Source organism: Haemophilus sp. HN_Hi10 (assembly GCF_049821985.1).
GTDB classification, from domain to species: domain Bacteria; phylum Pseudomonadota; class Gammaproteobacteria; order Enterobacterales; family Pasteurellaceae; genus Haemophilus; species Haemophilus influenzae_D.
The window spans coordinates 689,475-746,886 of record NZ_CP187495.1; the positions used below are offsets into that span (position 1 = coordinate 689,475).

At 37.6% G+C, this 57,412-nt stretch carries 57 protein-coding genes, 7 tRNA genes and 1 pseudogene (2 of these 65 only partly in view); 35 read left to right on the forward strand and 30 right to left on the reverse strand.

Features of this window, described 5'->3' with window-relative positions; translation table 11 throughout:
* The 3 genes from mutH to ACPT8Q_RS03475 all read right to left on the reverse strand — a co-directional run.
* A protein-coding gene (gene mutH, locus ACPT8Q_RS03465) for a DNA mismatch repair endonuclease MutH (RefSeq protein WP_059358425.1) crosses the window boundary here: on the reverse strand, positions 1-656 show its 5' portion. It extends 16 nt beyond the left edge of the window; 656 of the gene's 672 nt are visible here — the first part of the coding sequence; the start codon lies at positions 654-656; the stop codon falls past the left edge of the window.
* Positions 653-1,192, reverse strand: coding sequence for a methylated-DNA--[protein]-cysteine S-methyltransferase (locus tag ACPT8Q_RS03470; protein WP_048941336.1), 540 nt, complete (start codon positions 1,190-1,192; stop codon positions 653-655). Before ACPT8Q_RS03470 ends, mutH begins: the two co-directional genes overlap by 4 nt.
* Positions 1,193-1,268: 76 nt before the next feature.
* Positions 1,269-2,639 carry a porin gene (locus tag ACPT8Q_RS03475; RefSeq protein ID WP_061671297.1) on the reverse strand — a complete coding sequence of 457 codons (1,371 nt, stop codon included), beginning with the start codon at positions 2,637-2,639 and terminating at the stop codon, positions 1,269-1,271.
* Between the two features lie 207 nt (positions 2,640-2,846).
* On the opposite strand from ACPT8Q_RS03475, the gene ACPT8Q_RS03480 reads away from it, so the two are divergent.
* On the forward strand, positions 2,847-3,134 hold the full coding sequence (locus ACPT8Q_RS03480; protein WP_005656402.1) for a YfcZ/YiiS family protein: 288 nt from the start codon (positions 2,847-2,849) through the stop codon (positions 3,132-3,134).
* 97 nt (positions 3,135-3,231) lie between these two features.
* On the opposite strand, the gene cpdA is transcribed toward ACPT8Q_RS03480, so the two are convergent.
* The 5 genes from cpdA to ACPT8Q_RS03505 form a co-directional block, all read right to left on the reverse strand.
* Positions 3,232-4,056, reverse strand: coding sequence for a 3',5'-cyclic-AMP phosphodiesterase (gene cpdA, locus ACPT8Q_RS03485; protein ID WP_005656401.1), 825 nt, complete (start codon positions 4,054-4,056; stop codon positions 3,232-3,234).
* 9 nt (positions 4,057-4,065) lie between these two features.
* Positions 4,066-4,698, reverse strand: coding sequence for an ADP-ribose diphosphatase (gene nudF, locus ACPT8Q_RS03490; protein WP_005656400.1), 633 nt, complete (start codon positions 4,696-4,698; stop codon positions 4,066-4,068).
* Positions 4,699-4,885: 187 nt separating this feature from the next.
* Positions 4,886-6,205 (reverse strand): exodeoxyribonuclease VII large subunit, encoded by a 1,320-nt coding sequence (gene xseA, locus ACPT8Q_RS03495; RefSeq protein ID WP_032821886.1) that lies wholly within the window; start codon positions 6,203-6,205, stop codon positions 4,886-4,888.
* 1 nt (position 6,206) lies between these two features.
* Positions 6,207-7,421 (reverse strand): cupin domain-containing protein, encoded by a 1,215-nt coding sequence (locus ACPT8Q_RS03500; RefSeq protein WP_061671296.1) that lies wholly within the window; start codon positions 7,419-7,421, stop codon positions 6,207-6,209.
* A gap of 2 nt (positions 7,422-7,423) precedes the next feature.
* Positions 7,424-7,732 carry an RnfH family protein gene (locus ACPT8Q_RS03505; RefSeq protein ID WP_005649214.1) on the reverse strand — a complete coding sequence of 103 codons (309 nt, stop codon included), beginning with the start codon at positions 7,730-7,732 and terminating at the stop codon, positions 7,424-7,426.
* A 166-nt stretch (positions 7,733-7,898) separates the two neighbouring features.
* On the opposite strand from ACPT8Q_RS03505, the gene pth reads away from it, so the two are divergent.
* The 3 genes and pseudogenes from pth (at position 7,899) to ACPT8Q_RS03520 (ending at position 11,579) form a co-directional block, all read left to right on the forward strand.
* Positions 7,899-8,483: an aminoacyl-tRNA hydrolase gene (gene pth, locus ACPT8Q_RS03510; RefSeq protein WP_005656397.1), complete on the forward strand. Its 585-nt coding sequence runs from the start codon at positions 7,899-7,901 to the stop codon at positions 8,481-8,483.
* A gap of 47 nt (positions 8,484-8,530) precedes the next feature.
* Positions 8,531-9,622 carry a redox-regulated ATPase YchF gene (gene ychF, locus ACPT8Q_RS03515; protein WP_044332683.1) on the forward strand — a complete coding sequence of 364 codons (1,092 nt, stop codon included), beginning with the start codon at positions 8,531-8,533 and terminating at the stop codon, positions 9,620-9,622.
* Between the two features lie 73 nt (positions 9,623-9,695).
* A pseudogene (locus ACPT8Q_RS03520) lies at positions 9,696-11,579 on the forward strand (acyltransferase family protein).
* A gap of 42 nt (positions 11,580-11,621) precedes the next feature.
* Here the strand turns inward: ACPT8Q_RS03520 and rnd are convergent.
* Genes rnd through ACPT8Q_RS03545 form a run of 5 tightly spaced genes read right to left on the reverse strand, consistent with a single transcriptional unit; the run spans position 11,622 to position 17,772 of the window.
* Entirely contained in the window at positions 11,622-12,764 is a 1,143-nt protein-coding gene (gene rnd, locus ACPT8Q_RS03525; protein ID WP_061671295.1) for a ribonuclease D, read from the reverse strand.
* 55 nt (positions 12,765-12,819) lie between these two features.
* The gene (gene fadD / locus ACPT8Q_RS03530; protein ID WP_425622309.1) at positions 12,820-14,508 is read right to left on the reverse strand and encodes a long-chain-fatty-acid--CoA ligase FadD; all 1,689 of its coding nucleotides are present in this window, start codon (positions 14,506-14,508) and stop codon (positions 12,820-12,822) included.
* 41 nt (positions 14,509-14,549) lie between these two features.
* Positions 14,550-15,101: a Slp family lipoprotein gene (locus ACPT8Q_RS03535; protein ID WP_040034403.1), complete on the reverse strand. Its 552-nt coding sequence runs from the start codon at positions 15,099-15,101 to the stop codon at positions 14,550-14,552.
* Between the two features lie 24 nt (positions 15,102-15,125).
* Entirely contained in the window at positions 15,126-15,836 is a 711-nt protein-coding gene (gene tsaB / locus ACPT8Q_RS03540) for a tRNA (adenosine(37)-N6)-threonylcarbamoyltransferase complex dimerization subunit type 1 TsaB (protein WP_040034401.1), read from the reverse strand.
* A 13-nt stretch (positions 15,837-15,849) separates the two neighbouring features.
* Positions 15,850-17,772 carry an ATP-dependent DNA helicase gene (locus ACPT8Q_RS03545; protein WP_040034399.1) on the reverse strand — a complete coding sequence of 641 codons (1,923 nt, stop codon included), beginning with the start codon at positions 17,770-17,772 and terminating at the stop codon, positions 15,850-15,852.
* 325 nt (positions 17,773-18,097) lie between these two features.
* On the opposite strand from ACPT8Q_RS03545, the gene ybgC reads away from it, so the two are divergent.
* The 18 genes from ybgC to iscX all read left to right on the forward strand — a co-directional run bounded on the left by ybgC (position 18,098) and on the right by iscX (position 30,247).
* Complete coding sequence (gene ybgC / locus ACPT8Q_RS03550; RefSeq protein ID WP_005656389.1) at positions 18,098-18,508, forward strand: tol-pal system-associated acyl-CoA thioesterase; 411 nt, start codon at positions 18,098-18,100, stop codon at positions 18,506-18,508.
* 16 nt (positions 18,509-18,524) lie between these two features.
* Complete coding sequence (gene tolQ / locus ACPT8Q_RS03555) at positions 18,525-19,211, forward strand: protein TolQ (protein ID WP_050949013.1); 687 nt, start codon at positions 18,525-18,527, stop codon at positions 19,209-19,211.
* A gap of 70 nt (positions 19,212-19,281) precedes the next feature.
* Entirely contained in the window at positions 19,282-19,701 is a 420-nt protein-coding gene (gene tolR, locus ACPT8Q_RS03560) for a colicin uptake protein TolR (protein ID WP_005652225.1), read from the forward strand.
* A 15-nt stretch (positions 19,702-19,716) separates the two neighbouring features.
* Entirely contained in the window at positions 19,717-20,931 is a 1,215-nt protein-coding gene (gene tolA / locus ACPT8Q_RS03565) for a cell envelope integrity protein TolA (protein WP_050949014.1), read from the forward strand.
* A 41-nt stretch (positions 20,932-20,972) separates the two neighbouring features.
* On the forward strand, positions 20,973-22,256 hold the full coding sequence (tolB, locus tag ACPT8Q_RS03570) for a Tol-Pal system beta propeller repeat protein TolB (RefSeq protein WP_050949015.1): 1,284 nt from the start codon (positions 20,973-20,975) through the stop codon (positions 22,254-22,256).
* 23 nt (positions 22,257-22,279) lie between these two features.
* Complete coding sequence (gene pal, locus ACPT8Q_RS03575; RefSeq protein ID WP_005652235.1) at positions 22,280-22,741, forward strand: peptidoglycan-associated lipoprotein Pal; 462 nt, start codon at positions 22,280-22,282, stop codon at positions 22,739-22,741.
* 154 nt (positions 22,742-22,895) lie between these two features.
* Positions 22,896-22,971: transfer RNA gene (locus ACPT8Q_RS03580), tRNA-Lys, on the forward strand.
* Between the two features lie 23 nt (positions 22,972-22,994).
* A tRNA-Lys gene (locus ACPT8Q_RS03585) sits at positions 22,995-23,070 on the forward strand.
* A gap of 116 nt (positions 23,071-23,186) precedes the next feature.
* A complete protein-coding gene (gene trmJ / locus ACPT8Q_RS03590) occupies positions 23,187-23,912 on the forward strand; it encodes a tRNA (cytosine(32)/uridine(32)-2'-O)-methyltransferase TrmJ (RefSeq protein ID WP_050949016.1) in 726 nt (241 codons plus the stop codon).
* Between the two features lie 52 nt (positions 23,913-23,964).
* Positions 23,965-24,417, forward strand: a complete 453-nt coding sequence (gene iscR, locus ACPT8Q_RS03595) for a Fe-S cluster assembly transcriptional regulator IscR (protein WP_005659892.1) — start codon at positions 23,965-23,967, stop codon at positions 24,415-24,417.
* 68 nt (positions 24,418-24,485) lie between these two features.
* Complete coding sequence (locus tag ACPT8Q_RS03600) at positions 24,486-25,700, forward strand: IscS subfamily cysteine desulfurase (protein WP_050847277.1); 1,215 nt, start codon at positions 24,486-24,488, stop codon at positions 25,698-25,700.
* A 59-nt stretch (positions 25,701-25,759) separates the two neighbouring features.
* Entirely contained in the window at positions 25,760-26,140 is a 381-nt protein-coding gene (gene iscU, locus ACPT8Q_RS03605; protein WP_005654861.1) for a Fe-S cluster assembly scaffold IscU, read from the forward strand.
* Positions 26,141-26,197: 57 nt separating this feature from the next.
* Complete coding sequence (gene iscA / locus ACPT8Q_RS03610; RefSeq protein WP_005649164.1) at positions 26,198-26,521, forward strand: iron-sulfur cluster assembly protein IscA; 324 nt, start codon at positions 26,198-26,200, stop codon at positions 26,519-26,521.
* Between the two features lie 12 nt (positions 26,522-26,533).
* Positions 26,534-27,058 (forward strand): Fe-S protein assembly co-chaperone HscB, encoded by a 525-nt coding sequence (gene hscB / locus ACPT8Q_RS03615; RefSeq protein ID WP_050949017.1) that lies wholly within the window; start codon positions 26,534-26,536, stop codon positions 27,056-27,058.
* A 50-nt stretch (positions 27,059-27,108) separates the two neighbouring features.
* On the forward strand, positions 27,109-27,795 hold the full coding sequence (locus tag ACPT8Q_RS03620; protein WP_050949018.1) for a DUF2625 domain-containing protein: 687 nt from the start codon (positions 27,109-27,111) through the stop codon (positions 27,793-27,795).
* Between the two features lie 17 nt (positions 27,796-27,812).
* Positions 27,813-29,672, forward strand: coding sequence for a Fe-S protein assembly chaperone HscA (gene hscA / locus ACPT8Q_RS03625; protein ID WP_021035649.1), 1,860 nt, complete (start codon positions 27,813-27,815; stop codon positions 29,670-29,672).
* A gap of 39 nt (positions 29,673-29,711) precedes the next feature.
* Positions 29,712-30,053, forward strand: coding sequence for an ISC system 2Fe-2S type ferredoxin (gene fdx / locus ACPT8Q_RS03630; protein ID WP_005656373.1), 342 nt, complete (start codon positions 29,712-29,714; stop codon positions 30,051-30,053).
* Positions 30,053-30,247 carry a Fe-S cluster assembly protein IscX gene (iscX, locus tag ACPT8Q_RS03635; protein WP_005659903.1) on the forward strand — a complete coding sequence of 65 codons (195 nt, stop codon included), beginning with the start codon at positions 30,053-30,055 and terminating at the stop codon, positions 30,245-30,247. The genes fdx and iscX overlap by 1 nt, the downstream gene beginning before the upstream one ends.
* 50 nt (positions 30,248-30,297) lie before the next feature.
* Here iscX and ACPT8Q_RS03640 read toward each other — a convergent pair whose 3' ends face one another.
* The 6 genes from ACPT8Q_RS03640 to ACPT8Q_RS03665 all read right to left on the reverse strand — a co-directional run bounded on the left by ACPT8Q_RS03640 (position 30,298) and on the right by ACPT8Q_RS03665 (position 36,099).
* Positions 30,298-30,912 (reverse strand): YfgM family protein, encoded by a 615-nt coding sequence (locus ACPT8Q_RS03640; protein WP_005691752.1) that lies wholly within the window; start codon positions 30,910-30,912, stop codon positions 30,298-30,300.
* 17 nt (positions 30,913-30,929) lie between these two features.
* Positions 30,930-32,201, reverse strand: a complete 1,272-nt coding sequence (gene hisS / locus ACPT8Q_RS03645) for a histidine--tRNA ligase (RefSeq protein WP_021035648.1) — start codon at positions 32,199-32,201, stop codon at positions 30,930-30,932.
* A gap of 9 nt (positions 32,202-32,210) precedes the next feature.
* Positions 32,211-33,317 carry a flavodoxin-dependent (E)-4-hydroxy-3-methylbut-2-enyl-diphosphate synthase gene (gene ispG, locus ACPT8Q_RS03650; protein ID WP_021035647.1) on the reverse strand — a complete coding sequence of 369 codons (1,107 nt, stop codon included), beginning with the start codon at positions 33,315-33,317 and terminating at the stop codon, positions 32,211-32,213.
* Between the two features lie 8 nt (positions 33,318-33,325).
* On the reverse strand, positions 33,326-34,237 hold the full coding sequence (locus ACPT8Q_RS03655; RefSeq protein ID WP_042599460.1) for a RodZ domain-containing protein: 912 nt from the start codon (positions 34,235-34,237) through the stop codon (positions 33,326-33,328).
* 71 nt (positions 34,238-34,308) lie between these two features.
* Entirely contained in the window at positions 34,309-34,848 is a 540-nt protein-coding gene (gene pilW / locus ACPT8Q_RS03660) for a type IV pilus biogenesis/stability protein PilW (RefSeq protein ID WP_005649140.1), read from the reverse strand.
* 99 nt (positions 34,849-34,947) lie between these two features.
* A complete protein-coding gene (locus ACPT8Q_RS03665) occupies positions 34,948-36,099 on the reverse strand; it encodes a bifunctional tRNA (adenosine(37)-C2)-methyltransferase TrmG/ribosomal RNA large subunit methyltransferase RlmN (RefSeq protein ID WP_042599461.1) in 1,152 nt (383 codons plus the stop codon).
* 246 nt (positions 36,100-36,345) lie between these two features.
* Between ACPT8Q_RS03665 and ACPT8Q_RS03670 the strand changes: the two genes are divergently transcribed.
* From ACPT8Q_RS03670 to ACPT8Q_RS03690, 5 genes are all read left to right on the forward strand, one after another.
* Positions 36,346-37,224 (forward strand): D-alanyl-D-alanine carboxypeptidase family protein, encoded by an 879-nt coding sequence (locus ACPT8Q_RS03670; RefSeq protein ID WP_005669102.1) that lies wholly within the window; start codon positions 36,346-36,348, stop codon positions 37,222-37,224.
* Between the two features lie 361 nt (positions 37,225-37,585).
* Positions 37,586-38,467: a metal ABC transporter substrate-binding protein gene (locus ACPT8Q_RS03675; RefSeq protein WP_005669100.1), complete on the forward strand. Its 882-nt coding sequence runs from the start codon at positions 37,586-37,588 to the stop codon at positions 38,465-38,467.
* Positions 38,467-39,387 carry an ATP-binding cassette domain-containing protein gene (locus ACPT8Q_RS03680; RefSeq protein ID WP_005669098.1) on the forward strand — a complete coding sequence of 307 codons (921 nt, stop codon included), beginning with the start codon at positions 38,467-38,469 and terminating at the stop codon, positions 39,385-39,387. Before ACPT8Q_RS03675 ends, ACPT8Q_RS03680 begins: the two co-directional genes overlap by 1 nt.
* Before the next feature lie 3 nt (positions 39,388-39,390).
* Positions 39,391-40,239, forward strand: a complete 849-nt coding sequence (locus ACPT8Q_RS03685) for a metal ABC transporter permease (protein WP_021035645.1) — start codon at positions 39,391-39,393, stop codon at positions 40,237-40,239.
* Positions 40,232-41,047 carry a metal ABC transporter permease gene (locus tag ACPT8Q_RS03690; RefSeq protein WP_050848875.1) on the forward strand — a complete coding sequence of 272 codons (816 nt, stop codon included), beginning with the start codon at positions 40,232-40,234 and terminating at the stop codon, positions 41,045-41,047. The genes ACPT8Q_RS03685 and ACPT8Q_RS03690 overlap by 8 nt, the downstream gene beginning before the upstream one ends.
* A 353-nt stretch (positions 41,048-41,400) precedes the next feature.
* On the opposite strand, the gene ACPT8Q_RS03695 is transcribed toward ACPT8Q_RS03690, so the two are convergent.
* Positions 41,401-42,489, reverse strand: coding sequence for a porin (locus ACPT8Q_RS03695; RefSeq protein ID WP_050949019.1), 1,089 nt, complete (start codon positions 42,487-42,489; stop codon positions 41,401-41,403).
* 256 nt (positions 42,490-42,745) lie between these two features.
* Positions 42,746-43,210: a ribonuclease HI gene (gene rnhA, locus ACPT8Q_RS03700; RefSeq protein ID WP_050949020.1), complete on the reverse strand. Its 465-nt coding sequence runs from the start codon at positions 43,208-43,210 to the stop codon at positions 42,746-42,748.
* Between the two features lie 60 nt (positions 43,211-43,270).
* On the opposite strand from rnhA, the gene dnaQ reads away from it, so the two are divergent.
* The 4 genes from dnaQ to der all read left to right on the forward strand — a co-directional run bounded on the left by dnaQ (position 43,271) and on the right by der (position 46,239).
* Positions 43,271-44,041 carry a DNA polymerase III subunit epsilon gene (dnaQ, locus tag ACPT8Q_RS03705; RefSeq protein ID WP_050949021.1) on the forward strand — a complete coding sequence of 257 codons (771 nt, stop codon included), beginning with the start codon at positions 43,271-43,273 and terminating at the stop codon, positions 44,039-44,041.
* A gap of 87 nt (positions 44,042-44,128) precedes the next feature.
* Positions 44,129-44,205: transfer RNA gene (locus ACPT8Q_RS03710), tRNA-Asp, on the forward strand.
* A 23-nt stretch (positions 44,206-44,228) separates the two neighbouring features.
* Positions 44,229-44,305: transfer RNA gene (locus ACPT8Q_RS03715), tRNA-Asp, on the forward strand.
* A 419-nt stretch (positions 44,306-44,724) separates the two neighbouring features.
* Positions 44,725-46,239, forward strand: a complete 1,515-nt coding sequence (gene der, locus ACPT8Q_RS03720; protein WP_050949022.1) for a ribosome biogenesis GTPase Der — start codon at positions 44,725-44,727, stop codon at positions 46,237-46,239.
* 77 nt (positions 46,240-46,316) lie between these two features.
* Here the strand turns inward: der and ACPT8Q_RS03725 are convergent, their stop codons facing one another.
* Genes ACPT8Q_RS03725 through udk form a run of 4 tightly spaced genes read right to left on the reverse strand, consistent with a single transcriptional unit; the run spans position 46,317 to position 49,923 of the window.
* A complete protein-coding gene (locus ACPT8Q_RS03725; RefSeq protein ID WP_050949023.1) occupies positions 46,317-47,507 on the reverse strand; it encodes a sugar transporter in 1,191 nt (396 codons plus the stop codon).
* Positions 47,507-48,682, reverse strand: coding sequence for an AsmA-like C-terminal region-containing protein (locus tag ACPT8Q_RS03730; protein WP_050949024.1), 1,176 nt, complete (start codon positions 48,680-48,682; stop codon positions 47,507-47,509). The genes ACPT8Q_RS03725 and ACPT8Q_RS03730 overlap by 1 nt, the downstream gene beginning before the upstream one ends.
* Positions 48,683-48,685: 3 nt before the next feature.
* On the reverse strand, positions 48,686-49,273 hold the full coding sequence (gene dcd, locus ACPT8Q_RS03735) for a dCTP deaminase (RefSeq protein WP_005660907.1): 588 nt from the start codon (positions 49,271-49,273) through the stop codon (positions 48,686-48,688).
* An 8-nt stretch (positions 49,274-49,281) separates the two neighbouring features.
* Positions 49,282-49,923 (reverse strand): uridine kinase, encoded by a 642-nt coding sequence (gene udk / locus ACPT8Q_RS03740; RefSeq protein ID WP_005658079.1) that lies wholly within the window; start codon positions 49,921-49,923, stop codon positions 49,282-49,284.
* Between the two features lie 165 nt (positions 49,924-50,088).
* On the opposite strand from udk, the gene ACPT8Q_RS03745 reads away from it, so the two are divergent.
* From ACPT8Q_RS03745 to fbpC, 3 genes are all read left to right on the forward strand, one after another.
* Entirely contained in the window at positions 50,089-51,129 is a 1,041-nt protein-coding gene (locus ACPT8Q_RS03745) for an ABC transporter substrate-binding protein (RefSeq protein WP_050847760.1), read from the forward strand.
* Between the two features lie 167 nt (positions 51,130-51,296).
* Positions 51,297-53,354: an ABC transporter permease gene (locus ACPT8Q_RS03750; protein ID WP_425627541.1), complete on the forward strand. Its 2,058-nt coding sequence runs from the start codon at positions 51,297-51,299 to the stop codon at positions 53,352-53,354.
* A 24-nt stretch (positions 53,355-53,378) separates the two neighbouring features.
* Positions 53,379-54,428 (forward strand): ferric ABC transporter ATP-binding protein, encoded by a 1,050-nt coding sequence (gene fbpC / locus ACPT8Q_RS03755; protein WP_050949025.1) that lies wholly within the window; start codon positions 53,379-53,381, stop codon positions 54,426-54,428.
* 88 nt (positions 54,429-54,516) lie between these two features.
* Here the strand turns inward: fbpC and ACPT8Q_RS03760 are convergent, their stop codons facing one another.
* Positions 54,517-55,833 carry an NCS2 family permease gene (locus tag ACPT8Q_RS03760; protein ID WP_050949026.1) on the reverse strand — a complete coding sequence of 439 codons (1,317 nt, stop codon included), beginning with the start codon at positions 55,831-55,833 and terminating at the stop codon, positions 54,517-54,519.
* A gap of 233 nt (positions 55,834-56,066) precedes the next feature.
* On the opposite strand from ACPT8Q_RS03760, the gene ACPT8Q_RS03765 reads away from it, so the two are divergent.
* Positions 56,067-56,597: an inorganic diphosphatase gene (locus ACPT8Q_RS03765; protein ID WP_050949027.1), complete on the forward strand. Its 531-nt coding sequence runs from the start codon at positions 56,067-56,069 to the stop codon at positions 56,595-56,597.
* 118 nt (positions 56,598-56,715) lie between these two features.
* Here the strand turns inward: ACPT8Q_RS03765 and ACPT8Q_RS03770 are convergent.
* The 4 genes from ACPT8Q_RS03770 to pgsA all read right to left on the reverse strand — a co-directional run.
* Positions 56,716-56,791 (reverse strand) — tRNA-Lys (locus tag ACPT8Q_RS03770).
* Between the two features lie 50 nt (positions 56,792-56,841).
* Positions 56,842-56,928 (reverse strand) — tRNA-Leu (locus tag ACPT8Q_RS03775).
* Positions 56,929-56,932: 4 nt separating this feature from the next.
* Positions 56,933-57,008, reverse strand: a tRNA-Gly gene (locus ACPT8Q_RS03780).
* A 155-nt stretch (positions 57,009-57,163) separates the two neighbouring features.
* Positions 57,164-57,412: the final stretch of a CDP-diacylglycerol--glycerol-3-phosphate 3-phosphatidyltransferase gene (pgsA, locus tag ACPT8Q_RS03785; protein WP_050949028.1), read on the reverse strand. Its footprint extends 309 nt past the window's final position; only the last 249 of its 558 coding nucleotides appear in the window; the start codon falls outside the window, past its right edge — the gene reads right to left on this strand; its stop codon occupies positions 57,164-57,166.

The window sequence follows — 57,412 nt, forward strand, 5'->3', positions numbered from 1 at the left end:
TCTAAAAATGCGTTCAGAATTTGAGCGGTGAATTCTTTTCTTAGATAAAAACCTAAAGGCAAGGTATCTATAATTTCGCCATTTTTTCCTATGCCTTTTGTCACAGCACGACTATTTGCACCCTTCGGGCGAAGTTGCATAACTTCCCCAATTCGAGCGGTAATTTGCTCCAATTTGCCAAGTACAATTAAATCCATCAATTCTTCCCAATCTTGTTTTAATTGACGTTCTTGTTCAGCAGTTGGCTTCCATAAAATTGGTGCGCCGATATGGCGTTCACGTAATGGAATATGGCGACTGCCTTCAATAGGCATCCAAAGGACACAAGAAAGTTTATGGCGAACGTGGGAATTTTCCCATTTAATCCCTGAATTTTGTACCAACGGGGCAAGGCTCACAAAGGTGGTTTCAAGAGGGTAACCCTCCGCATTAATCGGTAACGTTTTAAGTTCAACACCTAAATGAGAAAAATCCTGTTCAGCTTTACTCCCTGCCGTTGCGCCCAAAGCACGCTCTAATAACATCCCCACCCAACCTTTATCACGTTTTAAATCAATCGGAACAGGAATATGCAGTTCATCAGCTAACTCCCCAAAAGTTAAGCCAGCAATGGATTGCGCTTGGGAAAGTAATTGTTCAAGGGTTTGTGGAATCATTCGTGATATTTCTTAAAAAAGCGAGGCTTCGTGTTTTCAGTGCCTTTATCAATATAGGGAATTTTCTCTAACTGTAATAAAAAACGTTTTGCCTCTAAGCCACCGCCAAAACCAGTTAAAGTACGATCTTTGCCTAAAATGCGGTGACAAGGAATAATAATACTAATCGGATTACTCCCTACCGCGCCTCCCACGGCACGAACAGCTTTAGGATTATTAATCCGTAACGCCAGCTCGCCATAACTTGAAAGCTCGCCATAAGCAATTTCTCGCAAGGCTTGCCAAATGGCTTGTTGAAACGCGGTGCCTTCTGGTTTTAAAGGAATGTCTGAAAAACGCTCAACTTCCCCATTAAAATATCGTTCAAAAGCTAACCGCACTTTTTGAAAAACAGGCAATTCATCTTGCTTGTGCCATTTTGGATTAGGCGCATATTGCTCTTTTTCAAAATCAATATGCGTAATGCTTTCGCCGTCAGATAAAATCAAAAGCCGTCCCACTGGCGAGGGGTAATAAGTGTAATAAAGTGCGGTCATTTTTCGCCTTGTTTTTATAAAAGAAAAGCACACTTTGTGTGGAAGTGTGCTTTATTATGCTAAATTTTTTAACGGATTAGAAACTATAATTTAAGTTTAAGCCGTAAAGATTTGCGTGTGCTTGAGAAGTATAATTTGCAGTTGTATTCAATGTGAGTGGAGCTTTACTTATTGTTTCTACTTCTTTAAAGTGAACTTTTTTGCCTTTTAAGTAAGCATAGCCAAGATCAACAGATAAATTCGGCGTGAATTTATAGGTTGCACCTAAACTATACCAAGTGCGATCGGTATCTGGAATTGCAGCACTACGGTGATGACGAGATGCAGCTTGATCGTAAGCAATACCCGCACGTAAGGTCAATTTTTCATCAAGATTATAACTTGCCCCTAATGCAATACGAGAGTTATTACTGTATTGCAATTCTTTATCAAACGCTTTTTTACCATCTTCGAAGCTAGCGTATAATTTTGTTAAACGACTCCAATGGGTATATTTATAACTATAATGCACAGCAAATTTGTCAGTTAATTGATGGAAACCAGAAAGTTCTAAGTAATCTGGCAATGTAAGGGTTAAATCACCTTTTTTACCTGCCTTGATAACCCCAGCTCCTAAACTAGTGGCAGTGCGGTCAGTAAAATCAATGTCCACTTTAGAATGATAGGCTAAACCAATTCGGTTAGCTTCATTAAATTGATACATTACACCTGCATTCCAGCCAAACCCCCAAGCTGCTCTATCTTGTAATGACACAACAGATTTGTCTTTAGAGGTCAAATACTGACCAATTGTTTTGAGTGGTTCTCCCAGTACTGTGAATGCTTGTCCATTTCGTGCAACCTCAATACTATCCACAATAAGACCAGCATTCCGTTCAACTTGGGCTTTAGCATAAACCGCATTTACCCCTAAACCTAGGCTCAAGCCTTCTGTTACTCGATAAGCACCACTTAAATTTAAGTTAATAGCACTCAAGTCAGTTTTTCCACCAAATATACCAGCATCATAACTATCGTCATATTTACTTTTTAGCCCAAAATTGACATTCATTCCTGCACCCAGCGCGAATTTATCATTCACTGGCGCAACGAAATAAAGATTTGGCACAAAAGCACCAGGAATAACATTACGCGCTGAAGCTGAGCCGTTCTTTTTTGTTCTCACTGAAAGACCTGTTATAGAAGCATCTACATCTACATCACCATTCATGTTAATTCTAGAATCAATATAAACGCCACCTGTGGAAAACTGTGCCGTTTTAAATAAACTCATCAAAGCTGGGTTAGTTGCCACGACAGAAGCATTATCTGCAATCGCCGCTTCACCTGCATAGGCACGACCAAGCCCAGAAGTAGAAACTTCCGCCAATTGGAAAGCTGCCGCATTTGCGCCACCTGCAGCCAACAACATTGCAGTTGCTAATAGAGATTGATTAAATTTTTTCATTTGGGAACCTTTGTTATTAATAAAGTTTTGGTCAATTCTAAAACTCGATGCTACTGAGTGCAAATTTATTTCCTTATTTTTATTAGAGTTCCGACCAGTTAGCGGGAACTTTTTACATTTAATAGATTGTTTTGTTCAATTTTTGTCATTTATGGAAAAAAAGAAAAATGATAAAATACGCAAAAACATTCTTATAAGGAAAAGAAAATGACCGTAAAATGCAAAGCAGAAGAATCCTTAACTTGTAGCTGTGTTGATGTAGGCACGATTATTGATGGCTCTGACTGTAGCGTAGAAGTTCATCAATTTTATAGCACTGAAGCTGATGCCAATGCAGCACTTGAACGATTAACAAAGAAAGCGCGCGATACAGAAAGCGATCCTTGCGAAATTAAAAGCGAAATCGTGGCAGTTGAAAACGGTGTTCAATTAAATGCCTCTTTCACTTTTAGTTGCCAAGCAGAAGCGATGATTTTTGAACTGGCGAATCGTTAAAAACAATTAAAAATTTGACCGCACTTTTATTGAATTAGAATAGTGGACGTTTTAAAAATACGCACTATGAAAACGATTTTTAAAACGTCCACAAAATTTAATATCCCTCTTCTTGCATATTCGGCAAAAATTCCGCTTGCTGAATACGTTTCACTTGGGTACGAATTGAACCATCTGAATGTAGCTCAATTTCACGCCAACCAGGCTGTAAGGTATCAAGAGAAAAATACTGGCAATCAGGTTTAAATTGAATACAAGTCGCTGGCGTTGCCATCACTTGATAACCATTCCATTCACTATTTACTTCTTGATGAATATGCCCATACAAAATAGCTTTCACATTAGTAAAAGGCGAAAGCACTTCTGCCAATTCGTGAGAATTACGAAGGTTATGTTGATCAAGCCATGCGGAATTAGTTGGTAATAAATGATGGTGTAATACAACCAACGTATAGCGTTCAGGATTTTTTTCTAAGGTTTCTTTTAATAAATCGAGTTGATGCTGGCTTAGTTGTCCGTGCGGTACACCATAAACTTGGCTATCCAACAATACAGCTTGCCAATGTTCGCCCAATAGAAGATGTTTTGCCGCGTTCATTGGTGGTTGATTTAAAAATTCTGCCATTTTAGGCTGAAAATCGTGATTTCCTGGAATCCAAAATACGGGTTTATTGAAAGGCTTCATCATTTCTACAAAACGAGTGTAACCTTCATCACTACTATCCTGCACAAGATCGCCTGTAGCAAGAATCACATCAAATTGGTTATTTTCTTGCTGAATTTCCTTCAATACTTGAGCAAAACTTGCTTGTGTATTTACCCCCAATAATTCTGCGCTTTCATCTTTAAATAAATGGGGATCCGTAATTTGTAATAACTTAATAACAGGCTTTTCCGCCTGATAAACAAACGTATTTTTCATTAATGCCCCCTAACTACGTTTCCAACTTTGTTGTAACTGAGCATAATTTAATTGAAGCCACTGCAATCCAATCACTGCAATGCCATTATCAATTTTCCCCTCGCACATCCATTGATACGCCTGTTCACGTTTTACTACGTGCACTTTAATGTCTTCATTTTCTTCAGCCAAACCGTGAATGCCTTTTGCTTGTGCGCTATCCACTTCGCCTGCAAATAAATGAATCCGCTCCACTATGCCACCTGGGCTATCCCACACACTTAAACAATGTGTTAAATTTTTGACTTGAATCCCTGCTTCTTCTTCACTCTCACGCAAAGCAACGTCTTCTGGCTTTTCGCCTTTTTCCACCATGCCTGCAATGAGTTCAAGTAACCAAGGCGAACGATGAGATTCAGGATGATAAGCCGCGCCAATACGAACTTGTTCGACTAAAATCACAGAATCTTCTTTTGGATCATAAGCGATAACCGCTGAGGCGGCACCTTTAATCAGTAATTCTCGGGTTACGACACCACTTTGTCCCCCAGCAAAAAGTTTATGTTTAAATTGGATTTGTTTAAGTGTGAAAAAACCTTCATATAAAGTTTGTTCGCCCAATATTTCTATATCTTGTTGGCTAAAATGTTGAATTTCTGACATCTGTTTTCTCCAAAACTGAACGCAAAATCATACGCTTAAAAGACTACAAAAAAAATAGAAGGTTTCCACTTTTTGTTGAAAGTTTGAAGTGAGTCACAAAATAAAATACCGTGATAATTTATTCAATAATCACGGCATTCTTTTTTCGTAAGATAATGTTTTACTCCATTTTTACAAAACAGACATTCTACAAGACCTTACTCACAATTTTTCCATCAGCCACTTGAGTTGTAATGAAATCCCCTTGATTGACATCTTTCACACTAACAATGGCTTTACCTTGTGGGTTTTCCGCAATGGAATAACCTCTTGCCAAGACTTTCAATGGGCTTAAACCATCCAATTTTCCGCATAATGTTGCCAATTTATTTTGACGCTCCGTCACTTGCCGATTTACGCAAAAATTTAACCGCACTTGAAGTTGTTCTAAATGCTGTTGATGACGTTGCACTTGATATGGCAATGGATTTTGTTTTAAACGAACAGAAAGTGCGGTGAATTTTTGTTGTGTATTTTCAAACTGACGCAATATTGCAAGTTGCAAGCGATGTGTAAGCTGTTCATTTTTCGCTTGTTGAGCGCGTAGCTGATTCTGTGGATGTTGATTGTGCAATCGTAAGGCAAGCTGTTTCAAACGCTGGCTTTTTCGCGTAAATAAACGATCAAATGCCATATCTAAACGTTGCTGTTGATGGCGAAGTTGTTGCAATAATTCATCTTGATTACGACTAACTAACTCAGCCGCAGCAGAAGGGGTCGGCGCACGAAGATCTGCAACAAAATCGGCAATCGTCACATCTGTTTCGTGTCCCACAGCACTGATAATGGGTAAGGTTGAACGAAAAATTGCTCGCGCCACGTCTTCTTCATTAAAACACCAAAGATCTTCTAATGAACCGCCACCACGCCCAACAATTAATACATCCACTTCTTGTCGCAGATTGGCAAGTTCAATCATTTGCACAATTTCTGCGGTCGCCTCTTTGCCTTGAACCGCAGTGGGATAAATAACAACTTTTAAACTTGGATCACGGCGTGCCAAAATATGCAAAATATCTTGCAATGCCGCACCTGTAGAAGACGTAATAATCCCCACCGCCTTACTAAAGTGCGGTAAATTTTTCTTAAGATTTTGAGCAAACAATCCCTCCGCAGCCAACTTCATTTTTAATGCTTCAAATTGCTGTTGCAATAATCCCTCGCCAGCTGGGTGCATCGAATCAATAATAAGTTGATAATCGCCGCGAGGCTCATATAAACTCACATTGGCACGCACAAGCACTTGCATTCCATTTTGTGGACGAAAAGCTACACGCAAATTCTTCATGCGAAACATTGCACAACGCACCTGTGCATTTTCATCTTTCAGCGTTAAATACCAATGCCCAGACACAGGTTGGGTAAAATTGGAAATTTCCCCCGTTAGCCAAATTTGGGAAAAATGCCCCTCCAACATCTGACGCACGGCAGAATTCAGTTGAGAGACAGAATAAATATTGTCTGACATATTATTCAATTAACACCCAACCATCATCAACCCAGTTACAAATTGAATCTAACAGTAAATCCATTGAGGTTTTAGGATCTTCGGTTTTATTCACTAAACTTGATAAAAATGCCCAATCTAAACTTTCGCCGTCAGATAAGCGTTTCAACACTTCGCTCTCAATCACATTAAGCTCATCTAACCATTCGCCATTCGCATAAATTCGCAGCGGATTTTCGGTGTAAAGCAATTTACAATTGTTGTCTTGAGAAAGGAACGCGCCATCTTCTTCTAAAATTGACCGCACTTCATCTGGATCGCACATTTCATCCGAAACTAATAACTCATAACGACGAGAACTTACCGCACTTGCTACAGCTTGTTTAAATAACGTATCAAAAGCTTTTGAATTAGCCAATTTATCTAATAAAAGCTGTTTCATTGCTTGAATATTTTCATCTGCAAGTTTACCTGTAGCTTGTACAGACTGGCTTAAACGTAGCGGTAAATCAAACTCGCTTAAATTCAAATCAGGATCTTGATGACAAAAACCTTTGCTTATGCCATCAATCAAATTGCTTAAATTTGGATAACGCAAGCCAAAAGAAAAGGTTAAACAATCATCTTCAGCTACGCCATAATGCGCCATACGGGCTGGAATATAGAGAATATCCCCTGGATTCATCACTTCATCAATGACTAATTCGCCCATATCATCAAAAATTCGGATCGATTGATTGGGTTTAAATTCAGTGCTTGCATCACACCATTTACCCACTTGCCAACGACGATGACCATAGCCTTGCACTAAAAATACATCATATTCATCATAATGCTTACCAACAGAACCACCTTTCGGCGCGTAAGACACCATAATATCGTCACGTTGCCATTGAGGAATAAAGCCAAATTTGTTCCAAAGTTGTCCTAATTCAGGCGACCATTGCTCCAAATTTTGAACCAACACCGACCATTTTTCTGGCAATTGTTGGAAATCCTTTTCGCTTAAAGGGCTAAAAAAAACTTTCCAATCATCATCAGAAAATGTCTTCACTAAACGAGCTGTCACATCTTCATTTTGCGCGAGCTCAATAATATCTTGTGGCTCAAACTGCCCAATAATTTCAGGCAAGCCGTTACGAATCACTAATGGCTTTTTCTGCCAATAATCACGTAGAAAAATTTCTGGCGTGATATGTTCAGGTAAACAAAAATCAACAGATGAAAGTGCGGTCATTTTTAAGCTCCTTTTTCTTTGTCTTTGGCTGCAGCTTGCTCTGCTGCACGCTTACGGCGAATTTCTTTCGGATCTGCAAGTAATGGACGATAAATTTCAATACGATCGCCCTCTTTTAATACATCAGTCAATTTTATTGGACGACTGAAAATCCCAATTTTATTTGTGCTCAAATCAATCTCTGGAAATTGGCTTAAAATCCCTGATTGCGTAATCGCCGTTTGCACGGTAATTCCTTCATCAACTTGAAAAGATTTCAAATAATAACGTTCGGGAAAAGCATAAGCGATTTCAATGTTAATCTGATTCATTTTTATTTCTTTGTTAAAAAATTTTAACCATTATAACGGAAAAGTGCGGTGACTTTTAATGATAAATCACGAGCAATAAATTACCTCTTTGTTTCCGCCTTATAGATTGAGAATTTAAGGCTTTTTCGCTACAATACGCCACTATTTTTTACATCATCAAATAAAAATGTCAGAAATAAAACTTATTGTTGGTTTAGGCAACCCTGGCGATAAATATACAGATACACGCCACAATGCAGGCGAATGGCTTATTGAACGCTTGGCACGTCGTTTTAACGTTTCACTAAATCCAGAAAGTAAATTCTTCGGAAAAACTGCCCGCACTTTAGTGAATGGAAAAGAAGTACGCCTTTTAGTGCCAACAACTTTTATGAATTTAAGCGGTAAAGCGGTTGGGGCATTGGCAAATTTTTACCGTATTAAACCTGAAGAAATTTTGGTTATTCACGATGAACTAGATTTACCTGCTGGCATCGCAAAACTCAAACAAGGCGGTGGACATGGTGGGCATAACGGCTTAAAAGATATTGTGGCACAACTAGGCAATAACAATAATTTCTACCGTTTACGCATTGGCATTGGGCATCCAGGCCATCGTGATTTAGTGGCAGGTTACGTCTTAAATAAACCATCGCCAGCAGATCGCAATGCACTTGAAAAAGTACTAGATGAAGCCACTGATTGTGTGGAAATGATTTTCAAAGATGGAATGGTCAAAGCGACCAACCGTTTAAACAGTTTTAAAATTTAAAAGTGCGGTTAGTTTTACAACCGTTTTACTCAAAATAAGGAAAAATTATGGGATTCAAATGTGGTATTGTGGGATTGCCAAATGTGGGCAAATCTACTCTTTTTAACGCACTCACTAAAGCTGGTATTGAAGCCGCAAACTATCCATTCTGTACTATCGAACCAAATACGGGTGTCGTACCAATGCCAGATCCGCGTTTAGATGCATTGGCAGAAATCGTTAAACCTGAACGCGTATTACCCACCACGATGGAATTTGTGGACATCGCAGGCTTAGTTGCAGGTGCTAGCAAAGGCGAGGGCTTGGGTAATAAATTCTTAGCAAACATCCGTGAAACAGACGCAATTGGTCACGTAGTGCGTTGCTTTGAAAACGACGATATTGTACACGTTGCAGGCAAAATTGACCCACTTGATGATATTGAAACTATCAACACTGAATTAGCTTTAGCAGACTTAGATAGCTGTGAACGTGCGATCCAACGTTTACAAAAACGTGCCAAAGGTGGCGACAAAGAGGCTAAATTTGAACTTTCAGTTATGGAAAAAATCCTCCCTGTGCTGGAAAATGCAGGAATGATTCGTTCTGTTGGGTTAGATAAAGAAGAATTGCAAGCAATCAAGAGTTACAACTTCTTAACGTTAAAACCAACAATGTATATCGCAAACGTAAATGAAGATGGCTTTGAAAATAATCCATACTTAGATCGCGTTCGTGAAATTGCTGCAAAAGAAGGGGCGGTAGTTGTTCCAGTATGTGCAGCGATTGAATCTGAAATTGCAGAACTTGATGATGAAGAAAAAGTCGAGTTTTTACAAGATTTAGGCATTGAAGAACCGGGATTGAATCGAGTAATTCGTGCAGGTTACGCACTTTTAAATCTTCAAACTTATTTCACTGCTGGCGTAAAAGAAGTACGAGCTTGGACAGTTTCAGTCGGTGCAACCGCACCAAAAGCAGCAGCCGTAATCCACACCGACTTTGAAAAAGGCTTTATCCGAGCAGAAGTTATCGCTTATGAAGACTTTATCCAATTCAACGGTGAAAACGGTGCAAAAGAAGCAGGTAAATGGCGTTTAGAAGGCAAAGATTACATCGTACAAGATGGCGATGTAATGCACTTCCGATTCAATGTATAAAAATATATAAAAAAATAACCGCACTTTTGACGCATAAATCAAGGTGCGGTTTATATTTTATAAAAGGAATATTATGTCATCTATTAAATATCGTCCAGAAATTGATGGGCTACGTGCAATTGCTGTTATTTCAGTCATTATTTATCATCTTAATGAAAACTGGTTATCTGGTGGTTTTCTTGGGGTGGATATTTTCTTTGTTATTTCTGGTTTTCTGATTACGGGTATTATTATCACAGAAATTCAACAGAATTCTTTTTCGTTTAAACAATTTTATACTCGACGTATTAAACGAATTTAGCCTGCTTTTATTACAGTGATGGCATTAGTGTCTCTCATTGCGTCTGTTATTTTCATTTATAATGATTTTAATCAATTAAGAAAAACCATTGAATTAGCTACTGCTTTCCTATCTAATTTCTATTTAGGTTTAACACAAGGTTATTTTGATTTAAGCGCAAATGAAAACCCTGTATTACATATTTGGTCATTAGCCGTAGAAGAGCAATACTATCTTATTTTTCCACTTATCCTAATTTTAGCTTATAAAAAATTTAGAGAAATTAAAGCATTATTTATTATAACGCTAATTTTGTTTTTTATTTTACTTGCCACCTCTTTTATTCCAGCCAATTTTTACAAAGAAGTATTGCATCAGCCTAATATTTATTATCTCTCTAACCTAAGATTTCCAGAATTACTTGTAGGATCTTTGTTAGCAATTTATCATAATCTTTCAAACAAGGTTCAATTGAGTAAGCAAGTAAATAATATTCTGGCTATCTTAAGTACATTACTATTATTTTCCTGCTTATTTTTAATGAATAATAATATTGCATTTATTCCGGGCGTTACTTTAATTCTCCCTTGTATTTTTACAGCATTAATTATTCATACCACATCACAAAATAACATTATTAAATTATGTTTATCCAATAAAGTGATAGTATTTATTGGAAAAATTTCTTATTCACTTTATTTATATCATTGGATTTTTATTGCGTTTGCTTATTACATTACTGGAAGCAAGCAGATTCAAGGCATTACAGTTTTAATTGTTGTTATATTAACTATTATTTTTTCTATCACAAGTTATTATTTAATTGAGCAACCTATAAGAAAATCAAAATTAAACTTTAAACAGGCATTTATCTATCTTTATCTAATTCCATCTCTTTTTATTATTGGTTATAACACTTATGAAAGAAAACAGATTAGAAAAGAAAAAGAACATATTGAACAAGATGTTTTATCTGTTAATTTAGAGAATAACTTCCCAACTACAGTTTTAACAATCGGAGATTCTCATGCTGGTCATCTTACTTATTTTTTAAAATATCTTGGTAAGCAAGAAGGATGGAAGTCAACTATTTTAAGCATAACTGATGGGAAGGATTGTTTTGTTTTAGTGGATAAAAGCAATAGAATAACATCTGAGTGTCAAGGGTTACTTGATGAGATTAATTCACCTAAATATAAAGCTATTTTTATTTCTGGATTTTATGATTTAAGAATGGGAGGACAACCTGTTCCAAGATTTAACGCAGAATCAGCTATTATTCCTAACTTCAAAATAAGATTTAGGGAAACAATAAAATTACTTGCTAAATCAAAATCGGTTTATATCTTTGCAAATAACAGTTCTATTAGCAGATCGCCTATTCGTGGATATTTACTGGGAAAATATGGACTTGAAAAATATTTGGAACCAATTCGTAGAATGGGCGATATTGATGCGAGTAACAAAATCATTCACGATTTAATCAAAGATATTCCTAATGTTTATTGGGTAGATGCTCAACAGTATTTACCAAAAGATAGTGTTATGGCAGAAGGAAAATACTTGTATGGGGATCAAGATCACTTAACAAATTTTGGTGCTTACTATATGGCAAAAGAATTTAGTAAATACCAACGAGTGATGACACCTGAACAAGTGAAAAAACTCTACGAGTAAAAACTAAAAGCGTTGAGCTATTTGCCCAACGCTTTTTTATATTTACCTAAGTTCATCAACTAACTTCTCACCAATAGGTTTTCGCCATCCAATCAGCAACTCTGGTCGTTTGTCTTGAGAACAATCATATTTCCAAACCCATTTAATTAATTCATCCAAAGTGCGTTTACTCGCAACAATTTCAGGGGATAAACCTGCTGGTGTTAAGCTATTCACTTTTTCTTGTAACAATCGAATTGTTTTTTTATAACGAGGATCTTCAGAAATACGTTCAATAGGTTTTGGGTAATCATTAGGCGAAACACGTCTTGCTTGAGCAAGTAATTGTAAAATCTTTTTACCACGCACGCGTACTTCATTTTCAGTTAATCCCATTTCCAACATTTCAGATGTATTACGTGGATTATTCTTTGCCACTTTCCAAAGATTATCTGATTTCACAATATAAGAAAGTGCTAAATCACGCTCTATTGCCACGTTTTGTCGCCACTTCGCCAAAATTCTTAAACGAGACAATTCTAATGGATTTAATTTCCAAGCATTTGGAATATCTAAATACGCTTTTTCTGAATCTCGCTCTTGTAATTTATGCGTTTTAGCAAGAGCCAGTTCGCAATCATCTCTTACTGCTTGTTCCCAAGGTGTTTTTGCTAACTCTTTTTCAAGAATATGATAAAGCGGCAACAAATACCAAACATCGCCTGTGGCATATTGAAGTTGAATATCAGAAAGAGGACGTTTGATCCAATTGGTGCGAGTTGCACCTTTATCGATTTCTACATTTAAGTATTGTTGTGCTAATTTTGCCAAGCCTGCTGATGCGCCCAGTCCAATAAAGCGTGCCATAATTTGCGTATCAATCATTGGGCGTGGAAGCTGATCAAATTCTTGTAAGAAAACCAATAAATCTTCACTACAAGAATGTAAGATTTTTAATACCTTAGGGTTGGATAACAATGCGACAAAAGGCGAAAAATCCGTAATCGCTAAAGGATCAATTAAAGAGACGCGCTCGCCATCATAAAGTTGGATTAATCCCAACTTAGGAAAATAAGTGGAAACACGCATAAATTCTGTATCTAAGGCGACCGCACTTTTCTGTTGGGCTAAATTACAAACTTCTAATAGCGTAGCATTATCCGCAATGACCCTAAAGTGCGGTGGATTTTGACATTCTTTTATCATAGTGATTTTTTATTTGAAAAGAACAAAAATGGGATATTGCTATCCCATTTTGACATTAATGTTTTGAACGTTTTGCGATCTCTTCATCGCGTAAAACCCGACGTAAAATCTTGCCAACATTAGTTTTTGGCAGTTCGTCTCGAAACTCAATTTCTTTTGGCACTTTATAGCCTGTGAGATATTGACGACAATGGTTGCGAAGTTCATCACGAGTTAAGCTATCGTCTTTTTTCACGACAAAGATTTTTATCGTTTCGCCAGAAACTGCGTGAGGAACACCAATTGCCACAGCCTCAGACACTTTGTAATTCAGCATAACGACATCCTCAATTTCATTTGGATAGACATTAAAGCCAGAAACCAAAATTATATCTTTTTTACGATCTACAATGCGTAAGCTATATGATTCATCCATAATGACAATATCGCCAGTTGCCATCCAACCGTCTTTTAACACTTCACTGGTTGCTTCAGGTCGTTGCCAATAACCTTGCATTACTTGATCGCCTTTCACCCATAATTCGCCAGCTTCGCCAATTTTTGCATCAGAGCCATCATCTTTAATGATTTTTATATCCGTATTTGGCACTGGCACACCAATAGTGCCATTATGTTTCACAACATTAATCGGACAAGCGGCGATTAATGGCGAACACTCCGTCATTCCATAACCTTCAATGATGTTACAGCCCGTCAATTCATGCCAACGTGTTGCCACTGATTGTTGAATAGCCATACCGCCACCTACAGAAAGTTTTAAAGCTGAAAAATCAACTTCTTTGAAATTTTCATTATTTAACAACGCATTAAATAAGGTATTCACACCAGTGATTGCTTCAAAACGATATTTTTTCAACTCTTTCACAAATCCTTCAATATCTCTCGGATTGGTGATTAAGATCGCCGTTACACCTAACTCTAAAAATAATAAGCAGTTTACCGTTAAGGCAAATACGTGGTAAAGAGGCAAGGCTAAAATAGCTGAACGAGTGCGAGAATGATCGCCAATAAATGGCTCTGCAATCCATTTTGCTTGGAAGACATTGGTTATAATATTTCCGTGCGTTAGCATTGCACCTTTCGCCACGCCAGTTGTACCGCCAGTGTATTGTAAAAAGGCTAAATCCTCACGCGATATTTCTGGACGAACATATTGGCGATATTTACCAATACTCAATACTTCTCGGAACGTCACTGCGTGCGGTAATTTATATTTCGGCACGAGTTTTTTCACATATTTCACAACAAAATTGACTAAAGTACGTTTACCAAAAGAAAGTTGATCGCCCATTCGGGTAAGAATAACGTGTTTGACATTGGTATTGAAAACGACTTTTTCCAAGGTAGAAGCAAAATTTGATACCACGACAATCGCTACCGCACCACTATCTTGCAACTGATGTTCTAATTCTCTCGGTGTGTAAAGAGGATTCATATTTACTGCAATTAAGCCAGCTCGTAAAATACCAAAAAGTGCGATAGGATATTGCAATAAATTTGGCATCATTAATGCCACGCGATCGCCACGCTGAAGTTTAAATTCATTTTGCAAATATGCGGCAAATGCACGACTGCGTTCTTCTAATTTACGGAAAGTAAGTACTTGCCCCATATTAATGTAAGCGGGGCGATCTGGATGTTCGCGCACTGCTTTGTCGAACATATCCAAAATAGATTCATATTTTGAGGTATCCAGAAATTTTTCAGAACCTTCTGGATAATTTTGAAACCAAATTTTTTCCATTTTTTATCCTAATTTGTTGGAAAATCTTAAGATTTTATCATTTAATTCAAATAATAGCGAATTTCAGGCTGAACATACCAAGGGCGATGTCTCCATCTAAAAAATCCCCAATCATCATCTTCATCCCAATCATCTGTTGGATAATTATAAGTGGTGCTGAGTGTCCAAATACGATATTTATCAGCTTGAACAACAGGATAAGTATAATCAGCTTGTTCGATCTTGCCTTTCTCCGTTCCTGTTAATTGCCCGCCCACCGTAATATAGCGTTCTTTTAAATTTTCAGGCTCCACAAAACCGTTGAAATAGACGATAAAGCGACCATCGGATTGAAATTCAACAAATGGTTTACCTGAAATTGATGATACGGGTAAACTTAACACTTCAATTTTTGTTTGATTTGCTAAAACGGTAGCATTGACAATTTTTCCTCCAAGTCGAACCGTTTTACAATGGCAGGTTAAATCCTGAGGAGAAATCTCGCGATAGGAATTAATAGAGAATCGCTCTTTTTCTAACCCTTTTGGTGGTGCAATACAGCCCGTTAATCCGAAACAAAGTGCGGTAAAAAATAAGGTTATTTTTCCTTTCATTTTCTATCCTCCAGTTATTTAAACTTATTCACGTCCTGGTAATTTTTTCCAAGTAACCTCGTTTCGCAAATAAATCGGTTCAATCTCTAAAGCTGAAATTGTGTGTTTTTGCAAAAATTCTACTCGTGCAAGTTCTAACATATATAAGGCATTAGGTAATTCTATATCTGAGCCAGTTAGATTTTTTTCAGTAAATTGAGAATAAGCAGCCCAACCTGTCCCAACTCTAAATGCGTTATCATTTTGAAGCTGACTAATCGCTTTTTCTGGGGAACAAACTTGTTCGCTAATGATTTCTCGCCATTGAAAAAACTCTGCGAAATCTGACCGCACTTTTTCTCTCACTAATTGAGAAAAATAAACTTCATTCATTCTTGCATCAATCGCGGCAACAACATTTTCTGCTTGATGTAATTCAAATGCAGCTTGAGCCATTGCGGTTAAATTTGAAACTGGAATCACAGGTAAATCCGCCCCAAACGCTAAACCTTGTGCAATCCCAGCACCAACACGAACGCCAGTAAAACTACCTGGCCCACGCCCAAAGGCAAGCGCATCAACTTGATTTAAACCTAACCCCGAATTTGCCAAAATTTCATCAATCATAGGCAAAATTCGTTTAGTATGAGTGCGTTGTGCAAGTTCATTAATATGTGTTTTTTCGCCACGATGAAATAAGGCGACTGAACAGGCTTCAGTAGAAGTGTCCAACGCCAATAAAGTTAAATTTTGCATTATTTATTCTCGTTTATTTATTTTGTAAGAATTGTATCACTTTGTTGAGATCACGGGTACGACTTGAGTTAGGTAAACTTTTCAAAAAAGTTTTGCCATAATTACGCATTACTAATCGATTATCACAAATAATCACAACGCCACGATCTGTAACATCACGAATTAAACGTCCAACGCCTTGTTTCAAGGTAATCACGGCTTCAGGAATTTGAATGTCATTGAATGGATCGCCACCTTGCAAACGACAATCCTCAATACGGGCTTTCAACAAAGGTTCATCTGGCGCAGTAAAGGGAAGCTTATCAATGATGACTAAAGAAAGTGCATCGCCACGCACATCTACACCTTCCCAAAAGCTAGAGGTTGCCACCAAAACGCTATGGGATTCTTTTATAAATTGCTCGAGTAATTTGCCTTTTGAGGTTTCGCCTTGTAATAAAATCGAAAGGTTACTTTTTTCACGGAAGTATTCTGCTAAACCACGCATCATTGAATAAGAAGTGCAAAGAACAAAGCAACGCCCCTTATTTGCTTCAATCACGGGTAATAACATTTCGCCTAGTGAGCTTAATGTATTCACTTGATTGGTATTTGGCAAATATCGAGGTACACAAAGCAAAGATTGTTCAAGATAATTAAAGGGACTATATAAAATTTTTTGTGTCGCGTTTTCAATACCTAAACGTTGGCAGAAATGATTAAAAGTTCCCCCCACTTCTAATGTCGCAGATGTGAATATCCAAGCGGCTTCTTTCGCTTCAAGCTGAGCACCAAATTTATCGGCCACTGTCAATGGCGTAATATGTAAACCAAACTGGCGACCATTTCCTTCATACCAATAACAATAACCCACAATATTTGTTTCAGATAAACGCTTAAGCTGAATTTTAATGGATTCAACACGCTCAAAAATACTATCTAAAGTTTGGGAACGACCAAGCGATAATTTAATCACTTCAGATAAAAAATCTATTTTCTCTTGTAATAATTCAAAGGCTTTTTTCACCGCACTTTGCCTGTAAAGCTCACGCCAATTTCCACGAACATTGCTTCCATTACCCAATAATAAACGAAAATCTTGTACAACCTTCAGTAAGGTATCAGATGTTGTGCTAAGCTGTTGCATATCTTTGAGTTCTGTGCGATAGACAATATTAATATCTTTGCATAAATCAAAAAGCTGGCGTGATGTTAAAGATTGACCAAAATATTGACTGGCAATATCGGGTAACTGGTGAGCTTCGTCAAAAATAATTACTTCTGCATTTGGAATAAGTTCGCCAAAACCACTTTCTTTCACAGCCATATCAGCAAAAAATAAGTGATGATTAACCACAACCAAATCAGCATTTAATGCTTTTTTACGCGCACTTGCTACATAACATTCTGAATAATTAGGACAATCTGTTCCTAAACAGCTTTCCGCCGTACTCGTCAGTTGTGGAATAATAGGACTATCTTCTGCAAGCTCAATACATTCTGTGAAATCGCCTGTTTTAGTACTGTTATTCCATTTACGTACTTTACTTAATTCAGCTAAAACAGACTTATCGCCAAGCACACCTTGAGCAATAACTTGATCTAAACGCTCTAAACAAAGATAGTTTGCTCGACCTTTTAGCAACGCAATTTTTCCCGTGAAATTAAGGGCTTTTTTAATAGCAGGCAGATCTCGATTAAAAAGTTGATCTTGAAGATTTTTAGATCCTGTAGAAATAATGGTTTTTTTACCAAAAACTAAAGCAGGCGCGAGATATGCAAAGGTTTTTCCTGTGCCTGTTCCAGCTTCAATGACAAGGGAAGATTTATTTTGGATTGCTTTACTAACAGCATATGCCATTTCAAGTTGTTCAGTTCGAGGACGAAAACCTTTGATATTTTGGCTTAATTCGCCATTTAGTGAGAAAATATTGGCAATTTGATTTTCGTAATCCATTTAGTAAAACATATTTTTAAAGTAAATAACCGCGAAGATTGTCGCATAGAAACGCTAAATATCAAGAATAAAAATACTGCTGGTTTAAGATTACATAGAGGCTATTTTTAAAGAACGGTTATGCTTTGAATGGTTTTTGCTCAATTTAAAAGGTTAAAAATGATTTGCCATTACCTTATCTTTTGCTAGTCAGGCTAAAAGTGCGGTAAAAATTTTGGATGTTTTAAAATGAATAAAATCTTATTGAGTTTTTTCATAGATAGCTTGCTTATCCCAAAAACTGGTTCTAGAATACACGGTTTATTGCAATCAATCGGGTAAGAATATGCTGGGAAATTGCTTTTCTTTTCCTGTTCGTGTGTATTATGAAGACACTGATGCAGGTGGCGTAGTGTATCACGCTCGCTATTTGCATTTTTTTGAACGAGCAAGAACAGAATATTTGCGTATATTAAATTTTACGCAACAAACCTTACTAGAGGAACAACAACTCGCATTTGTTGTCAAATCGCTCGCCATTGATTATTGCGTGGCAGCAAAATTGGATGATTTACTTATGGTGGAAACAGAAGTTTCAGAGGTAAAGGGAGCTACGATCCTTTTTGAACAGAGACTGATGCGCAACACCCTGATGTTATCAAAGGCTACTGTTAAAGTAGCCTGTGTTGATCTAGGCAAGATGAAACCTGTGGCGCTTCCCAAAGAAGTTAAAGCTGCATTTAATCACTTAAAATAACTTTTCGGAGTATGCAATGACTGCAGAATTGAATTTTTTAGATCTTTTTCTAAAAGCAAGTATTGTTGTGCAACTGGTAATTGTGATTTTGATTTCTTTCTCAATCATATCTTGGGCAATTATCATTCAACGTAGCCGTATTTTAACGAATGCCTTAAAAGAAGCACATACCTTTGAAGATCGTTTTTGGTCAGGAGAAGATTTAAATAAACTTTATGAAGGGCTATCTAATCGTCGCGATGGATTAACGGGAAGCGAACAAATTTTTTGCGTGGGATTTAAAGAATTTTCACGTTTAAAACAAGTAAATCCAGACGCTCCTGAAGCGATTATTAAAGGCACAACGCGCGCGATGAATCTTGCGATGAACCGTGAGATTGAAAGCTTGGAAAATCGAGTTCCATTCTTAGCCACAGTGGCATCTGTTAGCCCTTATATTGGTTTATTTGGTACTGTTTGGGGAATTATGCACGCTTTTATGGCATTAAGTGGTGCAAAACAAGCAACATTACAGATGGTAGCACCAGGTATCGCCGAGGCCTTGATTGCCACTGCAATTGGTTTGTTTGCCGCAATTCCTGCAGTAATGGCTTATAACCGTTTAAGCTTACGAGTGAACGCAATTGAGCAAGATTACGTTAACTTTATTGATGAATTTACGACGATTTTACACCGTCAAGCCTTTGGTAAAGCCCCTCACTAAAAATAGGGAAAATTGACCGCACTTTAAAGAAAAAGTGCGGTAAAAATAAGTTAAAATTTTAGAGGAATATATGGCTCGTCGTCAGCGTAAAGCAATTAAATCTGAAATTAATATTGTGCCTTTTTTAGATGTGCTTTTAGTTTTAGTGTTAATTTTTATGGCAACCGCCCCTATTATTAGTCAAAGCGTTCAAGTTGAATTGCCTGATTCTGTGCAAAGCCAAGAGGTTTCTAATGAAGATAAAGTGCCTGTAATTCTTGAAGTTGCAGGTATTGGGAAATATGCGATTTCTATTGGTGGAGAACGTCAAGAAGGTTTAGCAGAAGAAATGGTTACTCAATTATCTAGACAGGAATTTGATAAGGATAATAATACACTATTTTTAGTAGGCGGAGCTAAAGAAGTACCTTATGAAGAAGTGATTAAGGCATTGAATTTACTTCATCTTGCAGGCATTAAATCTGTAGGTTTAATGACAAATCCCATTTAGCTAAGTAGGTAACACGTGCAAAATAATCGACAAAAGAAAGGAATCAATGCTTTTGCTATTTCTATCCTTTTGCACTTCATCTTGTTTGGCTTATTGATTTTAAGTTCACTTTATCACACCGTTGAAATTATGGGTGGTGGAGAAGGTGAAGGAGATGCAATAGGAGCAGTGATTGTTGATACGGGTACGGCTGCTCAGGAATGGGGGCGTATTCAACAACAAAAAAAAGGGCAAGCGGATAAACAAAAAAGCCCAGAACCTGTTGTGGAAGAAAAACCACCTGAGCCTAATCAAGAAGAGATTAAGCATCAACAAGAAGTTCAACGACAAGAAGAGTTAAAACGTCAGCAAGAACAGCAACGTCAGCAAGAACAGCAACGTCAGCAAGAAATAAAAAAACAACAAGAGCAAGCTCGTCAAGAAGCGTTGGAAAAACAGAAGCAAGCTGAAGAGGCTAAGGCTAAACAAGCTGCTGAAGCTGCAAAATTAAAAGCAGATGCAGAGGCTAAACGTTTAGCTGCTGCGGCAAAACAAGCTGAAGAAGAGGCTAAAGCGAAAGCAGCAGAAATTGCTGCTCAAAAAGCAAAACAAGAGGCGGAAGCTAAGGCGAAACTAGAAGCCGAAGCCAAGGCAAAAGCCGCTGCTGAAGCTAAAGCAAAGGCTGAAGCTGAGGCAAAAGCGAAAGCGGCAGCTGAGGCTAAAGCAAAAGCAGATGCAGAAGCTAAAGCGAAAGCCGCTGCTGAGGCAAAAGCAAAGGCTGAAGCGGAGGCAAAAGCGAAAGCAGCAGCTGAGGCAAAAGCAAAAGCTGCTGCGGAAGCAAAACGTAAAGCAGATCAAGCAAGCCTAGATGATTTCTTTAACGGCGGGGATGTTGGTGGCGGCAGTGCATCTAAAGGGGGAAACACTAATAAAGGTGGAACTCAAGGTAGCGGTGCTGCACTTGGCTCTGGCGATGGTGGTAAGGTTGGGGATCAATACGCAGGCGTAATTAAGAAAGAGATTCAACGTCGTTTCTTAAAAGATCCAAGTTTTGCAGGAAAGGTTTGTCGTATTAAAATTCAATTAGGTCGAGATGGCACGATCTTGGGCTATCAAAAAATTTCAGGTCCTGATGATATTTGTTCAGCTGCATTAAGTGCGGTGGCTAGAACGAAAAAAGTTCCAGCTGCGCCATCAGATGAAATTTATGAAAAATATAAATCGCCAATTATTGACTTTGATATTCGATAATTCTTTATAAAAATTTATTGTTAAATTTTAAAGGTAACAAAATGAAATTATTAAAACATTTAGTGAGCGTATTCGCGATTATACTTGCTATTACTCATAATGTATTCGCTGGTGATGAAGTACGCATTGTCATTGATGAAGGGGTTGATGGTGCGCGCCCTATCGCTGTCGTACCATTTGTTGGTTCTGCACCAGAAGATATTAGTAAAATTGTTGCAGATGATTTACGTAACAGTGGTAAGTTTAATCCTATTGCAGTGTCTCAAATGCCTCAACACCCAACTTCAGCAGCTGAAGTAAATCCTGAAGCTTGGTCGAATATTGGAATTGATGCAATTGTAATTGGACAAGTGGTTCCATCGGGTAATGGTTATAGTATTACTTATCAATTAATTGATACGGTTGGTGCATCAGGTACGCCAGGGGCTGTATTAATGCAAAATAGCTATACAGTGACAAATAAATGGTTACGCTATGGTGCGCATACTGTGAGTGATGAAGTCTTTGAAAAATTAACTGCGATCCGTGGTGCCTTTAGAACTCGTATCGCTTATGTTGTGCAAAAAAATGGCGGTTCGCAACCTTATGAAGTTCGTGTAGCAGATTATGATGGCTATAATCAATTTATCGTCAATCGTAGTGCTCAACCAATTATGTCTCCAGCTTGGTCTCCAGACGGCCAGCGTTTGGCTTATGTATCGTTTGAAAATAAAAAATCACAACTTGTTGTACAGGATTTGAATTCTGGTACGCGTAAAGTAGTGGCATCTTTTCAAGGGCATAATGGCGCGCCAGCCTTTTCGCCAGATGGTTCTCGTTTAGCTTTTGCTTCTTCTCGTGATGGCGTTCTGAATATTTACGTTATGGGCGCAAATGGTGGTACACCTATGCAATTAACGAGTGGTGCAGGTAATAATACTGAACCAGCGTGGTCACCAGACGGAAATTCAATTTTATTTACATCCGATAGAAGTGGCTCGCCACAGGTTTATCGAATGGATGCAAACGGTGGTAGCGTAACCGCAGTGGGTGGTCGCGGTAGCGCACAAATTAGTGCAGATGGAAAAACACTTGTGATGATTAATGGTAACAATAATGTAGTTAAACAAGATCTCACAACGGGCGTTTCAGAGGTACTTAGTACATCTTTTCTAGGCGAAAGCCCAAGCCTTTCTCCAAATGGAATTATGATTATTTATAGTTCTACACAGGGCTTAGGAAAGGTGCTACAATTGGTTTCTGCAGATGGTCGCTTTAAGGCGAGCCTTCCAGGAAGTGATGGCCAAGTAAAATTTCCAGCTTGGTCTCCATACTTAACTAAATAAAAAACTCATTTAGGAGAAATCTAATGAACAAATTTGTTAAATCATTATTAGTTGCAGGTTCTGTAGCTGCATTAGCGGCTTGTAGTTCCTCTAACAACGATGCTGCAGGCAATGGTGCTGCTCAAACTTTTGGCGGATACTCTGTTGCTGATCTTCAACAACGTTACAACACCGTATATTTTGGTTTTGATAAATACGACATCACCGGTGAATACGTTCAAATCTTAGATGCGCACGCAGCATATTTAAATGCAACGCCAGCTGCTAAAGTATTAGTAGAAGGTAATACTGATGAACGTGGTACACCAGAATACAACATCGCATTAGGACAACGTCGTGCAGATGCAGTTAAAGGTTATTTAGCAGGTAAAGGTGTTGATGCTGGTAAATTAGGCACAGTATCTTACGGTGAAGAAAAACCTGCAGTATTAGGTCACGATGAAGCTGCATATTCTAAAAACCGTCGTGCAGTGTTAGCGTACTAATTCTTGGTATTTCTAATACTTGAAAAACAGGATCCATTTTTTATTGGATCCTGTTTTGTTTTCATCGTTTGTAATTTAACCAATTAGCTTGAAAGAATGAATTTATTCTTTTGATTCTAAAATAAATGCGTTATCATTAACTCATCAACACAGTGGGTCGTTAGCTCAGTCGGTAGAGCAGCGGACTTTTAATCCGTTGGTCGAAGGTTCGAATCCTTCACGACCCACCACTCTCTGATTTAGTTGTCCAGTTGGGTTGTTAGCTCAGTTGGTAGAGCAGCGGACTCTTAATTCGTCGGTCGAGAGTTCGAGCCTCTCACAACCCACCATTCTTATTTTTATTATTCATCTCTAATATTTTAAATTTCTTTAATTTGCTTAAATTCTTGACTATTTTTAGCGGTTATTGTGGTAGAATATCCCTAAATTTTAGTCGGGCATCATTATGTTGGAAAATATTCGTATTGTTTTAATTGAAACTTCTCATAGCGGTAATATTGGTTCTGCGGCTAGAGCAATGAAAACGATGGGATTGAATCAATTTTGTCTTGTATCGCCAAAATCTATTGACGAGCAATCTTATGCACTTTCTGCAGGGGCAGAAGATGTAGTCAAAAATGCAATGATTGTAAATAGTTTTGATGATGCAGTAAAAAATTGTTCGTTAGTTATTGGAACAAGTGCGCGTTTACGTCATTTGCAAAATACCTTAATTGAACCGAGAGAATGTGCAGATAAAGTGATCGCAGATAAAGGCAAGATAGCTATTGTGTTTGGACGTGAACGTATTGGATTAACTAATGAAGAATTGTTGAAATGCCATTATCATTTGAATATTCCAGCTAATCCTGATTATTCTTCTTTAAATTTAGCAATGGCTGTGCAGTTGGTAAGTTATGAATTGCGTATGGCTTTCTTAGTTCAAAATAATAAGAAAAATTCACTTTCTTTAATAGAGAAAAACTATCCAACAGCAGATCAGTTAGCTTATTTTTTTGACCACACAGAACGTATATATCAATCTCTTGGATTTATTCAAAATCAAGGAGTTATGCGTAAATTAAAGCGTTTATACTATCGTGCGAAATTAGAGAAAAACGAATTAAATATTTTAAATGGCATGCTAAGTGCGGTTGAAAAACGAATTGATTTAACAAATGAGGATAATTGACTCAATTAGTCAGATATGTAAGTATTGCACCATTAATTTTTAGGGATTCTTTATGAAACTTACTTCAAAAGGTCGTTATGCAGTTACAGCCGTTTTGGATATTGCTTTAAATGCAGATGGCGGGCCTGTAAGCCTTGCGGATATTTCTGAACGCCAACATATTTCCTTATCTTATTTAGAGCAACTTTTTGCTAAATTACGTAAAGACGGTTTAGTTAAAAGTGTTCGCGGACCCGGAGGGGGTTATCAGTTAGGGCTACCAAGTGAACAAATTTCTGTAGGAATGATTATTGCAGCAGTAAATGAAAATATTCACGTAACGAAATGTTTGGGGCGCGAAAATTGTAAAAATGGTGTGGAATGTTTAACTCACGAACTTTGGGAAGATTTAAGTTTACGTATTGAAAGTTTTTTAAACGAGATTACCTTAGCTGAGCTGGTAAATAAGCGTAATGTAAAGCGTCAATCTCATCGTGATTTTAATAATTTGTTAGTTAATCAATAAAAAGGATAAGCCGGATATTTTTCAAATAAAAAAAGTGCGGTTATATTTAGCATAATTTAGGAGTGAAAATGAAATTACCTATTTATTTAGACTACGCAGCGACCTGTCCAGTCGATGAACGTGTTGCGAAAAAAATGATGGCGTTTCTAACCATCGATGGCACATTTGGCAATCCAGCCTCTCGCTCACATAAATTTGGTTGGCAAGCAGAAGAAGCTGTTGATATTGCACGTAATCAAATCGCTGATCTCATTGGCGCAGATTCTCGTGAAATTGTCTTTACTTCTGGCGCAACAGAATCTGACAACCTCGCAATTAAAGGTGCGGCACATTTCTATCAAACTAAAGGTAAACACATTATTACCTGTAAAACTGAACATAAAGCAGTGTTAGATACTTGCCGTCAATTAGAAAGAGAAGGTTTTGAAGTCACTTATTTGTCTCCAGAAGCTGATGGTTTAATTGATTTAGAAAAATTCAAAGCTGCGCTTCGTCCAGATACAATTCTAGCTTCAATTATGCACGCTAATAATGAAATTGGTGTGTTACAAGATATTAAAGCTATTGGTGAGCTTTGTCGTGCAAATAAAACAATTTTCCATGTGGATGCAACGCAAAGTGTTGGTAAAGTTGAAATTAATTTGGAAGAATTAGCTGTTGATTTAATGTCGATGTCTAGCCATAAACTTTACGGGCCAAAAGGTATTGGTGCATTGTATGTTCGTCGTAAACCTCGTGTACGTTTAGAGGCGATTATTCATGGTGGTGGTCATGAACGTGGTATGCGTTCAGGTACATTACCTGTTCATCAAATCGTAGGAATGGGAGAGGCTTATCGCATTGCAAAAGAAGAAATGGTAACCGAAATGCCACGTTTAAAAGCTCTTCGTGATCGTTTATATAATGGCTTAAAAGATATTGAAGAAACTTATGTAAATGGTTCAATGGAACATCGTTTAGATAGCAATTTAAATATTAGCTTTAACTATGTTGAGGGCGAATCCTTAATGATGGCGTTGCGCGATATTGCTGTATCTTCTGGTTCTGCTTGTACATCTGCTAGCTTAGAGCCATCTTATGTATTGCGCGCACTTGGCTTAAATGATGAATTGGCACACAGTTCAATTCGTTTCACATTAGGTCGTTATACTACTGAAGAAGAAATTGATTACACAATTAATTTAATGAAAGGTGCGGTAGAAAAACTTCGTGCATTATCGCCATTATGGGATATGTTTAAAGAAGGTATTGATTTAAATACCATTGAGTGGTCTGCTCACTAATATTTAGTTGCCATTATCTGACAATGGCATTCACTAGAATTGAAAAAAGGAAAGTTAAAATGGCTTATAGCGAAAAAGTAATTGATCATTATGAAAATCCACGTAATGTGGGATCATTGGACAAAAAAGATAGCAATGTTGGTACTGGAATGGTCGGTGCGCCAGCTTGTGGTGATGTTATGCAACTACAAATCAAAGTAGATGATAATGGCATTATTGAAGATGCAAAATTCAAAACTTATGGTTGTGGTTCTGCGATTGCATCTAGTTCATTAATTACTGAGTGGGTAAAAGGCAAATCTTTAGAAGAAGCAGGGGCTATTAAAAATAGCCAAATTGCTGAAGAATTAGAATTACCGCCAGTGAAAGTGCATTGCTCTATTTTAGCAGAAGATGCAATTAAAGCAGCAATTGCTGATTATAAAGCAAAACAAGGCTAATCATGTGAAAAAGTGCGGTCAATTTTGACCGCACTTTTAGCGGTGTTTGGGGGATAGATGGGTATTACATTAACAGAAAAAGCAGCTCAGCGAGTGAAAGCCTTTTTGGATAATCGTGGTAAAGGTATTGGATTACGTTTAGGTGTGAAAACATCAGGTTGTTCTGGCTTAGCTTATGTACTTGAGTTTGTAGATGTTTTAAATTCAGAAGATCAAGTTTTTGAGCAGCACGGTGTTAATATTATTGTCGATCCAAAAAGTCTCGTTTATCTCAATGGCATTGAACTGGATTATGTAAAAGAAGGCCTAAATGAAGGCTTTAAATATAATAATCCAAATGTAAAAGAATCTTGTGGTTGTGGCGAAAGTTTCCACGTTTAAGGTAATAATCTGATGTTAAATCCTTTTCAAATTTTTGATTTACCCGTTGATTTTCAGCTGGATGAAAAAGTGCTAAATGCACATTATTTAAAATTACAAAAGGCTCTACATCCAGATAATTTTGTCTCAAGTAGTGCTTTAGAACAACGTGTTGCGATGCAAAAATCAACCGAAGTGAATGATGCCTTAAAAACGTTAAAAGACCCAATTTTGCGAGCTGAAGCGATCATTGCTCTTAATACTGGCGAGCAGTTAGATCTTGAACAAAAAAGCACGCAAGATGTGGCGTTTTTAATGCAACAGTTACAGTGGCGAGAACAATTAGAAGAAGTTGAAAGCCAGCAAGATGAAAGAGCATTAAATGCTTTTGCGAAAGAAATTAAACAAGAAACTCAATTATTATTGACCGCACTTTTTGAGAGTTTGAAATCTGAACAATGGGCGAGAGCATCTCAATACTGTGATAAATTACGTTTTACCCGTAAACTTTCTGGAGAAATTGAGCGTGTGGAAGAACGAATTTTTGAATTAGATTAAATGTAGGGGCAAATGTAATTTGCCCCTACGAGATGTGAATAAATAACACTATGCAAACTCTTGAACAGCTCACTAGTCCAGAACATTCTGCTTGGATAACCATTTCCCAATGGATTGATAACGCTCGCAATCATTGTGAAGTAATTAAAAAAGATCAATCTAGTGCGGAGCGTGAGCTTTTTACTATGCAAATGCCAACATCCTCGCCAATGGGCGCAGTAATCTATGAAACAGGTGGAATTTTAATTCATTATGGTTGGTTACGTATTTTAGGTTCTGGAAGTTTTAAATTACCGCGTGGCTTGATGGATTGGAATTTCAGTAAATCTTTTAGTGAGTCAGGCGAAAAACCAAAATATTTATTAGTTGCAGATGATGTGATTGGTGGTTATTTTGCGTTAAATGGTGGTTCGTTAGGCGATAATATTGGCAAAATTTATTACTATTCGTCAAAAGATCTTACTTGGCATAATTTAAATTTTACTTACACAGAATTTTTAGCTTGGGCATTGAATGGCGATTTAGAGGCCTTTTATCAAGGACTATTTTGGCAAAATTGGCAAGATGATGTAAAACAATTAGATGGTAATCAAATTTTTGTATTCACGCCTGATTTAAACCAAGACAGAAAAATAGCAATTGATGAACGCCAAAAACAGGAAGTCAATATTGAAACCCATTACCAAGCAAGCTTTGCAGAAAAAAATAAATTTGATTTGGCGTATTCCGCCGCATAACTAGTAGAAAAAAGTATATGGCATTATTACAAATTGCAGAACCCGGACAAACAGCGGCTCCACACCAACATCGTTTGGCGGTAGGAATTGATTTGGGAACAACTAATTCTTTAGTAGCATCTGTGCGTAGTGGAAAATCCGTGATTCTTAATGATGAACAAGATCGTAGTCTTGTACCATCAGTTGTTCATTATGGCGTTGCAGAAAAGAAAGTTGGTTTGGAAGCTTTTGAACAAGCATCACTTGATCCCCAAAATACAGTGATTTCAGTCAAACGCTTAATTGGTCGAAGTCTTGCAGATGTGCAATCTCGTTATCCTAGTTTGCCTTATGAATTTGTAGCAAGTGAAAATGGATTACCTTTAATTGTTACAGCACAAGGGCAGAAAAGTCCAATTGAAGTGTCTTCAGATATTTTGTCGCGTTTAAATCATATTGCCGAACAACGCCTTGGCGGAGAACTTTCTGGTGTTGTGATTACAGTTCCTGCTTATTTTGATGATGCTCAACGTCAAAGCACTAAAGATGCTGCGCGTTTAGTAGGGCTAAATGTATTACGTTTATTGAATGAACCTACTGCAGCTGCACTCGCTTATGGATTAGATAGTGGGCAGGAAGGCATTATTGCGGTTTATGATTTAGGCGGTGGCACATTTGATATTTCAATTTTACGCTTATCAAAAGGTATCTTTGAAGTTTTAGCAACGGGGGGAGACACTGCATTAGGTGGAGATGATTTTGATCATTTAATTGCAGATTGGGTAATAGAACAAACTAAGCTAAAACCACAAACAGCAAATCAACAGCGTGAGTTAATAACCCTTGCTAACCAAGCTAAAATTACTTTGACTAATGAAAAAAGTGCGGTTATTTCTTGGCAAGATTTTTCAGTAGAAATTTCGCGGGAACAATTCAATGAATTAATTTATCCGCTTGTAAAACGTTCATTGCTAACTTGTCGTCGGGCATTGAAAGATGCCAATGTGGAATCCGAAGAAGTGCAAGCGGTGGTAATGGTTGGCGGTTCAACTCGTGTGCCTTATGTAAGAGAACAAGTTGGCGAGTTTTTTGGTAAAACACCATTAACCTCAATCGATCCTGATAAAGTTGTGGCACTTGGTGCTGCAATTCAAGCAGATATTTTAGTCGGGAATAAAACTGATTCTGATATGTTATTGCTTGATGTTGTACCACTTTCTTTAGGCATTGAGACGATGGGCGGATTAGTGGAAAAAATTATTCCACGTAATACAACAATTCCTGTAGCTCGTGCGCAAGAGTTTACTACTTTCAAAGATGGACAAACGGCAATGACTGTTCATGTGCTACAAGGCGAACGAGAGCTAGTGGATGATTGTCGTTCTTTAGGACGCTTTACTCTACGAGGTATTCCGCCAATGGCAGCGGGTGCAGCCCATATTAGAGTGACTTATCAAGTGGATGCAGATGGTTTATTAAGCGTTACAGCGATGGAAAAATCGACAAAAGTACAGTCTTCAATACAAATTAAACCATCTTATGGCTTAACTGATGAAGAAGTAACCGCAATGATTAAATCCTCTTTTGATAATGCGCAAGAAGATTTGCAAGCACGTGAATTAGCCGAGCAGCGTGTGGAAGCAGATCGTGTTATTGAAAGCGTAATTGTTGCGTTACAAGCAGATGGGGCTGAATTGCTTAGCACAGATGAATTTCATCATATTGAAACTGTGTTAAAACAATTAATGGATGTAAAACAAGGTTCAGATCGCGATGCAATTGCACAAGGAATTAAAGCCTTGGATACTGCTACCCAAGAATTTGCAGCACGTCGAATGAATGCATCGATTAATAAAGCTTTGACAGGCAAAAATTTGTCAGATATTGAAAAACCGTAAAACTGCGGTCAGATATTAAATAATTTTGAGGAAAGTATTATGCCAAAAGTGATTTTTTTACCTAATGAAGATTTTTGTCCTGAAGGTATGGTCGTTGATGCTGCAACAGGAGATAACTTATTAGAAGTTGCTCACAATGCGGGAGTAGAAATTCATCATGCTTGTGATGGTTCTTGTGCTTGTACAACTTGCCACGTGATTGTTCGTGAAGGGTTTGATTCTTTAAATGAAACGAGTGATCAAGAAGAAGATATGCTAGATAAGGCTTGGGGATTAGAAATGGATAGCCGTTTATCTTGTCAATGTGTCGTGGGAAATGAAGATCTTGTGGTAGAAATTCCAAAATATAACCTTAATCACGCAAATGAGGCTGCTCACTAATGAAATGGACAGACGCCCAATTAATTGCAGAAGAACTTTACGATCGTAATCCAGATTTAGATCCAAAAACCGTTCGTTTTACTGATTTACATAAATGGATTTGTGAACTTGAAGATTTTGACGATGATCCGAATAAATCAAATGAATCAATTCTTGAGGCTATTTTATTAAAATGGTTAGATGAATTTGAATAATCAGAAATTTGATTGAAAAAATACCCGCACTTTGATGCGGGTATTATTTTTTAAAGGTTGTTTAATTTCATTTTTGCCATTTGTTGTTCTAATTGGCTACCACTTTGTTGTGCTTGCTCAAAGCTGTTTTTCGCCGCAACTTTATCTCCTTTTGCAATTTGGATATCGCCAGTTAAAATCGCTTTGCGAGCATTAAAACTTTCGCCTTTCACTTGGTTTAATGTGCTTAAAGCATTATCTAATTGACCCAATTGAAATTGCACCGCACTTAGACGTAATGCAACAATAGATGTTAATACTTCATCTTGAGATTGGGTTAATGCTTGGTTTAAATTTGCTTCTGCTGCTGAAAAATCTTGTTTTTCAGTGGCTTTTTTCGCTTCATCTAACAAAGCAAAGACAGCGTATGCCGTTTTGCTGTTAGCTTGCACAAATTGTTCTATATTTGCTTTTTTAGCCTGTTCGTCTTGTTGCACAGAATTAATTAAAGCATCATATTGTGCGGAGGCTTGAGCGATTTGTTCTGCTTGGTGGGCTTGCCAATAACGCCATCCAAACATACCGCCCACACCTAAGATAAAGGCGACAATAATTGTTTTGCCATTCTCTTTCCACCACTCTTTCAACTGGTTAATCTCTTGTTCTTCTTCAATGGAATAAGCCATATTTTTCCCCTTTTAAATTAAAATTGAGTTTGAATATAGTCGATTATATTCACTAAATCTAAGGTTTGCTGATCTGCACCACCTTGTAAGTGTTTAACAACGACTTGTTTATTTTGGACTTCGCTTTCGCCGATAACTAATGCTAATGTTGCACCAGATTTATCTGCACGTTTAAATTGTTTTTTAAAATTGCCACCAGAGCAGTGCAACATAGTATTTAAGTGCGGTAATTCTGAGCGTACTTTTTCCGCTAATTCAAAAGCGGCTAATGTTGTGCCTTCGCCTTGATAAACAACATAAATATCCACCGCACTTTTAACAGGAACATTTGGATTAACTTCTTGTACCAACAAGACTAAACGCTCTAATCCCATCGCAAATCCGATGCTTGGCGTTGCGTGTCCGCCAAGTTGTTCCACTAAACCGTCATAACGACCGCCGCCACACACGGTACCTTGTGCACCAAGAGCAGAGGTTACCCACTCAAATACAGTTTTGTTGTAATAATCTAAACCACGCACGAGTTTAGGATTAATTTCATATTGAATATCAACAGCATCTAATAATGAACATAATTGTTCAAAATGCTCACGGCTTTCATCATCTAGATAATCAAGTAATTTTGGCGCGTTATCCAATACTTTTTGTAATTCTGGATTTTTGGTATCCAAAATACGCAATGGATTTTTTACCAAGCGATCTTTTTCTTCATCGCTCATTAAATCTTGATGGTTTTCTAAGAATCCAACCAACGCAGAACGATAATTTGCTCGTGCTTCTAAAGAACCAATAGAGTTAAGTTGAAGTGTAACATATTGATCGATACCTAATGCTTTCCATAAACGATAGGTAAGCATGATTAATTCTGCATCGATTTCTGGATTTGCAATACCGAATACCTCAACACCTGCTTGATGGAATTGACGGTAACGCCCTTTTTGTGGACGTTCATGACGGAACATTGGCCCGATATACCATAAGCGTTGTTCATTATTATAGATCCAACCGTGTTCAATGGCTGCTCGCACACAACCTGCTGTGCCTTCAGGGCGTAAGGTTAATTGTTCATTGTTATCCCAAAATGTGTACATTTCTTTTGAGACAACATCAGTTACTTCGCCGATTGCGCGCGCAAATAATGGCGTGCTTTCTACAATTGGCATACGCACTTCCGAATAGCCATAACTATTTAATACATTGCGTACTTGTGCTTCAATCCATTGCCATAATGGAGATTCTGTTGGGGCGCAATCGTTCATACCACGAATTGCTTGAATTGTTTTTGCCACGAGCTTTCCTTAAATAATTCTGTTTTTTGGATCTTGTCGTGCGATTTTCGCACGAATTTTTGCTTCTAATTGGTTCACTATATCTTCGTTATCAAAACGCTCTTTTTGACGTTCGCCGTCAAGATAATAACCGCTTTTTTTGTTACCACCCGTTACGCCGAGATCGGAGACGAGTGCCTCGCCAGGACCATTCACTACACAGCCGATAATCGATACATCCATTGGTGTAATAATATCTTCAAGGCGTTGTTCTAGTGCATTTACTGTGCCGATCACATCAAATTCTTGGCGAGAACAAGTTGGGCAAGCAATAAAATTAATGCCACGAGAGCGAATTCTTAAAGATTTCAAAATATCAAAACCGACTTTGATTTCCTCTATAGGATCTGCCGCCAAAGAAACGCGCAGCGTATCGCCAATGCCCTCAGCTAATAACATTCCTAAACCCACCGCAGATTTTACTGCACCAGCGCGTGCGCCACCTGCTTCTGTAATGCCTAAATGTAAAGGTTGTTTAATTGCTTTAGCCAGTAAACGATAAGATTCGACCGCTAAGAATACATCGGAGGCTTTTACGCTCACTTTAAATTGGTTGAAATTTAGGCGATCTAAAATTTCTACATGACGTAATGCGGACTCTAATAATGCTTCTGGTGTTGGTTCGCCGTATTTTTCTTGCAGATCTTTTTCCAAAGAGCCAGCGTTTACGCCAATACGAATCGGAATATTTTTGTCACGAGCACAATCAACAACGGCACGGATGCGATCTTCACGACCAATATTGCCAGGATTAATACGTAAACAATCCACGCCATATTCTGCGACTTTTAACGCAATACGATAGTCGAAATGAATATCTGCTACGAGCGGGACATTCACTTGTTGTTTAATTTGTTTAAATGCTTCTGCAGCATCCATTGTTGGAACAGATACACGAACAATATCTGCACCAACACGTTCTAATGATTTAATTTGAGCAACTGTCGCTTCCACATCAGTAGTGCGAGTATTTGTCATTGATTGCACGGCAATCGGTGCATCCCCACCAATTGGTACATTTCCCACATAAATTTTTGTCGATTCACGACGCTTAATAGTTGGCTGAAAAGCTGACATTATTTTTCCTAAGGTTGTGAAAGTTTGAATTTTGCTACGCGACCATCCACTTTAAGAGGATAATTCTCGCCTTTGTAAGTGATGCGCACATTGCTTGGTGCGCCTACAATTAATGAAAATTCATTGCCATTAAAGGTTAATATTTCGCCTTGTTTATATTCTTTTTGTGCTAATACGTGACGGGCGTTATCTTTTACACTAATCCAACTGCTATTTGTCAAAATTTCAATCATTAAATCGCCTTTTGCTATAGGTAACGTTGGAGAAATACTTGGATTTTCGACCGCACTTTGAATGTCTGAAACTGATTTTTCATCGTTTTTGAGTAGTGAAACGCTATTTTCTTGTGCTATTTCTGGTAACACATTATTTGTTATTTCTACTGGTTGTGAGACTGGTGCTGCTGTTTCTGGTGCAGATTTATTACTTTCTTCTGTTGTCACAAGAGCGGTGGCAGGCTGATTGTTTTCGGTAGAGGCAACATAGCTTTGCACTAAATCATCGCGTTCTTGAGTATTTTGTTGATAACTTTGCCACCACCAAAGCCCAGTCATACCAATTACAATCACGAATACTATTGCGGTTAAACGCCCGATCCAACGATTGTGAGAAGAATATTGATTAACGGCACGGGTTGAACGTGCATTTTTCCCTAAATCATTTTTTTCGGTTTCAGCAAAAACAATATTTTCCCACACAGAATCTGGCAAACGTAAGAATTTTGCATAGCTGCGAACATAACCTTTGACAAATATAGAAGGCGTTGATTTTTGAATAAATTCATTATTTTCAAGTTGCTCTAATATAGAAGGGCGTAGCGTGATTTCTTTAGCGACATCTTCAAGAGAAAGATTTAAGGCTTCGCGTGTTTGACGAAAAATCTCACCAGGAGAAAGCACTTGCTCAGTAGTTGGATTCATAAATTTAATCAAATAATTAGGCGGTAAATAAGGGCTAAATTTTAAAGTCCAATACTTGATTTGGCAATGCTTTATTTTAGGCTATTGAATTTTTCCGCACGTTTTCCATCGATTTGACGTAATTTTTCTAATGTTTGCTGATAAATATCCATTTTTTTCGCGGAATAAGCACAAAGCGCGATATTTTCAAATGTATCTGCTTGATGATAATAATTCGGCGAATTAAGGGCTAATTCAAATTGTTGCTGGGCTTGCTCAAATTTCTTTTGACTACATAGAAACGTACCAAAATTATTATGTACATCGCCTTGTTTATGATTAAGTTTTACGGCTATTTCATACTCACGAAAGGCATTTTCTATTTGCCCTTGTTGTTGATAATAATGTGCAAGTGCTGAATGTACGAGATAGTAATTTTTATCGTGTTGAAGTGCTTTGTCTAAATTGATTTTAGCCAGTTGAGGATTATTTTGCTGAAGATAGCTCAAAGCGAGTTCCACTCGCGCTTTGGCGGCAGCTTGATGATCTAAGCTAGACGCAGATTGTGAAACGCAGGCAGAAAAAATGAAAGGGAAAATAACCGCACTTAGTTGTTTACTTATTGTTTGCATTTTTCTCCTTTTAACAGGGGCAGTCGAAATATTTAATATGCTTTAATTTGTATGAAAACATAGGGCATGTGAACTTGATTAATTCACATGCCTAGAATATTAATTAACTTCTGTTACCCCAATATTTTGTCCAAATTGGCGTTTCATTGCCGTACGTTTAGTACGATCGATCACATCTCCAGCTAGCTGTCCGCAAGCCGCATCAATATCATCGCCACGGGTTTTACGGATAATCACGGTAAAGCCATATTCCATTAATGTTTTTTGGAAGCGGTCGATACGCGTATTCGAGCTTTTTGCATAAGGTGCCTCTGGGAACGGATTCCACGGAATTAAATTAATTTTACAAGGTGTATTTTTTAATACTTCTGCAAGTTGATGAGCGTGTTCAATGCCATCATTTACATGATCGAGCATCACATACTCAATCGTCACTTTGCCGTGGTTTGCATTTGATACATTTAAATAACGATTTACTGAGTCAATCAAGGTTTTGATATTATATTTTTTGTTGATTGGCACAATTTCATCACGTAATTCATCATTTGGTGCATGTAATGAAATTGCCAGTGCCACATCGATCATTTTGCTCAAATTATCTAGTGCTGGCACAACCCCAGAAGTTGATAAAGTGACACGACGTTTTGATAAACCGTAAGCAAAGTCATCTAACATAATTTCCATTGCAGGAACAACGTTTGCGACATTTAATAAGGGTTCGCCCATTCCCATCATTACCACATTTGTAATGGGTCTAACGCCAGTTACGCCAAAGTTACCAATAATTTTAGAGGCTCGCCATACTTGACCGATAATTTCTGAAACCGTTAAATTGCGATTAAATCCTTGTTGTGCTGTTGAACAAAATGTACAAGCTAAGGCACAGCCAACTTGGGAAGATACACAAAGCGTCGCGCGATCTGCTTCGGGAATATACACAGTTTCAACTTGCTGCTCGCCCACTTGCATTGCCCATTTTATCGTGCCATCGGCTGAACGCTGTTCAACGGCAACTTCTGGGGCTTTAATTTCTGCAACCGCCTTAAGTTTTTCACGTAATTTTTTATTAATGTTTGTCATATTGTCGAAGTTATCTTCGCCAAAATGATAAATCCATTTAACTAACTGATCTGCTCGAAATGGTTTTTCGCCGAGTTCTTTAAAAAATTCGCGCATTTGTTGGCGCGTTAAATCCATTAGATTAATTTTTTTAGCGGGTGCATCTGATTGCACTGACAATAATTCTGACATTTTAGCCTCGTTATTACACATTGTGGCGATAGCATTGTGCAGGTGTTTTTATCAAAAACTCACAACGAAAAATTCGCAATTAAAAAATGAACGGCGATTGTACAGATTTGTCGCCGCATAATCTAGCGGAATTGAAAAACGATGGAAAATCTTACCGCACTTTTTTGCGATCTAGATCGCAAATATTTTCAATTACAGCGGAAAAAGTGCGGTAAAATATCAGCCTATTTTTTAAGGTGACCAATAATGTTTAAAAAAGCTTTATTTATTTTATCTTTGTGTCCTTCTTTTGCGCTGGCACAGTCTTATGTTGTGTATGATTTTACCCATAATCGAGTGTTGGAAAGCCATGCGCCTGATAGTATTCAGCCTATTGCCTCTGTAACAAAATTAATGACGGCTAATGTATTTTTAGAGAATAATAAAAATCCTAATTGTCGAATCGCAATCACAAAAGAGGATACGGATCGAATTAAAGGTACAGGAACAAAATTACCTAAAAATATTCCTATCTCTTGTAACGAATTATTGAAAGCAATGCTTGTCCATTCTGATAACTATGCTGCCCACGCGCTTTCTCGTGCAGCGGGAATAAGTCGTCGCCAATTTATTAATAAAATGAACGAAAAAGCCCATCAACTTGGCATGTATTCTACTCGTTTTCACGATAGTTCAGGGTTATCTAGCTATAATATTTCCAGCCCGATGGATTTGGTTAAACTCGCTAAATATTCATTAAATAAATCGGACATTAAACGTTTATCTAATCTTAATGCAACTTATATCCAAGCAGGGAAACACAAACTTTATATTAAAAATACTAATAAGTTAGTGCGTGATGAAATCTTTGATGCGGCAGTGAATAAAACGGGCTACATTCAAGAGTCTGGTTATAATCTCGTTTTCATTAATAAACACCTATGCAAAAATGCAACTATTGGCGTAATTAGTTTAAATAACACTTCCTCTGCGTATCGTTCTAGCTTTACTAAAAGCAAATTAGAAAAATTCGGCTGCACAGCATTAAATGGAAGAACAATTCGTGATGTAGCTGGAGAAGCTCAATATGAAGATGGCTATGATGAAGTGGGATTTAATACGCTAATTCAGCAATTATCAAAATAATGTTCATAAACATAAAAAACGCGAGATAACAGTTTGTTTTATCTCGCGTTTTTCATATTTTATTCTCAAAAGGTAAATCTATAATAATTTCAATATTCTAGACTTAATTTGATAAAAAGTCATTCTAATGACAGAAAATACCTTTATTGCTTGTATGATTAAGAAAATTTTTTGTTTTATGCTTTTTTCATAAAAGCAATACATTTTGTATGGAATAATTATAAATAAATTTATCATTTTGATAATCATTTCCATTCCAAAACAACATAAAAAGTAGTACTATTATTTCCGATGAATAATTGTTGTGCTGTTGAACAATTATTCAGGCATTCAATCTATCTTTTTTAAATAAGGACATCTTATGCGAAATTCATTCAAAATTATGACCGCACTTGCACTTGGTTTATTTGCAATGCAAGCTAACGCAAAATTTAAAGTCGTCACCACTTTTACCGTGATTCAAGATATTGCGCAAAATGTGGCAGGCAATGCAGCAACAGTGGAATCTATTACCAAACCAGGTGCTGAAATTCACGAATATGAACCAACGCCAAAAGACATTGTAAAAGCACAATCTGCCGATTTAATTTTATGGAACGGCTTAAATTTGGAACGTTGGTTTGAGCGTTTCTTCCAAAATGTTAAAGATAAACCTGCTGTGGTAGTAACAGAAGGTATTCAACCATTATCTATTTATGAAGGCCCGTATAAAGATGCGCCTAATCCACACGCTTGGATGTCGCCATCTAATGCTTTAATTTATATTGAAAATATTAAGAATGCGTTAGTGAAATACGATCCACAAAATGCAGCTGTGTATGAAAAAAATGCCGCTGACTATGCTCAAAAAATTAAACAACTTGATGAACCGCTTCGTGCAAAATTAGCACAAATTCCTGAAGAGCAACGCTGGCTTGTAACAAGTGAGGGTGCTTTCAGTTATTTGGCGAAAGATTACAATTTAAAAGAAGGTTATTTATGGCCAATCAATGCTGAACAACAAGGCACACCACAACAAGTGCGTAAAGTGATTGATTTAGTTCGTAAAAACAATATTCCTGTTGTGTTTAGTGAAAGTACAATTTCAGCCAAACCTGCACAACAAGTAGCCAAAGAAAGTGGCGCAAAATACGGCGGTGTGTTGTATGTTGATTCACTTTCTGCGAAAAACGGCCCTGTGCCAACTTATATTGATTTGCTTAACGTTACTGTATCAACCATTGTTAAAGGATTCGGAAAATAATGGACTCTTTCTCGACATCAATTTGGGTTAATGATGTAACTGTTCGTTACAACAATGGTCATACTGCAATTCACAATATGACGTTCTCACTCAATAGTGGAACTATTTGTGCATTAGTGGGTGTGAATGGCAGTGGCAAGTCCACATTATTTAAAAGCATAATGGGGCTTGTGAAGCCACAACAAGGTGAAATTAAACTTTGTGATTTGCCAATTTCCCAAGCACTGAAACGTAATTTGGTTGCTTATGTACCACAATCAGAAGAAGTGGACTGGCAATTTCCAGTGTCAGTGTATGATGTCGTGATGATGGGGCGTTATGGGTATATGAATTTTCTTCGTATCCCCAAAGCGATTGATAAACAAAAAGTTCAAGAGGCGATGCAGCGAGTAAATATTGAGCATCTTGCGCATCGTCAAATTGGCGAGTTATCTGGCGGGCAGAAAAAACGCGTGTTTTTAGCCCGCGCTTTAGCACAACAAAGTCCAATTATTTTATTGGATGAACCTTTCACTGGCGTTGATGTGAAAACTGAAAATGCCATAGTTGATCTTCTTCAACAGCTTCGAGAAGAAGGTCATCTGATTCTTGTCTCAACTCATAACTTAGGTTCTGTTCCTGATTTTTGTGATCAAGTGGTAATGATTAATCGCACGGTCATCGCCGCAGGAAAAACAGAAGATACCTTTAACCAACATAATTTGGAAATTGTATTTGGTGGGGTGTTACGTCATATTAAATTATTGGGCGAAAATTTACATAATGATGAAGATAAACGTTCTGTTACCGTCTTAACAGATGATGAAAAAGCCGTTGTATTCTATGGCGAAACTAAGCAAGATCCACCTGCGCCAACAACACAGGATTGCCATTTTGAAGATTGCCCTTATAAAAGTGCGGTTAAAAATAAGAGGGATTAGGTAATGTTAGATTTATTGCTCGAACCTTTTTCCTATGATTATATGCTCAAGGCGATGATTTTGAGTACCGCAGTGGGTGGCATTTGTGCTTTTTTGTCTTCATATTTAATGCTTAAAGGCTGGTCTTTGATTGGCGATGCGCTTTCTCATTCCGTTGTGCCTGGTGTTGCAATTGCCTATGCTTTTGCGTTGCCTTATGCACTTGGTGCATTTTTTGCAGGTATTTTTGCCGCACTTTCTATTCTTTGGATTAAATCCATTTCTAAACTGAAAGAAGATGCCATTATCGGGTTTATTTTCAGTACTTTCTTTGCATTAGGTCTATTGCTCATTTCTTTAAATCCAACCGCAGTAAATGTGCACAATATCATTTTAGGTAATATTTTAGGCATTGCTGATGAAGATATTTACCAAGTCGCAATTATTATCGGTGTTTGTTTAGTATTGCTTTTATTGTTCTGGAAAGACTTATTACTGATCTTTTTTGATGAAACACAGGCAAGAACAGTAGGGCTTTCGCCATTATTTTATAAGGTTTTATTTTTTACTTTATTAAGTGCTTGTGTGGTAGCTGCATTGCAAACTGTGGGTGCTATTTTAGTGATTGCGATGGTTATTACCCCTGGCGCAACGGCATATTTACTCACTGATAAATTCAAAACTTTGTCAATCATCGCTATTATTTTAGGCGCAGTGACAAATTTTGTTGGGGTCTATATTAGCTATTATTTAGACGGTGCCACTGGCGGTGTGATTGTGACATTGCAAACATTATTGTTTTTAGTCGCTTTCTTATTTTCACCAAAATATGGCTTACTCACACGTAATAAAAAGGCGGTAGAAAATGTTTGATTGGCTTTTAGAACCGCTACAATTTGAGTTTATGCAAAATGCCTTATTGACTGCATTGATTGTTTCTATTATCTGTGCATTACTTTCTTGCTATTTAGTCTTGAAAGGTTGGTCATTAATGGGCGATGCCATTTCTCACGCTGTATTACCTGGTATTGTACTCGCTTATTTGGCAGGAATTCCTTTAGCCATTGGTGCATTTTGCTCAGGTATTTTTTGCTCCCTTGGTGTGGGATATTTAAAAGAAAATAGTCGCATAAAAGAAGATACTGCAATGGGCATTGTATTTTCTGGAATGTTTGCCATTGGTTTGGTTATGTTTACCAAAATTCAAACAGAACAGCATTTAACCCATATTTTGTTTGGTAATGTATTGGGTGTAAGTTATCAAGAGCTTATTCAAAGTGCGGTCATTTCTGCGATAATTTTTTGTCTGATTGTCTTTAAACGTAAAGACTTTTTGCTTTATTGTTTTGATCCAAGCCACGCCCGTGTTGCAGGGCTTTCTCCTAAAATTTTACATTATGGTTTATTAATTCTACTTGCTTTAACCATTGTAAGCACGATGCAAGTGGTCGGTGTTATTTTAGTGGTGGCAATGTTAATTGCGCCAGGAATTACCGCACTTACGCTTACTAAATCTTTTGATAAAATGCTATGGATTGCTATTGTCAGTTCCATTACATCAAGTCTAATTGGCGTAATATTGAGCTATCATTTTGATGCCTCAACTGGTGCTTGTATCATTCTTCTGCAAGCCGCATTTTTTGTTATAGCATTAGCTTATAGCAAGATTAGAACAATATGATTTCCTATCTTTTGAAAACGGTGCAAGCTAATTGTTTGTGCCGTTTTTATTCGATGAAATATTCTTTCAACTTCCACAAGGTATTTATTTTATATAAGTCATTCTTTATCTTATTTGATGTTCCTAATATTAAATCCTTATAGTAACGGTTCAATGATTACCCTCACAAAAATTTTGCTTAAAAGAGAAACATCAAAATTAATAACGATAAACTCAACGCAGTGTACTTTTTAATATCTACTGTTTTAACTATTTTAAAAAAGACTTTAGATTGTTTTATTCGATTTTAGAACAAACAAAAAAGCGAATCTTTCGATTCGCTTTTTTAAGTATGCCTTCCTTCTAACAAATAATTAGAAGTAAACGCGTAAACCTACACCCACTGATTTTTCTTTTTCAGTTTTTACTTCTGTATCCTTAGCCTCAGTTGTTCTAGTTCTAGCGTAAGCACCTTCAATGTAAGTTAATACTTGTTTGTGAAGTTTATGATCTATACCGAATAACACAGCATGTTCACGTTCTTTCTTACCTTGATCTACAGAAGTGCGTTCATATTTGAAGTTACCATAGAGATTAGTATCTTCCATTAATTCATATTGGAAACCTGGAGATACGAAATAGCTTTTTTCGTGTTTATCTTTTTTAGTTTTTGCATAGCCGCTATCTAGAGAGACTAATAAGCCTAAATCACTAAAACGGTAACCTAAACTAGCTAAAGCACCATTTACTTCTTCTTTTTTCTTTGCGTTTGCTGCTGTTTTAGTCCCTTCTTTATAATTTGTATGACCGTAAGCAATACCTACAATAATGTTGTTAGCATCATATTTTGCACCAACTTGAATGCCGTTACTGACTTCACCTACAGTTACTTCACCAGCTTTCGTCCCAACGGCTGGAACTGTCTTTACATCACGTTCTTGTGCTAATAAATAATTAGCGCCTAATACTAAACCATCAATACCATTAAAAGTATAGCCAACGGTGTTACCATTAGTAGGGATATATTTTTTAGAGTTGAGAAGACCATATTCTTTATCTTCTGCGGTTGTAATTTCATCAGCAATAGTTTTTGCGCGACCAAGTTTTACTTCACCGAGTGTGTTATTTCCTAAAGTAACATAAGCATATTTGGTTGCAATATCAGCGAAGTGATCTGACTTCTTTTTAGTGTAATCTGAAACAAAACGAGTTTCTAAATAACCTTGTGCATAGAAGCCGTCACCAAGGTTATGCGTTGCTTTAATATGGAAACGTGAACCCTGATTACGTAATGTACCGTGTTGATTTTTTTGATCATCTTCAGTGTTAGTGCTTTGTTCCGCAATAACGCTTAAACGACCGCCTAATTCTACTTTAGTCCCTTCGTTGTTATAAACAACAACTGCGTTTGCTGCTGAAGCTGCGAATGCACCAACGATTAATGCTGCAAGTGTTTTTTTCATAATTTGTATTCCTTATGGTTGTTTACTATCTATGATTGAACTTTTCTCCAATAGAATTGTCCAATCGCCAAAATAGACGAGCTGCATCTTTGCAAAAAAAAATTTTGATGTCAATACTCCAAAATTTTAATTTTCTTGAAATTTGATCGAGATCACACTTTTCAAATGAATTTGATTGTTTTTTATTCTGTTTTAGGTTTAAGTATTACCTATAAATATTTTAGGTATCGAAAAATATGACGTTATATCAGTTGTATTATTCTTCTATGTACCCCATATCTTCCTCCGTGGGATTTTCTGCCCCTTTTTTTGCTAATTCATCGCAAATTTCATTTTCTCTATGCCCTGCGTGTCCTTTCACCCATTGCCAATTAATTTTATGACGTTGGATGGATTCATCTAAGGCTTTCCACAAATCTTGGTTTTTTACAGGCTTTCCAGAACTTGCTTTCCAATTATTTTTTTTCCAATTAAAGATCCATTTTGTGATGCCATTTTTCATATATTGGCTATCACTATAAAGCGTGATCAAGCAAGGTTCTTTTAATGCATTTAATGCTTCAATGACAGCGCGTAATTCCATTCGATTATTGGTAGTTTTGAAATAGCCTTTGGAGAGTGTTTTTTCATGTTGTTTATAACGCAATACGGCACCAATTCCGCCCGCACCTGGATTACCTAAACAAGAGCCATCAGTAAAAATTTCAATCTGTTTTTGCATAACAAAAAGGTTGTTGTGTAGAATGGCAAGTATTTTAATGGAAAGAGATAGGTTGAACAAATGATTAATCCCAATCGCCAAATTGTGTTAGATACGGAAACTACAGGTATGAATCAGCTTGGCGCGCATTATGAAGGACACTGCATTATTGAAATTGGTGCAGTTGAATTAATAAATCGTCGTTACACAGGTAATAATTTCCATATTTACATTAAGCCAGATCGCTCTGTTGATCCTGATGCGATTAAAGTTCATGGCATAACCGATGAAATGTTAGCGGATAAACCTGAATTCAAAGAAATTGCCCAAGATTTTTTGGATTATATTAATGGTGCGGAATTGCTTATTCATAATGCGCCCTTTGATGTTGGATTTATGGATTATGAATTTCGTAAACTTGACCTCAATGTGAAAACTGACGATATTTGTTTGGTGACAGATACGCTACAAATGGCGCGTCAAATGTATCCTGGAAAACGTAATAATTTGGACGCACTTTGTGATCGTTTAGGTATTGATAATAGCAAACGTACTTTGCACGGTGCGTTACTGGATGCCGAGATCTTGGCGGATGTTTATTTGATGATGACGGGGGGGCAAACAAATTTATTCGATGAAGAAGAATCGATTGAGTCTGAAGTTATCCATGTTGTGCAAGAAACAGTGGCAGAAGAAATAAAAAGTGCGGTAGATTTTGCACACAATTTAAAATTACTTCAACCTACTGATGATGAGCTACAAGCGCATTTAGAATTATTAAAGATGATTAATAAAAAAAGTGGAAATAATTGTCTTTGGGATAAACGATTTGGCAATGACAATGTTCATTAATCGTTTGGAATTTAAGCAGGTAAGTAAAATTTAATAAAAAAAGATTGACGAGATTTGTGTTCATCATTAAGATGCACACCACTTAGCGGAGTGGTAGTTCAGCTGGTTAGAATACCTGCCTGTCACGCAGGGGGTCGCGGGTTCGAGTCCCGTCCATTCCGCCAATTTAAAATTAATATCTTATCTCGGAGTGGTAGTTCAGCTGGTTAGAATACCTGCCTGTCACGCAGGGGGTCGCGGGTTCGAGTCCCGTCCATTCCGCCAATTAAGATAAATAAAGATAGCACCTAATGGTGCTTTTTTTGTATCTGAAATTTGCTTCATCCTTGACAAAAATAAAGTAAACTTTTAAGATTTGAAGAACTAGGGAGCTGCATACTCCCTAGTATGTTGTCTTATTAGTAAGCGTGCTGGCTCACTAATAATAAAACGACAACAAGGATAATGAGTTTAATCATTTTCTTATCCTCTTCAAACGTTGCGAAAAAGCGCAACACTCGCTTTCAAGTTGTATTCTTGAAAGCGAGATTATTATAACGTTAAGTTATAGATAAATAAACAGTGTTTAGAAAGCCATAGGATTGTATCCTGTGGCTTTTTCTTTTCTTTATGAAATCATTTTTTACCAATCCTTTAACTTCCGATATAATAGCCGCCATTTTTGACAAAATAAGAGATTTTTTATGGCAACTCCAGTCGTCGCCCTTGTTGGTCGCCCGAATGTGGGAAAATCCACATTATTTAATCGCCTTACTCGTACACGAGATGCGTTAGTCGCTGATTTTCCAGGTTTAACTCGTGATAGAAAATATGGTCACGCACATATTGCTGGCTATGATTTTATTGTTATTGATACTGGCGGTATTGATGGAACGGAAGAGGGCGTAGAAGAAAAAATGGCGGAGCAATCTTTGCTTGCTATTGATGAAGCCGATATTGTTCTTTTCCTTGTGGACGCGCGAGCTGGTTTAACGGCAGCTGATATTGGTATTGCGAATTACTTACGCCAACGTCAAAACAAAATTACTGTGGTGGTGGCAAATAAAACCGATGGTATTGATGCGGATTCCCATTGTGCTGAATTTTATCAGTTAGGTTTAGGGGAAATTGAGCAAATCGCTGCTTCGCAAGGTCGTGGTGTTACTCAATTAATGGAACAAGTGCTTGCACCGTTTGCGGAACAAATGGAAAACGCCGATGAAAATGACCGCACTTCTGAGGAAGAACAAGACGAATGGGAACAGGAATTCGATTTTGATTCAGAAGAAGATACGGCATTGATTGATGAGGCGTTAGACGAAGAACTTGAAGAAGAACAAGATAAAAATATCAAAATAGCCATTGTTGGTCGTCCAAATGTGGGTAAATCCACTTTAACCAATCGTATTTTAGGCGAAGATCGTGTAGTGGTTTACGATATGCCGGGCACGACACGTGACAGTATTTATATTCCAATGGAGCGTGATGGGCAGCAATATACCTTGATTGATACGGCTGGTGTGCGTAAACGCGGTAAGGTGCATTTGGCAGTGGAAAAATTCTCTGTGATTAAAACCTTACAAGCGATCCAAGATGCTAATGTTGTGTTATTGACTATTGACGCGAGAGAGAACATTTCTGATCAGGATTTATCTTTGCTCGGCTTTATTTTAAATGCAGGTCGTTCTTTAGTGATCGTCGTGAATAAATGGGATGGTTTGGATCAAGATGTGAAAGATCGTGTGAAATCTGAGCTTGATCGTCGTTTAGATTTTATTGATTTTGCTCGCGTGCATTTTATTTCTGCGTTGCACGGCAGTGGTGTAGGTAATCTTTTTGATTCGATTAAAGAAGCCTATGCTTGTGCCACTCAAAAAATGACAACCTCGCTTTTAACTCGTATTTTGCAAATGGCAACGGACGAGCATCAACCCCCGATGATTGGCGGTCGTCGCATTAAATTAAAATATGCCCATCCAGGTGGTTATAATCCGCCGATTATTGTGGTTCACGGTAACCAAATGGATAAATTACCCGATTCTTATAAACGTTATTTATCTAATTATTATCGTAAGAGCTTAAAAATTATTGGCTCACCCATTCGTCTTCTTTTCCAAGAAGGGGCGAACCCCTTTGCGGGGCGTAAAAATAAACTTACTCCGAACCAATTGCGTAAACGTAAACGTTTGATGAAGTTTATTAAGAAAGCGAAACGTTAAATTCGAGATAGATAAAACTTAGCAAGATTTAACCGCACTTTTAAAACTCTTTTGAGCATTAAAGTGCGGTTATTTTTTTATTTGTTTTGCAGAAGAAATGTATGGCGATATTTTAAGTGCGTTGTAATAAAAATGATGAAGCCGATTAAGCCTAATGCTGCGCCCGTATAACCGATTTCGTTTAATCCTAAATAGGTTGTCGCAAGGTTTCCAAATAATGCGCCTGCGCCAATTCCTGCATTGAAAATGCCCGAGTAAATAGCCGTAGCAATATCGGTTGCATCTGGTGCAAGTTTTAGTACGTGCATTTGTAGGGAGAGTCCGATACAAGAAATACCGATACCCCAAATAAACACAAGACAGAACATTGCTATCATTGTTTCGGTAGAGAAGAGTAGTAGCAATAGTGAGAACATCAATAAGCTCATCGAAACAATAATAAATTTTGTCGGCGCAAATCGGTAGAATCTGTTAAATAATAGGCTTGCGGCAATACCAGAGAATCCAAAAACTAATAAAACCACAGTGGCAAAATTTGGATCTAAATGCCCAATATCAATCATAAAGGGTTCGATATAAGTATAAGCGGTAAAGTGTGCTGAAATGACGATCGCCGTTGTCACATAAAGCCAAAGTAATAATGGGCGTTTCGCAAGCAAGGGTAAACTTGCAATAGAGCCAGCATTTTTACTGGGTAAATTTGGCAATAGTCGAATAATTAAAAACATAATGGATAATGCCAGTACTGCAATAATGCCAAAAGTGACACGCCAACCGACGAGCTGTCCGACAATTCGTCCAATCGGTAATCCTAAGATGGTGGCAAGTGCGGTGCCAATAGCGAGCATTCCTAATGCTTGAGTTTTCTTGTGTTTAGGTGCGATGCGCATCACAAGTGAAGCGGTAATTGACCAAAACACTGAATGGGCTAATGCAATACACATTCGAGCGAGAAGTAATATCCAGAAATTCCAAGCAATGACCGATAAAATATGCCCAACGATAAATATAATGAAAAGTTTGATTAGCAGGCTTTTACGTTCCATATTGCCGGTGGCAAGCATTGCAGGCAGAGACATAATTAGCACCGTCCAAGCATAAACTGTCATCATTAAACCAGTATCGGCGGTTTGCATATTAAAACTTTGTGCAATATCGCTTAACATTGCAACGGGTACAAATTCTGTAGTATTAAAAATAAATCCTGCGCAAGCCATAATAAACACGCGCCACGATTGAATTTTTTCAGCTTTTAAATATAACGACATTAACGTAACTTTTCTTTAATCGCATCAATTAATTGATGGCGGAATTTCTTCGTAAAATTAATTTTATATTGTGGTGAACTGCAGTTACCAAAAAAATTGATTGGCAGGGTTAAATTTTGATAGCGTTGATCCGTAGAATTTAAATTAATATCCACATTGCATTCCATTCGATTTAAATCAATAATGCCTTTTCCTTGCCCCAAAAGTGCGGGTGTTTTTAATTCAATTTTTTCAGCAATAAGTTGATTTTGTTGGAGAAATAATTGTAAGTGAAATTGTTCAAAGCGAGTGTTTAACTCTTTGTTTTTTAACAAATCATTGTTGTAATTAATCGGGAAATATTGCGCTACCATATCCAATAGATTTACACCAAGAATTTCGCCATTTTGCGCTAAAAAATTTAATTTGCCTTGAATAAGCGAGGAAGATGAAAAGCTGAAATCAAGATCAAAATCAGCGTGTCCACTTAACACTTCTGGCAAATTTAATAGTGCGAATAAGCGTTTAACGGGGAAAGTTTTGCCTGAAAAATTGACCGCACTTTGGTTGCCAATTTGTTGATATTTCAATACAGCTAAACAATCGTTATCGCATTGTGGTTTTATATAGGTCACTATTTGTTGGTGGGCTGTGTGGGTTTCAATATAACCGATAGGCTGATTATTTAGGTTTGCATCTACAAATTGAAGTAGGGCTGATTCTGATGTTGAGAAGTCTAAATTTGCTTTGTGGAAAGAAAAATGGAAAGTTTTTGTTTTTCCATAAATAGGCTTATTAAATTCAATGCGAATATGGTTTTCGCCATTCAATATTACTTTTTTTGATAAAAGCTGTTTTAACGAAAAAGGTGAAACCTCTATGGATACATTGACAGGATTTTGTGTGTTTTGAGTTAATTTGAGCTGTTGAATATTCAGTGAATGAAGTGCGGTATTACCATACAAAAGAGGCAAGAAATTAAGTTTAGCTTCAATTTTTTGAGCTGAAAATTGCGTAGTTTTTATATTTTCAAGGGAAAGTGCGGGAGAAAATAATGATAAATTGACGGATTGAACGGCAATGTTTTGTTGTGCCAGTTGTTCACTAATGGCACTTTGCACTCGGTAAAGTTGAATATATAAAAAAGAAAAGATCGCCAAAGCGACGATCCCTACGACAAGCACGAACTTTTTCATTGATTATTCCTTGTCTTCGTCAATTCGACTGGCTACCGCACTTTGTTGATTTTTATATTTTGCATCTTTGCGGCTACTGTATGGTCGTTTTGCTTCGCCACTTAATACTTCAAAACTTAACGCACCAATGACCATATTTGGGCGTAGTGCTAATGGTAATTTCCCTGAATTATAAAATTCCAGCACGATTTTTCCTTCCCAACCTGGGTCAATGCGGTGTGCGGTTACGTGTACCATTAAACCTAAACGCGCTAAAGAAGAGCGACCATCTAACCAACCGATAATATTGGCGGGTAATTTCACAGATTCAAGTGTGGTTGCTAACGCTAAAGTACCAGGATGCAAGAAAAATGCTTCCCCCTCTGGGATAATAATTTCATCGCTCATTACCGATTCAAGCTGTGCAGATACTTCTTCTTTCGGGCCGCTTAAATCAATAAAAGGCGCAGAATGTTCACGAAATACACGGAAAGAATTACCCAAGCGAACATCAATCGTCGCACCGTTGATTTTGTCATTATTTGGACGAGGAGTTAAAGAAATAATGCCATCATCGAGATAGCGTTCAATATCAGTATCGCAAAGACGCATAAGATTTCCTATTTTTGATTCAATAAATGAAGAATTTGAGCTTTTAACATATTGATTGCAATACGGTTTTTTCCGCCGCGAGGAATAACAATATCCGCATATTGTTTAGATGGCTCAATAAATTGTAAGAACATTGGACGCACGGTCGCACGATATTGATCAATCACCGATTGTAGAGAGCGACCACGTTCTTCCATATCGCGTTGTAAACGGCGAATAAAACAAATATCAAGTGGAGTATCTACGAATACAGAAATATCGGCTAATTGGCGTACTCTTTCGTCTGTGAGCAATAAAATCCCTTCTAAAATTACGATTCGTTTTGGTGTGAAATGCGTTGTTTCGTTGGTGCGAGTATGTTCTACATAGCTATAAACAGGCACATCTACGGCACTGCCATTTTTTAGATTTTTTAAATGTTGGATAAGTAAATCGCGATCCATAGAGCTTGGATGATCGTAATTCGTTTTTACGCGCTCAGTCATTTCTAAATGGCTTTGATCTTTATAGTAACTGTCTTCAGTAATGATACCAATTTCTTGGCAACCTAATTCATTACAGAGTTCTTTGTGAACGGTGGAAGCGATAGAACTTTTGCCTGATGCAGATGCACCTGTGATGGCGATAATGATACAAGAGGGATTTGACATAATCGTGTTTCGATGTAAGGAAAACTCGTGCAATTATAAAGAAAAGTGCGGTGAATTTCACGTTTATTTTTTTATCCAAATTTCAAAAAGTGTGAGCTTCATCACGGTATTATTTCTATTTTTCAAGTAGGATTCGAGCATCCTATCCAATAAGGAGTATGTATTATGAAATTCAACAAAATTTCTCTTTCTGTTTCTACCGCACTTTTAGCAGCAGGATTGGCTATTTCTGGTTCTGCTAACGCTAAAGGTCGTTTAGTTGTTTACTGTAGTGCCACCAATATTTTGTGCGAAACCACCACGAAAGCGTTCGGCGAAAAATATGATGTGAAAACATCCTTTATTCGTAATGGTTCAGGCAGTACTTTTGCCAAAGTTGAAGCTGAAAAAAATAACCCTCAAGCGGATGTTTGGTTCGGCGGTACTTTTGACCCTCAAGCTCAAGCTACAGAATTAGGCTTAATTGAGCCTTATAAATCTAAACACATTGATGAAATCGTTGAACGTTTCCGTGATCCTGCGAAAACCAAAGGTCACTATGTTTCCTCTATTTATATGGGGATCTTAGGTTTCGGTGTGAATACTGAACGTTTGGCAAAATTAGGCATTAAAGAAGTGCCAAAATGCTGGAAAGACCTAACAGATCCACGCTTAAAAGGCGAAGTTCAAATTGCAGACCCTCAAAGTGCGGGTACTGCTTATACCGCATTGGCAACTTTCGTCCAATTATGGGGCGAAAAAGAGGCATTCGATTTCCTAAAAGCCTTGCATCCTAACGTTTCTCAATATACCAAATCGGGTATCACGCCATCACGTAACTCTGCGCGTGGCGAAGCGACAATTGGGGTAGGTTTCTTACACGATTATGCTTTAGAAAAACGCAATGGTGCGCCGTTAGAATTAGTTGTGCCGTGTGAAGGAACGGGCTATGAATTAGGCGGTGTGAGTATCTTAAAAGGTGCGCGTAATATTGATAATGCAAAATTATTCGTCGATTGGGCTTTATCAAAAGAAGGTCAAGAATTAGCTTGGAAACAAGGAGATTCGTTACAAATCTTAACTAACACGACTGCAGAACAATCGCCAACTGCATTTGATCCAAATAAACTTAAATTAATCAATTATGACTTTGAAAAATACGGTGCAACAGAACAACGCAAAGCCTTAATTGAAAAATGGGTACAAGAAGTTAAATTAGCGAAATAGTTTTCGTGATAATCATAGCCGTGGGTAAGTATACCCACGGCTAATTATCGTAATAGTAGTTCCCCTTTGGGGAACAGCTTTTTACTCCCCGATAGGGGAGTTGCTGTAATTATCCTAGGGTATACTTACCCTAGGTGAAAGTCATGTTTTCTTTACTGCGAGGTTGTATGAACGCAAAAAAACTTTCCATAATGCATTCCGCTTATTTTTGGATTATTTTATCCTTGTTGGCGTTTGCGCTTCTGCCCTCTAATGCACTTGATTACGGTTTGTTTGAAAGTACTTCAGATGAATATTTAGAGGCAATGGGCTGGGTTTCTTTCAATTTAACTTGGGCTTGGTTTCTGCCTGTTATTGTGTATGGTGCTTTGCCGTTATTGAGATTGCCACGGCAAACCCAAGCAAAAACAGAGCTATTTTTGACCGCACTTTCTGTACTGTTTATGTTTATCAGTGCGACGCTGTACAAAATTAGTATGGGCTATTCTGTGATTGTGTTGCTTGTGGGATATACCGCATTGGCGACACTTTCATTGGCAAAACTGAAAGTAATGCAAGGGGATAAGTTTATTATTGCTTCTTTACTTTGCATTATTTTGTTGATTTTCTTCTTTATTGTTTATCCAACATTGGCAATTTTCGTTTCAATGTTTTATGACGGCGATACCTTTTCGCCACAGCAAGTGATGCGTATTTTAACGCAGAGCTATATTGTTCGTGTAATTACCAATTCGCTTTTCTTATCGGGCTTTGTGGGCATCGTTTCTACTGTATTTGGTTTAGCCTTTGCACTTTATACCACACGTATCGCGCGTAGAACGGCATTTATCGGAAAAATTTTCTCTATTTTGCCAATTGTTACGCCCCCATTTGTAGTGGGGTTAGGGGTAACTTTAATGCTCGGACGTTCTGGTTATGTAACAGAATTTTTAAGTGAATATTTTGGTTTTTCTAGTCATAACTGGCTTTATGGTTTTAATGGGATTGCGATTGCGCAAATTCTCGCATTTACCCCGATTTCTTTTATGATTTTAGACGGTGCATTGAAATCAGTTCACCCTTCAATTGAAGAAGCCTCTTATACGCTGCGTGCTAATCGTTATCAAACGTTCTATCAGATTATTTTTCCGTTACTGCGTCCAGCATTAGCAAATTTTTTCTTAATTGTGTTTATTCAATCATTAGCGGACTTTAGTAATCCTTTAGTTTTAGGTGGAAGTTTCGATGTGATTGCCACACAAATTTATTTCTATATTGCGGGTTCACAACTTGATTATGCTTCAGCCAGTACTTTAGGTTCGATGTTGTTAATTTTCTCGTTGGCGATTTTTATCATTCAATACATTTGGATTGGTAACCGCTCTTATGTCACTGTTTCGGGGAAATCTTATCGTGGTGATGTGCAAGAACTGCCAAACGGCTTGAAATATACTATCATCGGTATGCTTGGCTTCTGGGTAATCTTTAATATGGCACTTTACGGTAGCATTTTCTATGGAAGCTTCACTGTAAACTGGGGCGTAGATTACACTTTAACCTTGAAAAACTATGCCATGTTATTCGGGCAAGGATTGAGCGATGGGGCGTGGCCGTCACTAATCAATACCTTAATTTATGCAGGTATTGCTGCGCCATTAACCGCATTCTTTGGATTATTAATTGCCTATATTGTGGTGCGTAAAGATTTCCAAGGTAAAAAATCCCTTGAGTTCTTAACCATGCTTTGCTTTGCTGTACCGGGAACTGTGGCAGGGGTATCTTATATTTTAGCGTTCAACAATGCACCGCTTTATATTACGGGTACGGGCATTATTGTGATTATTTCAATGGTAATGCGTGACTTACCAATTGGTATGCGAGCAGCGATTGCAGGGCTAGGACAACTTGATAAATCCCTTGATGAAGCATCGCTTTCTTTAAAAGGGAGTTCGTGGAAAACATTGTGCTTTATCGTCTTGCCATTATTAAAACCAGCGTTGCTTTCCGCGCTTGTGACTAGTTTCGTTCGTGCAATGACGACAGTAAGTGCAATTATATTCTTAGTGACAGCAGACACTCGCGTTGCTACCGCATATATTTTAAATCGTGTGGAAGACGGAGAATACGGCATTGCAATTGCATACGGCTCTATCTTAATTGTGGTGATGATGACAATTATTTTGTTCTTCGACTGGATTGTAGGCGATACGCGTATCTCTCGTTCTAAAGCGAAAAAAATGAATTAACTCGTTAAGTTGTAGGTAAAAATTATGAGTAATAATGATTTCTTAGTATTAAAAAATATCACAAAAGCATTTGGTAAAGCGGTCGTCATTGATAATTTAGATTTAACGATCAAACGTGGCACGATGGTAACATTGTTAGGGCCATCAGGCTGTGGTAAAACCACCGTATTACGTTTAGTGGCAGGGTTAGAAAATCCAACTTCAGGTCAAATTTTTATTGATGGCGAAGACGTAACAAAATCCTCTATTCAAAATCGAGATATTTGTATTGTCTTCCAATCTTACGCACTTTTCCCACATATGAGCATTGGCGATAACGTCGGCTACGGCTTAAAAATGCAGGGCATTAGCAAAGAAGAACGTGCTAAACGTGTAAAAGAGGCTTTAGAATTAGTGGATTTAGCAGGCTTTGAAGATCGTTTTGTTGATCAAATTTCGGGTGGGCAACAACAACGTGTCGCATTGGCTCGTGCTTTAGTATTAAAACCAAAAGTCCTATTGTTTGATGAACCATTAAGTAATTTAGATGCAAACTTACGTCGTTCAATGCGTGAAAAAATCCGTGAATTGCAACAACGTTTAGGCATTACCTCGCTTTATGTGACTCACGACCAAACAGAGGCCTTTGCGGTATCTGATGAAGTTATCGTTATGCATAAAGGTAAAATTATGCAAAAAGCACCAGCGAAAGAGCTTTATTTACGACCAAATTCTTTGTTCTTAGCAAACTTTATGGGAGAATCCAGTATTTTCCATGGAAAATTAGAAAATGGCGTGGTGGATATTAATGGCTATCATGTACCTTTAAAAGACGCTGCACAGTTTAATTTACCCGATGGCGAATGCTTAGTAGGTATTCGCCCAGAAGCAATTTATCTTGCTGCAGAGGGCAGCGATGCACAACGTTGCGAGATTAAAAGTGCGGTCTATATGGGCAACCATTGGGAAGTGGTTGCAAACTGGGCGGGCAAAGATTTACTGGTAAATTGTAAACCAGAGGATTTTAATGCTGATTTAAAACAAGCCTATGTAAATTTATCTGATCACGGTATTTTCTTATTGAAGAAAGAGTAATCCAAGTATAAAAAAGTGCGGTGAAATTTCACCGCACTTTTGAGATTACAATTAAGGGGAAGGCTTTTCCCCTTTCTTATTTCTGTTATTAAATCGCCCAACCGGCTGCATAGAATGCAACGAGTACGATTGCAATAATCACAGTGCCTGCATTTAAGCGTTTAATATCGCCACTCACGATTCTTCCAATCACTAATGCCGCAAAACCTAACATAATGCCTGTTACGATATTGGCGGTAAGTACGATAAACACTGCGCAGATTAATCCGCTCATCGCGCCAACGAAATCATCGAAATCTAATTTGCTTACATTGCTTAACATTAATAAACCAACGTACATTAATGCTGGGGCTGTGGCGTATCCAGGCACTAAGAAAGCTAATGGTTGGAAGAAAAGCATTAATAAGAATAACACACCAACAACGATTGCAGTAATACCAGTTTTACCGCCTGCTGCTGTTCCTGCTGCTGACTCAATATAAACGGCAGCTGGTGCTGTACCGAATAAACCTGAGAATAAGCTACTGATTGAGTCTGAAGTTAGGGCTTTACCGCCATTGATAATTTGGCCATCCTTATCAAGCAAGTCGGCTTGACCTGCCACTGCACGAATTGTACCAGTCGCATCAAATACGGCGGTCATCACGAGAGCAAATACCACCGGCAAGATTGCAGGTTGTAGTGCGCCTATAAAGTCTAATTGTAAGAAAAGAGAGTTTTCGCCAAAAGTTGGCATTTTGAAAATTTCTCCGCCAAATTTTACATTTGGATCAAAAATTAAACCGACGATAGTAATAGCGATAATGACCCATAAAATACCGCCTTTAATTTTCATTTTTTCAAGACCAATAATTAACGCTAAACCAATTAAGGACATCATTACTGGGAATGAAGTAAAATCGCCTAATTTTACTGGCAAGCCAGCTTGGTTGCTGACAACTAAACCAACGCCGTTTGCCGCAATTAAAAGTAAAAAAAGTCCGATACCAATGCCTGCTCCGTGAGCGATACTGGCTGGTAAATTACGCAAAATCCATGCACGGATACCTGTGGCAGAAATTAAGGTAAACACAACCCCCATTAAGAATACTGCGCCTAGGGCAACAGGAATGGCGACCTTTTGACCGATTACTAAGCTAAATGCTGTAAAAGCAGTAAGAGAAATTGCACAACCAATTGCCATTGGTGCATTTGCCCATAAGCCAATTAAGATAGAGCCTAACCCTGCAACTAAACAGGTCGCAATAAAGACAGATTCCGCAGGAAAACCTGCTGCACCGAGCATATTGGGTACTACGATGACAGAATAAACCATTGCTAAGAACGTGGTTAAACCCGCGATAATTTCTTGACGAACAGTTGAACCACGTTGTTTGAGTTCAAATGTTTTTTCTAAAGTTGGCATAGTGTTCCTTGAAGTTAAGTAAAAAATTGGAAGTAATAAGGTGCGCTATTCTACATCATAAAAATAAGAAGTAAACGTTTGCGTAAGTTTTATTTAGGGGAAAGTGCGGTCAAAATTATGAATAGTTATAAAATAATCTATTTGCTGATTTTCTCTACAAATGAGACTGCGAGTCAGCAGAAAAACTGCTATACTTATTGCGTTTTTTAACTTGATAAAATGAAGGAAACAAAATGGCTGATTTTAATCAAATTTTAACGCCAGGCGATGTAGATGCTGGCATTATCAATGTAGTAAACGAAATTCCCGAAGGTAGCTGCCATAAAATCGAATGGAATCGTAAAGTTGCGGCATTCCAGTTAGATCGTGTTGAGCCAGCAATTTTCGCAAAACCAACTAACTATGGTTTTATTCCACAAACTTTAGATGAAGATGGCGATGAGTTAGATGTGTTATTAATCACTCGCCAACCATTAGCAACGGGTGTATTCCTTGAAGCTAAAGTAATTGGTGTCATGAAATTTGTTGATGATGGCGAAGTGGATGACAAAATCGTTTGTGTTCCAGCAGATGATCGTGATACAGGCAATGCCTACAATTCATTAGCAGATTTACCTGCGAATTTAATTAAACAAATTGAGTTCCATTTCAATAACTATAAAGCACTTAAGAAACCTGGCTCAACGAAAGTAACGTATTGGGGCGATGTAGAAGAAGCGAAAGAAGTGATTCGTGAGTCTATTAAACGTTGGAATGAGCGTTAATTAATAAACACATTTGATTGTAAAAATCCCTGATTCTTTGAGTCGGGGATTTTTTATAATGAGTTTCAAGAATTTAGACAATAAAAAAATACCTTTCGGTACTTGCTTTATTTTCAAGTGGTGGGTCGTGAAGGATTCGAACCTTCGACCAACGGATTAAAAGTCCGCTGCTCTACCGACTGAGCTAACGACCCAATTCGATGATTTTAAAGTGAATTTTAAAACCTTTAGATTGGTATTTAAATGGTGCCCGAAGCCAGACTTGAACTGGCACGCCTCGAAAGGCGAGGGATTTTAAATCCCTTGTGTCTACCGATTCCACCACTCGGGCAAATTGGAGCGGGAAACGAGGCTCGAACTCGCGACCCCGACCTTGGCAAGGTCGTGCTCTACCAACTGAGCTATTCCCGCATTTATCACTAATCAGCATTGCTGCGTGACAACGGGGCGTATTTTACGGATTTATATATTACTGTCAAACGAAAAAAATAAAAAATATTTTATTTGCTTAAAAATAACTCAAATATAGATGGTTATCATAAAAAATAACTGTGTTTTATTTAAATTTATAATTGAATATTATCTAGCAAGCTTCCTTTTGCTGTTTGTAAATATTGGATCATTGACCATATAGTTAAAATAGCGGCGATATAAAGTAAGATAATTGCTGCTATTTCCATATAGTTGTTATAACGCCATAATAATCCACCTAGTGCTAACATTTGTGCTGTGGTTTTCCATTTTCCCCACCAAGATACTGCAACTTTATTACGTTCTCCAAGTTCAGCCATCCATTCACGTAATGCGGAAATTAT

Coding starts and splice junctions, on each gene's coding strand:
- udk (WP_005658079.1), bottom strand. CDS start 49,923: ATGTCAAATCCCTCTTGTATCATTATCGCCATCACAGGTGCATCTGCA.
- hscA (WP_021035649.1), top strand. CDS start 27,813: ATGGCATTATTACAAATTGCAGAACCCGGACAAACAGCGGCTCCACAC.
- ybgC (WP_005656389.1), top strand. CDS start 18,098: ATGCTGGGAAATTGCTTTTCTTTTCCTGTTCGTGTGTATTATGAAGAC.
- ACPT8Q_RS03665 (WP_042599461.1), bottom strand. CDS start 36,099: ATGTCAGAATTATTGTCAGTGCAATCAGATGCACCCGCTAAAAAAATT.
- ACPT8Q_RS03765 (WP_050949027.1), top strand. CDS start 56,067: ATGGCTGATTTTAATCAAATTTTAACGCCAGGCGATGTAGATGCTGGC.
- ACPT8Q_RS03680 (WP_005669098.1), top strand. CDS start 38,467: ATGGACTCTTTCTCGACATCAATTTGGGTTAATGATGTAACTGTTCGT.
- tolR (WP_005652225.1), top strand. CDS start 19,282: ATGGCTCGTCGTCAGCGTAAAGCAATTAAATCTGAAATTAATATTGTG.
- ACPT8Q_RS03545 (WP_040034399.1), bottom strand. CDS start 17,772: ATGGATTACGAAAATCAAATTGCCAATATTTTCTCACTAAATGGCGAA.
- fadD (WP_425622309.1), bottom strand. CDS start 14,508: ATGGAAAAAATTTGGTTTCAAAATTATCCAGAAGGTTCTGAAAAATTT.
- ACPT8Q_RS03535 (WP_040034403.1), bottom strand. CDS start 15,101: ATGAAAGGAAAAATAACCTTATTTTTTACCGCACTTTGTTTCGGATTA.
- hscB (WP_050949017.1), top strand. CDS start 26,534: ATGTTAAATCCTTTTCAAATTTTTGATTTACCCGTTGATTTTCAGCTG.
- ACPT8Q_RS03730 (WP_050949024.1), bottom strand. CDS start 48,682: ATGAAAAAGTTCGTGCTTGTCGTAGGGATCGTCGCTTTGGCGATCTTT.
- ACPT8Q_RS03480 (WP_005656402.1), top strand. CDS start 2,847: ATGACCGTAAAATGCAAAGCAGAAGAATCCTTAACTTGTAGCTGTGTT.
- iscA (WP_005649164.1), top strand. CDS start 26,198: ATGGGTATTACATTAACAGAAAAAGCAGCTCAGCGAGTGAAAGCCTTT.
- ispG (WP_021035647.1), bottom strand. CDS start 33,317: ATGTCAGCTTTTCAGCCAACTATTAAGCGTCGTGAATCGACAAAAATT.
- ACPT8Q_RS03690 (WP_050848875.1), top strand. CDS start 40,232: ATGTTTGATTGGCTTTTAGAACCGCTACAATTTGAGTTTATGCAAAAT.
- ACPT8Q_RS03695 (WP_050949019.1), bottom strand. CDS start 42,489: ATGAAAAAAACACTTGCAGCATTAATCGTTGGTGCATTCGCAGCTTCA.
- ACPT8Q_RS03505 (WP_005649214.1), bottom strand. CDS start 7,732: ATGAATCAGATTAACATTGAAATCGCTTATGCTTTTCCCGAACGTTAT.
- ACPT8Q_RS03760 (WP_050949026.1), bottom strand. CDS start 55,833: ATGCCAACTTTAGAAAAAACATTTGAACTCAAACAACGTGGTTCAACT.
- fbpC (WP_050949025.1), top strand. CDS start 53,379: ATGAGTAATAATGATTTCTTAGTATTAAAAAATATCACAAAAGCATTT.
- ACPT8Q_RS03470 (WP_048941336.1), bottom strand. CDS start 1,192: ATGACCGCACTTTATTACACTTATTACCCCTCGCCAGTGGGACGGCTT.
- ACPT8Q_RS03745 (WP_050847760.1), top strand. CDS start 50,089: ATGAAATTCAACAAAATTTCTCTTTCTGTTTCTACCGCACTTTTAGCA.
- pilW (WP_005649140.1), bottom strand. CDS start 34,848: ATGCAAACAATAAGTAAACAACTAAGTGCGGTTATTTTCCCTTTCATT.
- iscU (WP_005654861.1), top strand. CDS start 25,760: ATGGCTTATAGCGAAAAAGTAATTGATCATTATGAAAATCCACGTAAT.
- tolB (WP_050949015.1), top strand. CDS start 20,973: ATGAAATTATTAAAACATTTAGTGAGCGTATTCGCGATTATACTTGCT.
- iscX (WP_005659903.1), top strand. CDS start 30,053: ATGAAATGGACAGACGCCCAATTAATTGCAGAAGAACTTTACGATCGT.
- trmJ (WP_050949016.1), top strand. CDS start 23,187: ATGTTGGAAAATATTCGTATTGTTTTAATTGAAACTTCTCATAGCGGT.
- ACPT8Q_RS03670 (WP_005669102.1), top strand. CDS start 36,346: ATGTTTAAAAAAGCTTTATTTATTTTATCTTTGTGTCCTTCTTTTGCG.
- pth (WP_005656397.1), top strand. CDS start 7,899: ATGTCAGAAATAAAACTTATTGTTGGTTTAGGCAACCCTGGCGATAAA.
- der (WP_050949022.1), top strand. CDS start 44,725: ATGGCAACTCCAGTCGTCGCCCTTGTTGGTCGCCCGAATGTGGGAAAA.
- dnaQ (WP_050949021.1), top strand. CDS start 43,271: ATGATTAATCCCAATCGCCAAATTGTGTTAGATACGGAAACTACAGGT.
- pal (WP_005652235.1), top strand. CDS start 22,280: ATGAACAAATTTGTTAAATCATTATTAGTTGCAGGTTCTGTAGCTGCA.
- dcd (WP_005660907.1), bottom strand. CDS start 49,273: ATGCGTCTTTGCGATACTGATATTGAACGCTATCTCGATGATGGCATT.
- iscR (WP_005659892.1), top strand. CDS start 23,965: ATGAAACTTACTTCAAAAGGTCGTTATGCAGTTACAGCCGTTTTGGAT.
- nudF (WP_005656400.1), bottom strand. CDS start 4,698: ATGTCAGAAATTCAACATTTTAGCCAACAAGATATAGAAATATTGGGC.
- tsaB (WP_040034401.1), bottom strand. CDS start 15,836: ATGCAAAATTTAACTTTATTGGCGTTGGACACTTCTACTGAAGCCTGT.
- ACPT8Q_RS03655 (WP_042599460.1), bottom strand. CDS start 34,237: ATGAATCCAACTACTGAGCAAGTGCTTTCTCCTGGTGAGATTTTTCGT.
- ychF (WP_044332683.1), top strand. CDS start 8,531: ATGGGATTCAAATGTGGTATTGTGGGATTGCCAAATGTGGGCAAATCT.
- cpdA (WP_005656401.1), bottom strand. CDS start 4,056: ATGAAAAATACGTTTGTTTATCAGGCGGAAAAGCCTGTTATTAAGTTA.
- tolQ (WP_050949013.1), top strand. CDS start 18,525: ATGACTGCAGAATTGAATTTTTTAGATCTTTTTCTAAAAGCAAGTATT.
- xseA (WP_032821886.1), bottom strand. CDS start 6,205: ATGTCAGACAATATTTATTCTGTCTCTCAACTGAATTCTGCCGTGCGT.
- ACPT8Q_RS03685 (WP_021035645.1), top strand. CDS start 39,391: ATGTTAGATTTATTGCTCGAACCTTTTTCCTATGATTATATGCTCAAG.
- rnd (WP_061671295.1), bottom strand. CDS start 12,764: ATGATAAAAGAATGTCAAAATCCACCGCACTTTAGGGTCATTGCGGAT.
- ACPT8Q_RS03725 (WP_050949023.1), bottom strand. CDS start 47,507: ATGTCGTTATATTTAAAAGCTGAAAAAATTCAATCGTGGCGCGTGTTT.
- ACPT8Q_RS03675 (WP_005669100.1), top strand. CDS start 37,586: ATGCGAAATTCATTCAAAATTATGACCGCACTTGCACTTGGTTTATTT.
- ACPT8Q_RS03620 (WP_050949018.1), top strand. CDS start 27,109: ATGCAAACTCTTGAACAGCTCACTAGTCCAGAACATTCTGCTTGGATA.
- rnhA (WP_050949020.1), bottom strand. CDS start 43,210: ATGCAAAAACAGATTGAAATTTTTACTGATGGCTCTTGTTTAGGTAAT.
- ACPT8Q_RS03640 (WP_005691752.1), bottom strand. CDS start 30,912: ATGGCTTATTCCATTGAAGAAGAACAAGAGATTAACCAGTTGAAAGAG.
- ACPT8Q_RS03750 (WP_425627541.1), top strand. CDS start 51,297: ATGAACGCAAAAAAACTTTCCATAATGCATTCCGCTTATTTTTGGATT.
- ACPT8Q_RS03475 (WP_061671297.1), bottom strand. CDS start 2,639: ATGAAAAAATTTAATCAATCTCTATTAGCAACTGCAATGTTGTTGGCT.
- ACPT8Q_RS03600 (WP_050847277.1), top strand. CDS start 24,486: ATGAAATTACCTATTTATTTAGACTACGCAGCGACCTGTCCAGTCGAT.
- fdx (WP_005656373.1), top strand. CDS start 29,712: ATGCCAAAAGTGATTTTTTTACCTAATGAAGATTTTTGTCCTGAAGGT.
- ACPT8Q_RS03500 (WP_061671296.1), bottom strand. CDS start 7,421: ATGACCGCACTTTCATCTGTTGATTTTTGTTTACCTGAACATATCACG.